At 68.8% G+C, this 56,079-nt stretch carries 50 protein-coding genes and 1 riboswitch (1 of these 51 running past the window's edge); of the genes, 32 read left to right on the top strand and 18 right to left on the bottom strand.

Annotation, left to right across the window (positions count from 1 at the left end; translation table 11 throughout):
* Window positions 1-1,032, bottom strand: partial view of an adenosylhomocysteinase gene (gene ahcY, locus ACWPXE_RS07050; RefSeq protein ID WP_454017233.1) — the 5' portion only. Its footprint begins 288 nt before the window's first position; the window shows 1,032 of its 1,320 coding nt (coding positions 1-1,032); its start codon is at window positions 1,030-1,032; its stop codon lies beyond the left edge, outside the window.
* A 231-nt stretch (window positions 1,033-1,263) separates the two neighbouring features.
* Between ahcY and ACWPXE_RS07045 the strand changes: the two genes are divergently transcribed.
* The 8 genes from ACWPXE_RS07045 to ACWPXE_RS07010 all read left to right on the top strand — a co-directional run bounded on the left by ACWPXE_RS07045 (window position 1,264) and on the right by ACWPXE_RS07010 (window position 10,073).
* Window positions 1,264-2,022 carry a phosphatase PAP2 family protein gene (locus ACWPXE_RS07045; RefSeq protein WP_454017232.1) on the top strand — a complete coding sequence of 253 codons (759 nt, stop codon included), beginning with the start codon at window positions 1,264-1,266 and terminating at the stop codon, window positions 2,020-2,022.
* 53 nt (window positions 2,023-2,075) lie between these two features.
* The gene (locus tag ACWPXE_RS07040; RefSeq protein ID WP_454017231.1) at window positions 2,076-2,678 is read left to right on the top strand and encodes a hypothetical protein; all 603 of its coding nucleotides are present in this window, start codon (window positions 2,076-2,078) and stop codon (window positions 2,676-2,678) included.
* A gap of 22 nt (window positions 2,679-2,700) precedes the next feature.
* Window positions 2,701-3,072, top strand: a complete 372-nt coding sequence (locus tag ACWPXE_RS07035; RefSeq protein WP_237905365.1) for a hypothetical protein — start codon at window positions 2,701-2,703, stop codon at window positions 3,070-3,072.
* Between the two features lie 137 nt (window positions 3,073-3,209).
* Entirely contained in the window at window positions 3,210-4,736 is a 1,527-nt protein-coding gene (locus tag ACWPXE_RS07030; protein WP_454017230.1) for a glycosyl transferase family protein, read from the top strand.
* Between the two features lie 369 nt (window positions 4,737-5,105).
* Window positions 5,106-7,397, top strand: a complete 2,292-nt coding sequence (locus ACWPXE_RS07025; protein WP_454017229.1) for a TonB-dependent receptor — start codon at window positions 5,106-5,108, stop codon at window positions 7,395-7,397.
* A gap of 82 nt (window positions 7,398-7,479) precedes the next feature.
* Window positions 7,480-8,166 (top strand): Fe2+-dependent dioxygenase, encoded by a 687-nt coding sequence (locus ACWPXE_RS07020; protein WP_454017228.1) that lies wholly within the window; start codon window positions 7,480-7,482, stop codon window positions 8,164-8,166.
* On the top strand, window positions 8,166-8,840 hold the full coding sequence (locus ACWPXE_RS07015; protein ID WP_454017227.1) for a tetratricopeptide repeat protein: 675 nt from the start codon (window positions 8,166-8,168) through the stop codon (window positions 8,838-8,840). The genes ACWPXE_RS07020 and ACWPXE_RS07015 overlap by 1 nt, the downstream gene beginning before the upstream one ends.
* Before the next feature lie 144 nt (window positions 8,841-8,984).
* Window positions 8,985-10,073 carry an alpha-hydroxy acid oxidase gene (locus tag ACWPXE_RS07010; protein ID WP_454017226.1) on the top strand — a complete coding sequence of 363 codons (1,089 nt, stop codon included), beginning with the start codon at window positions 8,985-8,987 and terminating at the stop codon, window positions 10,071-10,073.
* 6 nt (window positions 10,074-10,079) lie between these two features.
* Here ACWPXE_RS07010 and ACWPXE_RS07005 read toward each other — a convergent pair whose 3' ends face one another.
* Genes ACWPXE_RS07005 through ACWPXE_RS06990 form a run of 4 tightly spaced genes read right to left on the bottom strand, consistent with a single transcriptional unit; the run spans window position 10,080 to window position 13,715 of the window.
* On the bottom strand, window positions 10,080-10,838 hold the full coding sequence (locus tag ACWPXE_RS07005) for an iron ABC transporter ATP-binding protein (RefSeq protein WP_454017225.1): 759 nt from the start codon (window positions 10,836-10,838) through the stop codon (window positions 10,080-10,082).
* Window positions 10,835-11,818: an iron chelate uptake ABC transporter family permease subunit gene (locus tag ACWPXE_RS07000; RefSeq protein WP_454017224.1), complete on the bottom strand. Its 984-nt coding sequence runs from the start codon at window positions 11,816-11,818 to the stop codon at window positions 10,835-10,837. Before ACWPXE_RS07000 ends, ACWPXE_RS07005 begins: the two co-directional genes overlap by 4 nt.
* A complete protein-coding gene (locus ACWPXE_RS06995) occupies window positions 11,808-12,782 on the bottom strand; it encodes an ABC transporter permease (RefSeq protein ID WP_454017223.1) in 975 nt (324 codons plus the stop codon). Before ACWPXE_RS06995 ends, ACWPXE_RS07000 begins: the two co-directional genes overlap by 11 nt.
* Before the next feature lie 3 nt (window positions 12,783-12,785).
* A complete protein-coding gene (locus tag ACWPXE_RS06990; RefSeq protein ID WP_454017222.1) occupies window positions 12,786-13,715 on the bottom strand; it encodes a siderophore ABC transporter substrate-binding protein in 930 nt (309 codons plus the stop codon).
* Window positions 13,716-13,956: 241 nt separating this feature from the next.
* Between ACWPXE_RS06990 and ACWPXE_RS06985 the strand changes: the two genes are divergently transcribed.
* The 5 genes from ACWPXE_RS06985 (at window position 13,957) to ACWPXE_RS06965 (ending at window position 20,859) form a co-directional block, all read left to right on the top strand.
* On the top strand, window positions 13,957-14,601 hold the full coding sequence (locus ACWPXE_RS06985; protein ID WP_454017221.1) for a PadR family transcriptional regulator: 645 nt from the start codon (window positions 13,957-13,959) through the stop codon (window positions 14,599-14,601).
* Between the two features lie 41 nt (window positions 14,602-14,642).
* Window positions 14,643-14,969 carry a DUF2218 domain-containing protein gene (locus ACWPXE_RS06980; protein WP_137104531.1) on the top strand — a complete coding sequence of 109 codons (327 nt, stop codon included), beginning with the start codon at window positions 14,643-14,645 and terminating at the stop codon, window positions 14,967-14,969.
* Between the two features lie 144 nt (window positions 14,970-15,113).
* Window positions 15,114-16,628, top strand: a complete 1,515-nt coding sequence (locus ACWPXE_RS06975) for a bifunctional metallophosphatase/5'-nucleotidase (RefSeq protein ID WP_454017220.1) — start codon at window positions 15,114-15,116, stop codon at window positions 16,626-16,628.
* On the top strand, window positions 16,628-19,663 hold the full coding sequence (locus ACWPXE_RS06970; protein ID WP_454017219.1) for an ATP-binding protein: 3,036 nt from the start codon (window positions 16,628-16,630) through the stop codon (window positions 19,661-19,663). Before ACWPXE_RS06975 ends, ACWPXE_RS06970 begins: the two co-directional genes overlap by 1 nt.
* Entirely contained in the window at window positions 19,660-20,859 is a 1,200-nt protein-coding gene (locus ACWPXE_RS06965; RefSeq protein ID WP_454017218.1) for a sensor histidine kinase, read from the top strand. The genes ACWPXE_RS06970 and ACWPXE_RS06965 overlap by 4 nt, the downstream gene beginning before the upstream one ends.
* A gap of 22 nt (window positions 20,860-20,881) precedes the next feature.
* On the opposite strand, the gene ACWPXE_RS06960 is transcribed toward ACWPXE_RS06965, so the two are convergent.
* From ACWPXE_RS06960 to ACWPXE_RS06935, 6 genes are all read right to left on the bottom strand, one after another.
* Window positions 20,882-21,595, bottom strand: a complete 714-nt coding sequence (locus ACWPXE_RS06960) for a DUF6925 family protein (protein ID WP_454017217.1) — start codon at window positions 21,593-21,595, stop codon at window positions 20,882-20,884.
* On the bottom strand, window positions 21,595-22,407 hold the full coding sequence (locus ACWPXE_RS06955) for an ABC transporter ATP-binding protein (RefSeq protein ID WP_454017216.1): 813 nt from the start codon (window positions 22,405-22,407) through the stop codon (window positions 21,595-21,597). The genes ACWPXE_RS06960 and ACWPXE_RS06955 overlap by 1 nt, the downstream gene beginning before the upstream one ends.
* Window positions 22,407-23,426: a FecCD family ABC transporter permease gene (locus tag ACWPXE_RS06950; protein ID WP_454017215.1), complete on the bottom strand. Its 1,020-nt coding sequence runs from the start codon at window positions 23,424-23,426 to the stop codon at window positions 22,407-22,409. The genes ACWPXE_RS06955 and ACWPXE_RS06950 overlap by 1 nt, the downstream gene beginning before the upstream one ends.
* Window positions 23,423-24,283, bottom strand: a complete 861-nt coding sequence (locus tag ACWPXE_RS06945; RefSeq protein ID WP_454017214.1) for an ABC transporter substrate-binding protein — start codon at window positions 24,281-24,283, stop codon at window positions 23,423-23,425. The genes ACWPXE_RS06950 and ACWPXE_RS06945 overlap by 4 nt, the downstream gene beginning before the upstream one ends.
* The gene (locus tag ACWPXE_RS06940) at window positions 24,280-26,193 is read right to left on the bottom strand and encodes a TonB-dependent receptor plug domain-containing protein (RefSeq protein WP_454017213.1); all 1,914 of its coding nucleotides are present in this window, start codon (window positions 26,191-26,193) and stop codon (window positions 24,280-24,282) included. Before ACWPXE_RS06940 ends, ACWPXE_RS06945 begins: the two co-directional genes overlap by 4 nt.
* Window positions 26,194-26,309: 116 nt before the next feature.
* Window positions 26,310-26,528, bottom strand: a riboswitch (cobalamin riboswitch).
* A 54-nt stretch (window positions 26,529-26,582) separates the two neighbouring features.
* A complete protein-coding gene (locus ACWPXE_RS06935) occupies window positions 26,583-27,041 on the bottom strand; it encodes a hypothetical protein (RefSeq protein WP_454017212.1) in 459 nt (152 codons plus the stop codon).
* 659 nt (window positions 27,042-27,700) lie between these two features.
* Here ACWPXE_RS06935 and ACWPXE_RS06930 point away from each other — a divergent pair.
* On the top strand, window positions 27,701-28,747 hold the full coding sequence (locus tag ACWPXE_RS06930) for a TerC family protein (RefSeq protein WP_454017211.1): 1,047 nt from the start codon (window positions 27,701-27,703) through the stop codon (window positions 28,745-28,747).
* 197 nt (window positions 28,748-28,944) lie between these two features.
* Window positions 28,945-29,724, top strand: coding sequence for a hypothetical protein (locus tag ACWPXE_RS06925; RefSeq protein ID WP_454017210.1), 780 nt, complete (start codon window positions 28,945-28,947; stop codon window positions 29,722-29,724).
* A gap of 18 nt (window positions 29,725-29,742) precedes the next feature.
* Here the strand turns inward: ACWPXE_RS06925 and ACWPXE_RS06920 are convergent, their stop codons facing one another.
* Window positions 29,743-30,339, bottom strand: coding sequence for a hypothetical protein (locus ACWPXE_RS06920; protein WP_454017209.1), 597 nt, complete (start codon window positions 30,337-30,339; stop codon window positions 29,743-29,745).
* Window positions 30,336-31,151, bottom strand: coding sequence for a hypothetical protein (locus tag ACWPXE_RS06915; RefSeq protein ID WP_454017208.1), 816 nt, complete (start codon window positions 31,149-31,151; stop codon window positions 30,336-30,338). Before ACWPXE_RS06915 ends, ACWPXE_RS06920 begins: the two co-directional genes overlap by 4 nt.
* A 297-nt stretch (window positions 31,152-31,448) precedes the next feature.
* On the opposite strand from ACWPXE_RS06915, the gene ACWPXE_RS06910 reads away from it, so the two are divergent.
* Together ACWPXE_RS06910 and ACWPXE_RS06905 are read left to right on the top strand one after the other, a co-directional pair.
* Complete coding sequence (locus ACWPXE_RS06910) at window positions 31,449-31,868, top strand: CopG family transcriptional regulator (RefSeq protein WP_014198121.1); 420 nt, start codon at window positions 31,449-31,451, stop codon at window positions 31,866-31,868.
* 93 nt (window positions 31,869-31,961) lie between these two features.
* Window positions 31,962-33,200 carry an extracellular catalytic domain type 1 short-chain-length polyhydroxyalkanoate depolymerase gene (locus ACWPXE_RS06905; RefSeq protein WP_454017207.1) on the top strand — a complete coding sequence of 413 codons (1,239 nt, stop codon included), beginning with the start codon at window positions 31,962-31,964 and terminating at the stop codon, window positions 33,198-33,200.
* 46 nt (window positions 33,201-33,246) lie between these two features.
* Here ACWPXE_RS06905 and ACWPXE_RS06900 read toward each other — a convergent pair whose 3' ends face one another.
* Window positions 33,247-34,077, bottom strand: a complete 831-nt coding sequence (locus tag ACWPXE_RS06900; protein WP_454017206.1) for an isocitrate lyase/PEP mutase family protein — start codon at window positions 34,075-34,077, stop codon at window positions 33,247-33,249.
* A gap of 245 nt (window positions 34,078-34,322) precedes the next feature.
* On the opposite strand from ACWPXE_RS06900, the gene ACWPXE_RS06895 reads away from it, so the two are divergent.
* From ACWPXE_RS06895 to ACWPXE_RS06865, 7 genes are all read left to right on the top strand, one after another.
* Window positions 34,323-34,820, top strand: a complete 498-nt coding sequence (locus ACWPXE_RS06895) for a YciE/YciF ferroxidase family protein (protein WP_454017205.1) — start codon at window positions 34,323-34,325, stop codon at window positions 34,818-34,820.
* Window positions 34,821-34,927: 107 nt separating this feature from the next.
* Window positions 34,928-35,659, top strand: a complete 732-nt coding sequence (locus ACWPXE_RS06890; RefSeq protein WP_454017204.1) for an SDR family NAD(P)-dependent oxidoreductase — start codon at window positions 34,928-34,930, stop codon at window positions 35,657-35,659.
* A 429-nt stretch (window positions 35,660-36,088) separates the two neighbouring features.
* Entirely contained in the window at window positions 36,089-39,235 is a 3,147-nt protein-coding gene (locus ACWPXE_RS06885) for a carbohydrate-binding domain-containing protein (protein ID WP_454017203.1), read from the top strand.
* Window positions 39,236-39,324: 89 nt separating this feature from the next.
* Window positions 39,325-39,837 carry a hypothetical protein gene (locus tag ACWPXE_RS06880; protein ID WP_454017202.1) on the top strand — a complete coding sequence of 171 codons (513 nt, stop codon included), beginning with the start codon at window positions 39,325-39,327 and terminating at the stop codon, window positions 39,835-39,837.
* 47 nt (window positions 39,838-39,884) lie between these two features.
* Window positions 39,885-40,667 carry a phytochelatin synthase family protein gene (locus ACWPXE_RS06875; RefSeq protein ID WP_454017201.1) on the top strand — a complete coding sequence of 261 codons (783 nt, stop codon included), beginning with the start codon at window positions 39,885-39,887 and terminating at the stop codon, window positions 40,665-40,667.
* A gap of 232 nt (window positions 40,668-40,899) precedes the next feature.
* Complete coding sequence (locus ACWPXE_RS06870; RefSeq protein WP_454017200.1) at window positions 40,900-41,211, top strand: DUF485 domain-containing protein; 312 nt, start codon at window positions 40,900-40,902, stop codon at window positions 41,209-41,211.
* On the top strand, window positions 41,208-42,878 hold the full coding sequence (locus ACWPXE_RS06865) for a cation acetate symporter (RefSeq protein ID WP_454017199.1): 1,671 nt from the start codon (window positions 41,208-41,210) through the stop codon (window positions 42,876-42,878). Before ACWPXE_RS06870 ends, ACWPXE_RS06865 begins: the two co-directional genes overlap by 4 nt.
* Before the next feature lie 74 nt (window positions 42,879-42,952).
* Here the strand turns inward: ACWPXE_RS06865 and ACWPXE_RS06860 are convergent, their stop codons facing one another.
* Window positions 42,953-44,047 carry a TRAP transporter substrate-binding protein gene (locus ACWPXE_RS06860; RefSeq protein ID WP_454017198.1) on the bottom strand — a complete coding sequence of 365 codons (1,095 nt, stop codon included), beginning with the start codon at window positions 44,045-44,047 and terminating at the stop codon, window positions 42,953-42,955.
* A 189-nt stretch (window positions 44,048-44,236) separates the two neighbouring features.
* Here ACWPXE_RS06860 and ACWPXE_RS06855 point away from each other — a divergent pair, with 189 nt between their 5' ends.
* Window positions 44,237-44,749 carry an OsmC family protein gene (locus ACWPXE_RS06855; RefSeq protein WP_454017197.1) on the top strand — a complete coding sequence of 171 codons (513 nt, stop codon included), beginning with the start codon at window positions 44,237-44,239 and terminating at the stop codon, window positions 44,747-44,749.
* 60 nt (window positions 44,750-44,809) lie between these two features.
* Here ACWPXE_RS06855 and ACWPXE_RS06850 read toward each other — a convergent pair whose 3' ends face one another.
* On the bottom strand, window positions 44,810-45,442 hold the full coding sequence (locus tag ACWPXE_RS06850; protein ID WP_454017196.1) for an MBL fold metallo-hydrolase: 633 nt from the start codon (window positions 45,440-45,442) through the stop codon (window positions 44,810-44,812).
* Window positions 45,443-45,611: 169 nt separating this feature from the next.
* Here ACWPXE_RS06850 and ACWPXE_RS06845 point away from each other — a divergent pair, with 169 nt between their 5' ends.
* Both ACWPXE_RS06845 and ACWPXE_RS06840 read left to right on the top strand, forming a co-directional pair.
* On the top strand, window positions 45,612-46,064 hold the full coding sequence (locus ACWPXE_RS06845; RefSeq protein ID WP_014198135.1) for an RrF2 family transcriptional regulator: 453 nt from the start codon (window positions 45,612-45,614) through the stop codon (window positions 46,062-46,064).
* A gap of 64 nt (window positions 46,065-46,128) precedes the next feature.
* Window positions 46,129-46,977: a hypothetical protein gene (locus ACWPXE_RS06840; RefSeq protein WP_454017195.1), complete on the top strand. Its 849-nt coding sequence runs from the start codon at window positions 46,129-46,131 to the stop codon at window positions 46,975-46,977.
* A gap of 27 nt (window positions 46,978-47,004) precedes the next feature.
* Here ACWPXE_RS06840 and ACWPXE_RS06835 read toward each other — a convergent pair whose 3' ends face one another.
* Window positions 47,005-48,153, bottom strand: a complete 1,149-nt coding sequence (locus ACWPXE_RS06835) for a hypothetical protein (RefSeq protein ID WP_454017194.1) — start codon at window positions 48,151-48,153, stop codon at window positions 47,005-47,007.
* Between the two features lie 314 nt (window positions 48,154-48,467).
* On the opposite strand from ACWPXE_RS06835, the gene ACWPXE_RS06830 reads away from it, so the two are divergent.
* From ACWPXE_RS06830 to ACWPXE_RS06810, 5 genes are all read left to right on the top strand, one after another.
* Window positions 48,468-49,520 (top strand): sulfate ABC transporter substrate-binding protein, encoded by a 1,053-nt coding sequence (locus tag ACWPXE_RS06830; RefSeq protein ID WP_454017193.1) that lies wholly within the window; start codon window positions 48,468-48,470, stop codon window positions 49,518-49,520.
* 57 nt (window positions 49,521-49,577) lie between these two features.
* Window positions 49,578-50,411, top strand: a complete 834-nt coding sequence (gene cysT, locus ACWPXE_RS06825) for a sulfate ABC transporter permease subunit CysT (protein ID WP_454017192.1) — start codon at window positions 49,578-49,580, stop codon at window positions 50,409-50,411.
* Window positions 50,401-51,261 (top strand): sulfate ABC transporter permease subunit CysW, encoded by an 861-nt coding sequence (gene cysW, locus ACWPXE_RS06820; protein ID WP_454017191.1) that lies wholly within the window; start codon window positions 50,401-50,403, stop codon window positions 51,259-51,261. The genes cysT and cysW overlap by 11 nt, the downstream gene beginning before the upstream one ends.
* Before the next feature lie 13 nt (window positions 51,262-51,274).
* Window positions 51,275-52,315 carry a sulfate/molybdate ABC transporter ATP-binding protein gene (locus ACWPXE_RS06815; RefSeq protein ID WP_454017190.1) on the top strand — a complete coding sequence of 347 codons (1,041 nt, stop codon included), beginning with the start codon at window positions 51,275-51,277 and terminating at the stop codon, window positions 52,313-52,315.
* 208 nt (window positions 52,316-52,523) lie between these two features.
* Window positions 52,524-54,248: a hypothetical protein gene (locus tag ACWPXE_RS06810; protein ID WP_454017189.1), complete on the top strand. Its 1,725-nt coding sequence runs from the start codon at window positions 52,524-52,526 to the stop codon at window positions 54,246-54,248.
* Between the two features lie 9 nt (window positions 54,249-54,257).
* Here the strand turns inward: ACWPXE_RS06810 and ACWPXE_RS06805 are convergent, their stop codons facing one another.
* Complete coding sequence (locus tag ACWPXE_RS06805; RefSeq protein WP_454017188.1) at window positions 54,258-55,958, bottom strand: monovalent cation:proton antiporter-2 (CPA2) family protein; 1,701 nt, start codon at window positions 55,956-55,958, stop codon at window positions 54,258-54,260.
* Between the last annotated feature and the right edge of the window lie 121 nt (window positions 55,959-56,079).

Here is a 56,079-nt window from a genome sequence, read left to right as displayed (position 1 = left end):
GATCAGGCGCTTGCCATCGGGGAACACGACCTCGTCGACCTGCGGCTTGACCTCTTCCCACACGTAGTTGCGCAGGGCCTCGATCTGGATCTCGCTGTCGAAGTGGCCGATGTTGCAGACGATGGCGCGGTCCTTCATCTGGCGCATGTGGTCCAGCGTGATGACGTCCACGTTGCCGGTCGCGGTGACGAAGATGTCGCCCTGCGGGGCGGCCTCGTCCATCGTGACGACCTGATAGCCTTCCATCGCGGCCTGGAGCGCGGTGATCGGGTCGATCTCCGTCACCAGGACGCGAGCGCCCTGCGAGCGCAGCGAGGCGGCCGAGCCCTTGCCCACGTCGCCGTAGCCGGCGACCACGGCGACCTTGCCGGCCACCATCACGTCGGTGGCGCGCTTGATGCCGTCGACCAGCGACTCGCGGCAGCCGTAGAGGTTGTCGAACTTCGACTTGGTGACGCTGTCGTTCACGTTGATGGCCGGAACCTTCAGCGTGCCCTTCTTCATCATCTCATAGAGACGATGGACGCCGGTGGTGGTCTCCTCCGACAGGCCGCGGACCTCGGCCAGCATCTCCGGATACTTGTCGTGCATGATCTGGGTGACGTCGCCGCCGTCGTCCAAGATCATGTTCGGGGTCCAGCCGGCATACTCACCGGTGGCTGGGCCGCGGAGCGTCTGCTCGATGCACCACCAGAACTCTTCCTCCGTCTCGCCCTTCCAGGCGAAGACCGGGATGCCGGCGGCGGCGATGGCGGCGGCGGCCTGGTCCTGGGTCGAGAAGATGTTGCAGGACGACCAGCGGACGGTCGCGCCGAGAGCGGTCAGCGTCTCGATCAGCACGGCGGTCTGGATGGTCATGTGCAGGCAGCCGACGATGCGGGCGCCGGCCAGCGGCTTCGTCTCGCCGAACTCCGCGCGCAGCGCCATCAGACCGGGCATCTCGGTCTCGGCGATGGTGATTTCCTTGCGGCCCCACTCGGCGAGGCTGATGTCCTTGACCTTGTAGTCGGTGAAGTTGGCGGGCGCGGCCATCGGGGGTCTCCTGGGCGGCTGTTCGTGGAACAGCAATGAAAAGGGGCGGGCGCACCGGCCCGCTGTGGCGTTGGTGTAGCAGCGCCATCCGGCCCCCGCAAGCATAAAGATATCTTTATGTTTATGGACCAACCGATCGCGGGCGACCGCGTGGCCGCGGCTTGTCCGGCCCGGCGGACCTTTTCCGTGCGGGCCGGCGTTCCCATAACCGGTCTGTGACGGACGGAAGGCATGGGACGGGCGATGGCGCTGGCAGGATTGAGGGCACCCGGCTTCTGGACGAGGCTCGGCCGGCACGAGTTGAGGCTTCTCGTCGGCATGGCGGTCAGCGCCGGGCTGATCCTGACCTTCGCCCTGTTGGCCGGCGAGGTGATCGAGGGCGAGACGGCGGCCTTCGACCGTGCGGTGCTGATGGCGCTGCGGGTGGCCGGCGATCCGGCGGCGCCGTTGGGGCCGCCCTGGCTTCACAACGCGGCGCGCGATGTCACAGCGCTGGGCAGCATCACGGTGCTGTCGCTGATCACCACGGTGACGGTGGGTTTCCTGCTGCTTCGGGGGAAGCGCGGGGCGTCGCTCCTGGTGCTGCTGTCGGTCGGCGGCGGCATGGCGATCAGCGGCCTGTTGAAGAACCAGATCGGGCGGGAGCGCCCGGACATCGTCCCCCACGGCGACATCGTCTTCACCGCCAGCTTCCCCAGCGGTCATTCACTGCTGTCAGCGGTCGTCTTCCTGACGCTGGGCGCCATGCTGGCGCGCTTCGTCGAGGGGCGGCGACAGAAGGCCTATGTGCTCGTCGTGGCGATGGCGGTGACGCTGCTGGTCGGGTGCAGCCGGGTCTATTTGGGAGTACATTGGCCGACCGACGTCCTGGCGGGCTGGTGCGTCGGGGCGGGCTGGGCCGCGCTGTGCTGGCTCGTCGCCCTGTGGCTGCAAAGACGCGGTGCGGTCGAACCGGAGGGTGAAGCCGGATCGGTGCCGGATCGCACTTGACCCCGCCCGGCCTCAGCCGATATTTCGGGTGATCCCGCCGTTCAACCCACAGCATGTCGATGTCCGAAGGCGCACTAGACCGTGAAACCCTGCAAGCCGTCGGCGTGCTGAAGCGCGCCGTGGACGAGGCGCGGGTGCCGGGTGTGCTGGAGTTCCGGCTGCTCTCCAGCGCGCTGGACCGCACGCTGAAAACGGAAGATCTGCATGAACTGAACGAGGCCAAGCGCGTTTACGAAACGCTGGACGGCGAATGCCGGACGCTGGTCGTGGAACGAGCCACCAGCCTCGCCCATGCCGAGGCCGCCGAACGGCGGGCGCCGCATGAGGAGGTGGAGGTCGACGTCGTCCCCGCCCGCGTCCCCATCGCCGCGGCGAAGCCGCAACCCCCGGCGGCGTCGCCTTCGGCGCCGCCAGCGGGTCCGCCGCCCGGCCTGCGCGGTGGCAGGACGATGCGTCCGGCCACCGGTTTCCTGGCGGCGTTGAATGGCGTGCGCTCCGCCTCGCGGAGCCAGCCGCCGGGCAAGCGGACGGACGATGGGGCGCCCGACAGCCGTGCCACCGCGAAGTCGCGGTTGATGGCGGCGGTGGAGGAGCGGCGCGAGAGCGACCAGGGCGCCGGGTTCCGTTCCGGAGGTCCGGTATCGGACAGCGACTGACCGAGATGAGGATGATCACAGAATGACAGCGTTCAGGGTCGGGGATCAGGTGACGATCCACAACAGCCAGACCGGCCCGGAGAGGATCGCCACCGTCGATGCCTTCACCGAGGGCAACCGCTGCATGGTGCTGTCCGACGGCACCAAATGGCGGGCGGACGGCCAGCGCCAATGGCGCGTCGGCAGCGGCTACTACAAGGGGCCGGTGGTCGAGCGGACGCGGCCCGGTGACGTCGACATCGTGACCCGGCGCCGTGCCATTGGCGTGATCCGCAAGTTCGCCCAGGACCTGAACATGGACAGCCCCTTGGACGCGGCGGCGTTGACCCGCATCGTCGAGCGGATCCAGGCGGAGCAGGCCGCAGCCCCCAAGCCCGTGGAGTCCGAGGACTAAGGAGCACAAGCCTCCGGCCCCATCCGTCGCGGAGTCGGAGGGCGGACCAGCCGTGTTGCGTTGTCATGCAAATGCGTATCATTATCATGGTATGCAGCCGTGAACCGGCCAGGCAACCGCATTCGGGCTGATATCACATGACGGTCAAGAGGAAGGACGCCGCGGCGCCCCCGGAGCCGAAGACGTCCGCTCCGCGCCAGATGGCTCCCGGCAACCAGGAGAACCCGCTGTCGCGTGGGCGTCTGATCATTGCGCTGGACGCGCTGCTGTCGAAACGGAACGTCACGCTGGCCGCCCGCGATCTCGGTCTGCAGACCTCGGCGCTCAGCCGGCTTCTGGCGCAGATGCGCGAGGAACTCGGCGATCCCCTGTTCATCCGCTCGGGCCGCGGTCTGGTGCCGACGCCCTTCGCCGAAGCGCTGCGCCCGCGTGTCCAGGCGCTGGCGCGCGGAATCGACGCCCTGTTCGAGCCGCTGGCGGAACGCCCCGTGGTCGACGAAACCTTTGATCCCCGCTGGAACGTACCGACCGGCATCGCGGCGCCACCGCTCCGGGTGAGGCCCGCCGGCCTGCTGGAGGGCCAGCCGTCCCCGGCCCAGATCGACGCGAAGCTGGACGGAATCGCGCCGGACGCCCCCGCGCAGGACCGTCTGGCCCGCCATATCGGCGTTCTGGGCGTCGCCGGGGGCGGCCACGGTCGCCCGCTGACCGCCGAGGAGGCGGAGGAGGCGATGACCATCATCCTCGCGGGTGAGGCCGATCCGGTGCAGGTCGGCGCTCTTCTCGGCATGATGCGGATGCGTGGCTCGACCGCGCCGGAACTGGCCGGGATGGTGCGGGCGATGCGGGCGCACGTCGCCGCCGGGCTCGGCCGGACGATCCAGGCGGACATCGACTGGCCCTGCTTCACCTCGCCCAACTACCATAACCCGCCCTGGTTCTTCCACGCGGCACGGCTGGTCGCGCAGGCCGGCCACCGGGTGCTGCTGCACGGTAGCACGGGCTGCAGCGCGGCCTCCGGCCGGTACGAGTTCATCGCGCCCACCGTGGGCATCCCGGTCTGCACCAACGGGCAGGAGATCGCGGCGGCGCTGGCGGCGCAGCGGATCGCCTACGCGCCGCTCGCCGCCCTGTCCCCGCAGATCTACCGGCTGATCGGGCTACACCGGCTGACCCAGACCCGCTCCGCCGTGTTCGAGGCCGTGCATCTGCTGAAGCCGTCCAAGGCAAAGACCTCCCTGCTGGGCGCGGCCAAACCGACCTACCGGGAGCTGCACCGCGATGCCGCCCGCATCCTTGGCTGGAAGCACATGGCCGTGCTGGGCAGCGTGCGCGATGTCGCCCAGTTCACTCCCTTCCGCCCCTCGTCCATCCATCGGCTGGTCAACGGCGCGGCGGAGGACCTCATCCTGCCCGCCTGCATGGAGGAGCCGCCGCCGACGCCGCGCCCGCGCGGTACCAGCCTGGAATATTGGCAGGGGGTGTGGACCGGCGCGGTGCGCGACGCGCGGGCCGAGCGCATCATCATCGGCACCGCGGCCTTCGCCCTGTTCGCCCTTCCCGGCGCCACCGGACCGGCCTTCGCCGACGCCTTGCGGCTGGCCGAACAGCTTTGGAAGGCCCGTCTCAGGCAGAGCGCGATGGCTGTGCAAATTCCGCCCTGACGTAGAAAAGACGTTCGGCCCGCGGCACTTCTGCACATTGCGAATAATTCTTATTATCGGAGTTGCTGCTTTGCAACAGTCCGGCCTCGCCCGCCCCGTCGGGACCTGTGAAAGCCTCTGAACAGAGTCTTTAAATCATTGTTACAAAATGGGAAAATTGGTGTGGAGAGCACTCTGCGCGAGCTTGCGGAGGGTCCGCCAAGGGGCTCCGACAAACAGCATATCCCTGCATGCACTGGGGCTGAAGGGTGGTGATTTTGCAATTTAGAATTATTCTGAATGATCGCCGTTGAAGGGGGCGCCTCCCCGATTGGTAGATACCCGCCGCTGATCGGCGCATCCGCCACGACGACTTTTCGGGAGAGCCTCATGTTGCAATCGAATGTCCCCGACCGCCTCCGACCCATCATCGCCGGCGCCGCCGCGACGGCGGGGCTGGCGATGTCCTTCTCCACCCTGGCGACGGTGGCCGAGGCTCAGACGGCCGGAACGGGGACCGGGACCGCGCCGGGCACCGCGGCCGGTGACGCCACCGTCCTCGACCCGGTGCGGGTCGGCGCCGACCGCCCGGCGGACAGCGGGAACGTGAACGCCAAGCCCACCGGCATCTCCCGGCTGCCCGACACGGTCAAGGACACGCCCCGCGTCGTCAACGTCGTTCCGGAAGAGATCATCGAGCAGCAGCGCGCCACGACGCTGGAACAGGTCCTGCGCAACGTCCCCGGCATCACCATCTCGACCGGCGAGGGCAACGGCGGGCAGAACGGCGACCAGTTCCGCATCCGCGGCCTGACCGCCCGCGGCGACATCTACACCGACGGCCTGAAGGACTTCGGCGTCTACACCCACGACGTCTTCAACACCGAGACGGTGCAGGTCTTCAAGGGGCCGTCGGGCAACGGCTTCGGCGTCGGCAACTCCGGCGGCGTCATCAACCAGGGCACCAAGAAGGCCGGGCTGGACAAGCGCTACAAGGTCGAGCAGTCGGTCGGCTCCGGCCCCACCTACCGCACCACGGTGGACGTGAACCAGCCGATCAACGAGACGACGGCGCTGCGCGTCAACGGTCTGTACCACGACCAGGACGTCGCCGACCGCGACAAGGTCGAGGCCAAGCGCAAGGGCATCGCCGCCGACCTCGGCGTCGGGCTGGGCACCCCGACGACCTGGCACCTGAACTACTCCTACCTTGACGGCGATAAGATCCCGGACATGGGCGTGCCGATGATCCGTGGCCGCGACGGCACGTTCCGCCCGGCGCCCGAGTTCGGACTCGACCGGTCCACGTCCTACGTCCGCAACCAGGACCGCGACGACACCGAGAATCACGTCGTGACCTCGACCCTGGCCCACGAGGTCAGCAAGAGCCTGTCCTTCTACAACGACAGCCGTTACAGCCATTACGAGCGCGATTTCGTCTCCACCGCCCCGGCGGCGCTGACCGCGGCCAGCAGCACGCTCTTCCTGAACGGCGGCAACCCGGTGATCTCCTACGGCGCCGGCGGCGGCCTCGCCTTCAAGCAGAAGGGCTGGGGCGTCCAGAACGTCGCGGGCGCCAAGGCGGAGGGCACCTTCCTCGGCCTCTATCACAAGGTCAACGGCGGGCTGGACCTCAGCTACCAGAAGGACGAGCGGCGTGGCGGCACCTGGGTCAACCGCACCAACACCCAGACCATCCGCAACCCCAGCCACAACTACCCGGCCAACGCCTTCCTGACCTACCCGGCGACCGGCGTGCGTGAATCGAGCGTCGCCAACACCGGTCTCTTCATCACCGACCGCGTGTGGCTGTTCGACCAGCTTTCAGTTCAGGGCGGCCTGCGCTGGGATTACTTCCGCAGCACCTTCCGCGCCTCCGACCCGACGGTGGCGGGCGGCAGTGCCAGCACCCGGACGCTCAGCCCGTCGGCCAGCCTGATCTACGAGCCGACCAAGGACGCGTCGCTGTACTTCTCCTACGCGCGCTCCAACAAGCCGATCGGCGTGGACATCGCCGCGCAGCTCACCAACGGCACGGCGGAGACCCCGCGCAACGGGCGTGACTTCGATCCGGAGAAGACCGACCTCTACGAGATCGGCGGCAAGGCCGACTTCTTCGGCGGTCGTCTGGGCGTGAACGGCGCCCTGTTCCAGATCGAGAAGAGCAACACCTACTCGGTGGATCCGGCCACCGGCACGGTCACCGACGGCTTCTCCGAGGCCGGTCTCGGCACCCGCATTCGCGGCTTCGAGGCCGGGGTGAGCGGCAAGGTGGTGGAGGGCTGGAGCGTCTACGCCAGCTACGCCTACCTGGACGGCGAGATCAAGGAGTCGCGGACCAACGCGGCGGTCGTCGGCAACGAGGCGCCGAACGTGCCGAAGCACAACGCCAGCCTGTGGTCCACCTACGAATTCGCCCCCGGCGTCGTGCCCGGCAAGGTCATGGTCGGCGGCGGCATCCAGTACGCCTCGGAATACTGGGCCGACAGCGCCAACACGGGCCGCGTGCCGGAGACGGTCTCGCTGGACAGCGTGGTGTCTTACGAGATCAACAACCTGTCCCTGGCGCTCAACGCCTACAACCTGACCGACCACCGCAACTACGCCTCGGCCTTCAACGCCTCGCGCGCGGTGCCGGCCTCGGGCCGCACCTTCATGCTGACCGCCGGCGTCACCTTCTGATCCCGGCCAGGCCGGACCGCGCTCCTGGACCATCCTCCGGGGGCCGGTCCGGCCTTCTTCCTCTGCAAAAGGATTCCTCCCCGTGCTTCTGCAAATCCCCGACGTTCTGACCGCCGACGAGGTCGCCCACTGCCGCGCCGTGCTGGAGGCGTCGCCCTGGGTCGACGGCCGCGTCACCGCGGGCTCCCAGGCGGTGCTGGCCAAGAACAACCTGCAGATCCCGGAGGAGAGCGACACCGCCCGCGAGCTGGGCGTGGTCATCCTGAAGGCGCTGGGGCGCAACCCGGCTTTCAATTCCGCGGCCCTGCCGCTGCGCGTCCTGCCGCCCATGTTCAACCGCTACGACCTGGACATGACCTATGGCAACCATGTGGACAACGCCATCCGGGCCATTCCGGGCACCGGCGGCATGCGGATGCGGGCCGACGTCTCCACCACGATCTTCCTCAGCGATCCCGGCGAGTATGACGGCGGCGATCTGGTCGTCGAGGACACCTACGGCACCAAGGGCGTGAAGCTGCTGGCGGGGCACGCGGTTGTCTATCCGTCCAGCAGCCTGCACCGGGTGACCCCGGTGACGCGCGGCTCGCGCTGGGCCTCCTTCTTCTTCACGCAATCGCTGGTCAAGGACGACGGGCTGAGGGCGATGCTCTACGACCTCGACGTTGCGATCATCGACCTGCGCCGGGAGCTGGGCGACCAGCACCCGTCCGTGCTGGCCCTGGTCAACCACTACCACAACCTGCTGCGGCGCTGGGCGGAGGTGTGATGGCCGGGAGAGTGGCCGCCGCCGTCACGGCGGCGGGGCCGGGCATCATCGACGTGCAGCTCGCCCTGGGGCAGCAATGCCTCGACCGGGGCGGGGCCGAGTGGGCGCAGGCGGTGGAGTGGTTCCGCATCGCCGCGCGCAGTGGCGATCCCCGCGCCGTCAACATGCTGGGCCGCTGCCACGAGCATGGTTGGGGCGTGCCCGCCGATCCCGTCCTGGCCGCCGCCCATTACCGCCGCGCCGCCGAGTTGGGCGATGCATGGGCGCTGTTCAATCTGGCCGACCTGCATTGCCGTGGTCTGGGCGTAGCGGCGGATGACGCCGAAGCCTACCGGCTCTACGCCGCCGCGGCCCGCAAGGGCAACGTGAAGGCGCTGAACATGCTCGGACTGTTCCACGAGGCCGGGCGCGCGGTGGCCGAGGACGGGGCCGGCGCCCGCCAACTCTTCCGGGCCGCCGCCGAGGGCGGGGACTGCTGGGGCCGCTTCAACCACGCCCGGCTGCTGCTCCAGGACGGGCGGACGGAGGCGGCGCTGGCGTGGTTCACGCGGGCCCTGGAAACCGGCTTCCCCGACTTTTACCGCGGCATGGCCGCCGCCCTGGCCGACCAGCCCGACCCGCGCCTGCGCGCGTTGGCGCGACGGGCGAGCGATTTGGCGGAGGGCCGTTCTTAATAGCCCTCTCCCCTCTGGAGAGAGGGTGGCCCGAAGGGCCGGTGAGGGGGATGTGCGCGTGCCGAACGATCCGCCACGCGCAACCCCCTCACCCTAAACCCTCTCCCCGGAGGGGAGAGGGGACAATCCATGAGGACACCTGCGATGAGCGTTCCCGCCGACACCGTCTCGCTCCACGACTACGAGCGCCACTTCACCGCCCGCGTCGACGCGGCGACCCGCGCCTACATCGCGGGGACCGGGGCGGACGGCATCACCCGGCAGGCCAACCGCGACGCCTACGACCGGATGCGCCTGATGCCGCGGGCGCTGCGCGACCTGTCGCAGGCCAGCGCCGCCACGACCCTGTTCGGGCAGGCGATGCCCTATCCCATCCTGATCGCACCCATGGCCTTCCACCGGCTGGTCCACCGCGACGGGGAGCGGGCGACCGCGCAGGCGGCGAACCTCACCGGCACCTGGATGACCGTCAGCACCCAGTCCAGCGTGACGCTGGAGGAGGTTGCGGCGGCGGCCGGCGGACCGCTGTGGTTCCAGATCTACACCCAGCCCCGGCCGGAGGACACGTTGGCCCTGGTGCGGCGGGCGGAGGCCGCGGGTTACCGCGCGCTGGTGCTGACGGTGGACGCCCCGGTCAGCGGCCTGCGCAACATCGAGCAGCGCGCCGGCTTCCGCCTGCCGGACGGCATCGCCCCGGTCAATCTGGCCGGTCTGACGCCGGACGGCTTCACCCCGTCGCGGCCCGGCAGCCCGGTCTTCCAGGGCATGCTGCACGCCGCCGCCACCTGGGAGACGGTGCGTTGGCTGTGCGGCGAGACGCGTCTGCCGGTGCTGCTGAAGGGGATCATGAACCCCGACGACGTCGAATCAGCTATCGAAGCGGGGGCGGCGGGCATCATCGTGTCGAACCATGGCGGGCGGACGCTCGACACGCTGCCCGCCGTGGTGGAGGTTCTGCCGCTGGTCGCCGCCCGCGCGGCGGGCCGCCTGCCCATCCTGGCGGACGGCGGCATCCGGCGCGGCACCGACATCCTGAAGGCGCTGGCGCTGGGCGCCGACGCGGTGCTGGTGGGCCAGCCGGTGCTGCATGCCCTGGCGGTCGGCGGCATGGCGGGGGTGGCCCACATGCTGACCATCCTGCAGACCGAGCTGGAGGTCGCCATGGCGCTGAGCGGACGGGCGCGGCTGGCCGACATCGACCATTCGGTGATCTTCGACCCGCCTCGCGTCTGAGGCACTTCACTGATAATACAGCGCGATGCGCTGGCCGGCGTTCTCCATCACCTGGGCTTCGACGCCGTAGACGTCGCGGATCACCTCCGGTGTGATGATGACTTCCGGCGGTCCCTGGTGCACCACCCGGCCGTCGCGCATCGCGACGATGCGGTCGGAGTAGCAGGAGGCGAAGTTGATGTCGTGCAGCACCAGCACGACGGTCTTGCCGAACTCGTCCGCGGTGCGACGGAACAGCTTCATCATCGCCACGGCGTGCTTGACGTCGAGGTTGTTCAGCGGCTCGTCGAGCAGGATGTATTCGGTGTCCTGGCACAGCACCATGGCGATGAAGGCGCGCTGTCGCTGGCCGCCCGACAGCTCGTCCAGGAAACGGCCGGCCAGCGGCTCCAGGTCCAGATAGCGCAGCGCCTTGGCGATGTGCTCGCGGTCGATGTCGGTCAGGCGGCCCTTGCTGTGCGGGTAGCGGCCGAAGGCGACGAGATCCTCCACCGTCAGGCGCGACATGATCTGGTTGTCCTGGCGCAGGATGGACAGGCGGCGAGCCAGCACCTCGCCGGGGGTCGTGGTCACGTTCAGGCCGTCGACCGTCACCGTGCCCGAGGTCATCGGCAGCAGGCGGCTGACGATCGACAGCAGCGTCGACTTCCCCGCCCCGTTCGGCCCGATCAGCGAGATCACCCCGCCCGCCGGCAGGGACAGGGACACCCCGTCGACGACGACGGTGCCGTTGTAGCGTTTCGTGATGTTCTTGACGTCGATCATCGGGCCGAACCCCGCACCAGGATGAACAGGAAGGCGAGACCGCCCACGAACTCGATGACGATGCTGAGCGCGGCGTTGTAGCCGAACACCCGCTCCAGCACGAGCTGGCCGGTGACCAGCGTCAGCACGGCGAGGAGCACCGCGGCGGGCAGGATCAGCGCGTGCCGGTGCGAGCGGACCACCAGATAGGCGAGGTTGGCGACCAGCAACCCGAAGAAGGTGATCGGCCCGACCAGCGCCGTGGACACCGACACCAGGATGGACACCATCACCAGCACCCCCATCACCGCGCGCCGGTGCTCCACGCCGAGGTTGATCGCGGCGTCGCGCCCCAGCGCCAGCACGTCGAAGGTGCGCCGCCAGCGCCAGCCGACCAGCGACACCGCCAAAACGACCAGCGCCGACACCGCCAGCAGCTCGACATCCACCCGGTTGAAGTTGGCGAAAAGCCGGTCCTGCACGGTCAGGAACTCGTTGGGGTCGATGATGCGCTGAAGGAAGCTGGTCAGGCTGCGGAACAGCACGCCGAACACGATGCCGACGAGAAGCAGCAGATGCAGGCTGCGCCGGTTGTCGCCGCGCCCCGCCCCGTTGAACAGCCACCAGTAGAGCAGGCCGGAGAAGACGACCATCGACGCAACCTCCACCCCGAAGCGCAGGCGGGGGTCGAGCGACGCCACCAGCCCGCTGCCGAACTGGAAGACCAGCACCGTCTGGATCAGGCGGAAGAGATGGTCGAAGCCCATCACCGAGGGGGTGAGGATGCGGTTGTTGGTGATCGTCTGGAACAGGACGGTCGACACCGCGACGGCGTAGCCGACCAGCACCATCGCGGCGATCTTGGTGCCGCGGAAGGCCAGGATGAAGTCCCACTTGCCCCGCGCGCCCAGCGTCATGAACAGCGCGATCGACAGCAGGGTCAGCGCCGACAGGCCGCCCAGGACGACCATCGGCGAGAGGATGCGGCGGTCAGTCGGCATGGCCGTTCCTCCGCAGCAGGAGATAGAGGAACAGGGCGCTGCCGATCACCCCCATCATCGTCCCGATCGGGATTTCGTAGGGATGGATCACCAGCCGCCCGGCGATGTCGCAGGCCAGCACCAGCCCGGCCCCCATCAGCGCGACCCAGGGCAGGGACCCGCGCATGTTGTCGCCGCGGACGAGGCTGACGACGTTGGGAACGATCAGCCCCAGGAAGGGGATCATGCCGCAGGTGGCGATCACTGCCGCGGTGGTCATCGACACGATGACCAGCCCCAGCGCCATCACCTTGCGGTGGTCGATGCCCAGGTTGGTGGCGACGTCCCGCCCCATCCCGGCGACGGTGAAGCGGTCCGCCGCCAGATAGGCGACGCCGGTCAGGGCGGCGCTCAGCCACAGCAGCTCGTAGCGGCCGAGCAGGATGGCGGAGAAGTCCCCGGTCTCCCAGCCGCGCACCGACTGGATCAGGTCCTGGCGGTAGGCGACGAACTCGGTCATTGCCGTGATTACCCCGCCCAGCATGATGCCGACCAGCGGCACCACCAGCGGCGAGCGCAGCGGCACCTGCCGCAGGATCGCCAGGAACAGCCCCGTCCCGGCCAGCGCGCACAGGCTGGCGACGGCCATGCGCCCGAACACCGGCATCTCCGGCGCCAGCAGCGAGACCATCATCATGCCGAAGATGGCCGATTCCGCGGTGCCGGCGGTGGAGGGTTCCACGAAGCGGTTGCGCACCAGCATCTGGAGGAGCAGGCCCGACACCGCCATCGCGGCGCCGGCCAGGATCAGGGCCAGCGTCCGGGGCAGCCGGCTGACCAGCAGAACCTGCGTGGCCTGGTCCGGGGCGCCGCCGAACAGCGTCGCGAGGCTCACGTCGCTGACGCCGACGAACAGGCTCCACACGGCCAGCAGGCCGATGCCCACGGTCGCCAGCGGGAGTGTGGCGATTGGCAGGGTCTTCACGGGTCAGGACTTCTTGGACAGCGCCGCCAGGAGATCGTCCACATCCTGCTGGAGCGCCGACAGCCCGCCGCCGACGATGTACCAGTTGCCGCCGTTCAGATAGACGACCTGATTCTTCTGCCAGGCGGTGGTGCGGCGGACGATGTCGTTGTCGAGGAACTGCCGGGCCGGCTTTCCGTCCTGCCCGATGGCGGCGTCGCGGTCGATCACGAACAGCCAGTCCGGGTTGGTCTCCAGGATGAATTCGAAGGAGATGGCCTGCCCGTGGTTGGCGACCTTCAGGTCGGGGGCGGCGGGCTGGATGCCGAACTCCGTGTGCAGGATGCCGAAGCGCGATCCCGGCCCGTAGGCGCTCATCTTGCCGCCGGTGGTCAGGACCAGCAGGCCCTTTCCGGACTTGCCCGCCACCGCCTTCAGCTCGGCGATGGAGGCGCGCAGCCCGTCGACCTTCTGCTTGACCAGGGCACTCTTGCCGAAGATGCGGCCCAGCGTCTCGATGTTGGCGATGGAGCTGGCCAGGAAGTCGGTCTGGTCGGTCGTCATGTCGAGCGTCGGCGCGATGCGCGACAGCTCGGCGTATTTCGGGGCCGACCGGCCGCCGGCGATGATCAGGCCGGGCTCGGCGGCGTTCACCGCCTCGTAGTCCGGCTCGAACAGCGTGCCGATCTTCGCGTAGGACGGCCCGTCATACTTGGCGAGGTGCGGCGGCTTCAGCCCCGTGGGCACTCCGGCGATCGCCACGCCCAGCGCGTCGAGCGTGTCCAGCGCGGTCATGTCGAAGACCAGGACGGGGTCGAGCTTGGCGGGAAGCCGGGTCTCGCCCTGCGCGTGCCGCACCGTCATGTCCTGGGCGTAACCCGGGATGGAGGTCAGGGCGGCGAGACCGACCACGGCGGCGGTCATAGCGAGGGCGTGGCGTCGGGTCAGCTTCATCCTTGAATCTCCTTCAACTTTGCCGGGACGGCCTATGCCGGAAGGGCGGGCGCACTGTGGTCCGGATTCCTGCGGAACGTCAATGCGAATTCCTCGCATTCGCATTATGTTGGCTGGGCGTGGCTGAGGACTGCTGCGTTCCCTCTCCCGGGGCAGGAGAGTGGAAAAGCGTCTTGGGGGATTGTGTATCGACATGTCACGATATATCTTAGACCTATCGAAATACAGTGGAGCCCCTGTCATGAGGTTTTTTCCGGATCCCTTCTGCGGCCGGATGCGCCGCCATCATCCCGGTCCGCACGGTGATGGCCCCCATGGTGGCGGCCCTCGTCATGGCGGCCCTCGTCATGGCGGCGGTCGTCATGCCGCGGAGGGCGGCTGGGGCCATGAGCATCACGAGCGGCGCGGCGGGCGCGGCGGCCGGCGCGGCGTTTTCGAGGCGTCGGAACTGCGGCTGGTCCTGCTGCGGCTGATCGCCGACGAGCCGCGGCACGGCTACGACCTGATCCGCGCCGTCGAGGAACTGACCGGCGGCGGCTATGTGCCCAGCCCCGGCGTGATCTACCCGACCCTGTCGCTGCTGGAGGAGATGGGCCACATCGCCAAGGCCGACGCCGAAGGCGCGCGAAAGCCCTTCGCCGTGACCCCGGAGGGCACCGCCCAGCTCGCCCAGGACGCGGCCACCGTCGAGGCCTTGTTCGCCCGCCTCGCCGCCCTGGCGACCCGGCGGGCCCACACCGACGGCGCTCCGATCCGCCGAGCCATGGAGAATCTGAAGGCCGTGCTGATGCACCGGCTGGGACGCGAGGGCGTTGACGCGGACACGGTGCACGCCGCCGTTTCCATCCTCGACGAGGCGGCCCAGCGCATCGAACGTCTTCCCTGAATCACCGGCCTGAATCACCGGTACCAAACAGAAGGATCATCATGAGACACGCCAGCAGCGTCCGCGTTCCGACCCCGAACGGCAGCCGCTACCTCCAGCAGCTCTGCAAGCACTGGGCGCACAATCTGACAGTGGAGTACACGCCGGAGGCGGGGAGCGTCGTCTTCCCGCACAACGCCCGCGGCGCCGATTGGCCGGGTGACGCCACCCTGACGCTCCAGGCCCGGCCGGACGCGCTGGACTGCCGGCTGGACACCAGCTCCGCCGAGCATCTCGCCGCGTTGAAAGGGGCGCTGGAACGCCACCTCGACCGCTTCGCCTTCCGCGAGCTTCCGCTGTCATACCCGTGGCAGGACGAGGCGGCCTGATCCGGCCGTCCCCCTTGTCCTTGTTGCGACAGGGGATTTTGTCACCGGAATGTTCCCCGGCATGCATGGATATGCCTTGAACTCCCCTGCCCGAATACGGGAAGAACCATCCTGAAGGAATAGGGATGGCAGGAGGGGGTAACCATGCCGAAGCGCGGCAATGGTGGGGTGGGGCGTTTTTCCGGCTGGCGTGCCGTCATGGCCGCCTGCGCCGTCGCGGCGCTCGGCGCCGTTGTGCCGGCCGCGTCGGCGGCGGAGCTGTCGATCGTCTTCACCTCGACGATGGCGGACATCGAGCCGGTGGAGGGCGAGGGCGGCCTCGCCAACCTCGCCACGCTGCTGCGCACCAAGCGGGCGGAGGGCAACACGCTGTTCCTGCACGGCGGCGCGTCGCTGACCGCGGGCGTCCTGTCCACCTTCGACCGCGGCGCCCACATGATCGACCTGCTGAACGAGCTTCAGCCCGACATGATGGCGGTGACCAAGCGCGACCTCGGCTTCGGCAAGGACGAGCTGACCCTGCGCAGCTACGAGGCGCGCTTCCCCTTCGTCAGCGCGACCACCATCGACCGCAACACCGGCAAGGTGATGGAGGGGCTGGAGCCGTCGGCGCTGCTCGACACGCCGGCGGGCAGGATCGGCGTGGTCTCGGCGATCTCGCCGGAACTGACGGTGCAGTACATCGTGCCGGACATCGAGGTGCGCCCGCCCGCCGCGATCGCGGCGGAGGCCCGCGCGCTGCGCGCCCAAGGCGCCGACTATGTGATCGCCATCCTGGACAACGCCCCGGAGGCGGTGGAGGCGCTGCGCGGCGAGCCCGCCATCGACGCGCTGCTCCAGCTCTCCGCCACCGGCAAGGACGTGCTGGAGGCCGATAAGGGAAAAGTCTTCGGCGTCCACGTCAACGTGAAGGGATCGGCCTTCGTCCTGCGGCTGGACGGCGACGGCAAGGCGCCGCTCGCATTGGCCGGCGCCGACATCGTGCCGCTCGCCGGATTGCCGCCGGACCCGGCGATGGAAAAGCGGGTCGGCGTTTATCTGGCCCGGCTGTCGGAACTGCTGGACATCAACGTCGGGACGACGGCGACCCCCCTCGACACCCGCCGCGCCGCGATACGCACCGGGGAGAACGCCTTCGCCTCGCTGATCGCCGACGCCATGCGCGGCCATTTCAAAACCGACGTGGCCTTCATCAACGGCGGCAACATCCGCGGCAACCGCCAGTACGAGGCGGGGACCGTGCTGACCCGCCGCGACATCCAGCGCGAACTGCCCTTCCGCGACACCATCATCGCCGTGACCCTGCCCGGCAAGGCCCTGCGCGACGCGCTGGAGGTCAGCGCCGCCGGGGTGGACAACCAGAAGGGCAGCTTCCTCCATCCGTCCAACATGGCGGTGGTCTATGACCTGAAGCAGCCGGCGGGCAGCCGCGTCGTCTCCGTCACGGTGGGCGGCAAGCCGCTCGACCCGAACGCGACCTATTCGGTGGCCCTGCCCAACTATCTGGCCCAGGGCGGCGACGGCTACGGCATGCTCAAGTCGCCGGGCGCCTCCTCCTCCGGGGCCGGTGGCAAGCTGCTGTGGGAGATCATGGCCCAGCACCTGACCGACCGCGGGACGGTGTCGCCCCGCATCGACGGCCGCATCACCGAGCGTTGATGACGACGGAGCCAGCCTCGACCATGCCGGTCCCGCGCACCCCCTTCCGGGGCGGCGTCGGGCGGCGCGTCGGGCTGGGCCTGCTGGTGATGGTGGGGGTGCTGCTGGGCGTGTCGGGTGCGGCGCTCTACGACCTCGCGCAGTTCCGCCACGCCCTGTCGGACCTGTCCAACGGGGCGCTGCCGCGCATCACCACCGGGGCGGTGCTGAACGGCGGCCTGCAGCAGGTGCTGTCGCAGGCGACCCGGCTGGGCGGGGCGACGAGCCATCCCGAACGGCGGGTCACCCTGGCCGAGCTGACGGCCAACCTGACGGCGGTCACCCGGTCGGCCCAGGCCCTGTCCGACATTGAGGGCGGCGCCACGCTGGCCGGCGTCCTGGGGACGCTCGTCCCGACATTGGCGGACCTCGACCGGCTGGTCGCCGAGCGCATCGATGCGGCGGCGCGCAGCGACGACGCGCTGGACGAGACCCGCCGCCTGTCGGCGGAGGCCGGCGCTCTGGTCGCCGCCGTGCTGCCGACGCTGCCGCCGGACCGGCTGGGGCCGCCGACCGCCTGGACCAACACGGTCAACCGCGTGCTGAACGAGAGCACCCACGCCGGCAACAGCCGCTTCCAGCGCGAGATCGCGCGCGCCCAGCGGGACGCGGCGGCGGCGCTGTCGGCCCTGCCGGCGCTCCATACCGGGCTGCCGCCCGAACAGGCGGAGCGCTTCGCCGCCCTGCACCGCCGGCTCGAGACGGCTCTGCTCGGCCCCACCGGCCTGCTGCCCAGCCTGATGGAGCGGCAGGCGGCCATCGCCCGCAGCAAGGCGCTGACCAATCAGGTGCTGGTGATGGTCGAGGAGGTCGTGAAGATCTCCCACGCGCTGTTCGAACGGATCAACGCGGCGGCGGCGGGCGAGGCGGACGGGCTGTCGGAACTGGCCGCGACGCAGAACCGCATCCTGGTCGGGCTGGGCGCGCTGGGCTTCCTGGTGGCGCTCGGTGTGTATCTGTACCTGCGCCGCTTCCTGACCCTGCGTCTGGTCCGGCTGAACGACGCGGTGCTCGACCGGGTGGAGGGGCGGGAGACGCCGCTGCCCGACGGCGGCACCGACGAGATCGCCACCATCTCCCGCTCGATCCGCCACTTCCTCGACGAGATCGCGCGCCGCCAGCAGCAGGTGGAGGAGGCCCGCCACCGCGCCGAGGAGGCGTCGCGCGCCAAGGGCGATTTCCTGGCGAACATGAGCCACGAGATCCGCACGCCGATGAACGCCATCCTCGGCCTCAGCCACCTCGCCCTGCGCGCCGGGCCGCCGCCGCGCCAGCGCGGCTACCTGACGCGGATCCGCGCTTCGGCCACGGCGCTGCTGGGGATCATCAACGACATCCTCGACGTCTCGAAGATCGAGGCGGGGATGCTGACGCTGGAGCGCGTGCCTTTCGACCTGTCCGCCGTGCTCGACATGGTGGCCGGCACCGCCGCCCTGTCCGCCGAGGAGAAGGGGCTGGCCCTGCGGCTGGAGGTCGCCCCGGACGTGCCCACTACCCTGCTGGGCGACCCGTTGCGGCTGGGGCAGGTGCTCCTCAACCTCGTCAACAACGCGGTGAAGTTCACCGAGAGCGGCAGCGTGGTTCTCGGCGTGGCCGCCGCGCCACGAGGGACGGAGGATGCGGAGACCGAACTGCGCTTCGCCGTGCGCGACACCGGAATCGGCATGACGGCGGAGCAGGTGGCCCGCCTGTTCCAGCCCTTCGCCCAGGCCGACAGCTCGACCACCCGCCGCTATGGCGGGACCGGGCTGGGGCTGGCGATCAGCCGGCGGCTGGCCGTCATGATGGGCGGCGGCATCGCCGTGGACAGCGCCCCCGGCCTGGGCAGCACCTTTCGCTTCACGGTGACGGTCGGTGTGCAGGACGGCGCCGCGACGGCGCTGCCCGCCTTGGCCGATCCGGGGCTTGCGGGCCTGCAGGTGGACGAACCGCTGCGCGGTCTGCGCGTGCTGGTCGCCGACGACAACGCCGTGAACCGGCTGGTCGCGCGGGAACTGCTGGAGGATGCCGGGCTGGCCGTCACCGCGGTCGGCAGCGGCGGGGAGGCGGTGAGGCTGGCGCTGGAGCCGGGGGCGGGCTACGCCGCGCTGCTGACGGACGTCCAGATGCCGGACATGGACGGCTTCGCGGTGGCGCGGGCGATCCGTCGTCAGTGCGGTCCCGACCGCCTGCCGATCATCGCCATGACCGCCCACGCCCTGGAGGAGGAACGGCGGCGCTGTCTGGACGCGGGGATGGACGACCACATCGCCAAGCCGGTGGAACCTCACCGCCTCGTCGCCGTGCTGAACCGCTGGCTGAAGCCGTTCGGGCGGCGGGAGGCTCTGCCGGTTGCCAAGGCTGCGGAGATGGATGCCGTGCTTCCTGACGGCTTGGAGGGGTTCGACCTCGTCCCGGCGCTGGCGCGGATGAACGGGCGGGCGGGCACGCTGCGCCGGGCTATCCTGGATTTTCTCGACCGCTACGGCGACGCGCCGGTCCGGCTGGAGCATCTGCGGAGCGCGGGAGACGGGACGGCGCTGGAACGCTTTGCCCATGGACTGCGGGGCAGCGCCGGAACGGTCGGCGCGATGGCCGCCAGCGCCGCCGCCGCGGCGCTGGAGCTGGCGGCGCGCGAGGAGCGGTGGGAGGCGATGCCGGGGCTCTTGACCGACCTGTCCGCCGCCCTCGGCCCCGCGCTGGCTTCGGCGGAAACGCTGCGCAGCATGGAGGTGCCCTTGGAGGTCGTGCCGGAAATCCCGGTGGTTCCTCTCGGCGACCCGGGCAAGCTGGAAGAGGCGTTCCGCGCGCTGGAGGAGGCGTTGCGCAGCGGCAGCCTGTCGGCGGCGGCCCGCTTCGACGCTCTGCGCGGCCTGCTGGCCGGGCGCGGCCATGACGAGGCGATGGACAAGATGGGGCGGGCCGTGGAAGCGTTGGATTTCGCTGCGGCCCGTGCGGCGCTGGAACGGCTTACCGCCGCATGGATCAGGGAACGGGACCGGGAGACGACACCGTGAGCGGTGGTCACATACTGATCGTCGATGACGACACGGCCAACATCCGCGCGCTCGCCAGCGTGCTGGAGGACCGGCACGAGGTGCGCTTCGCGACCTCCGGCCGCCGCGCTTTGGAACTGGCCTCCGCCGACCCGCCGGAACTGGTGCTGCTCGACGTGATGATGCCGGGGCTGGACGGCTACGCGGTGTGCCGCCTGCTGAAGACCGACCCGGCCACCGCCGACGTCCCGGTGATCTTCATCACCTCCCTGTCCAGCCCGGAGGAGGAGGCCTTCGGGCTGGAGACCGGGGCCGTCGATTACGTGACCAAGCCCTTCAGCCCGGCCATCGTGCGCGCCCGCGTCGCCACCCACCTGTCGCTGCGCCGGGCCAACCGCAGCCTGAAGGACGAGAACGAGCATCTGGAGGCCCTGGTCCGCGAGCGCACGCGCAAGCTGGCCCAGGCCCAGCGCGAGAAGATGGCGGCGCTGCGCCAGATGGTCGCCGGCGTGGCCCACGAGATCAACACGCCCATCGGCGTGGCGTTGGGCAGCGCGTCCCACCTCGGCGACCGGGTCGCCGCGATGACGGAGCGGCTGGCCGCCAACCAGCTCCGCCGTGCCGAGCTGGAGCGCTTCCTGGCGAGCGCCGGGGAGCTGGCCGCCCTGCTGTCCGGCACCATCGCCCGCGCCGGGGAGATCGTGCGCTGCTTCAAGGGGGTGGCGGCGGACCACGGCGGGCTGCGCCAGACCATCGCGCTGAGGCCCTTCCTGGAGCAGGTGACGGAGAGCCTGCGCCCGCAGTGGGAGCCGCTGGGGCATCGCATGGCCGTGGACTGCCCCGCCGACCTGCGCATGGTCAGCAACCCGGCGATCCTGTCCGCGGTTCTGGAGCAGCTTGTTCGCAACGCCCTGGAACATGCCTTTCCGGCGGGGCGGCATGGGCTGGTGACGATTGGGGCTGCGGCGTCGGGACCTGAGACGGTTTTGCTGTCCGTCGCCGACGACGGGGCCGGCATCGCGGAGGGGACCGCCGGGCGCATCCTGGAGCCCTTCTTCACCACCCGCCGCGGTACCGGCTCGGTCGGGCTCGGCCTGAACATCGTAGACAATCTGGCGACGGACCGGCTGGGCGGATCCTTCACCATCGCCTCGCGCTCCGGGGGCGGCACCCTGGCGACCCTGCATCTGCCGGCCCGCACCCCGCCGGATCTGTGAGCCGGGGTGCGGCGGCGGGATTTCAGCCCCCAAGACCCTCCCACGCAGCAAAGGACCCGGCGGGCGGGGACAGGTACAGGCTGGGCACCCAGCCGTCGGGAATCGGGACGGTCGCCGCGTGGGTCCGGTTGTGGGCCAGCAGCTTCGGCAGGACGTGGGTGTGCGGACCCTCCGGGCTGCGGCCGTCGGGCGGCGGGATCGGCTGGCTGACCTCGATCCGGCCGAAGGGGCCGATGAAGACGCGGTCGGGGCTCAGCGCCGGCAGGTCGGGCGGCAAGGGGTTGCCCGGCGCCAGCAACTCCGTCCCGACGACCGCGCGCAGGCGGGCGATGGTGGCGGAATCGGAACTGCGGACGCAGACGTCGGTCTGGAAGACGCCGAGCCCGAGGTCGAACAGCAGCGCGTCGCGGTCCGTCTCGGCGATGGCCTCGCGGTCGGGACCCAGCTCGGTCACCACGCCGCGCCGGTTCATCGCGCCGACGTGCCGGGGCAGGCAGAGGGCCACGGCGAGGCTGCCGCTGCGCGTCCGGTAGGGCACCGCGCGGATTGCCGGACCGGGGCGCAGGCGCAGCCCGCCGCGGGCGGTCCGCGCCTCCAGGTCCGGGCCGTCGTCGCGCAGGGCGACGGGTTCGTCCGGGTCGCGGATGAACTCCGCGATGGCGCCGAAGGCGCCGAGGCTCCAGCCGGTGGCCGGGTCGTTCAGCGCGTCGCGCAGCAGGGAAGACAGGTCGCTCATCAAGGCGTCTCCGTTGCGGAAGTCGGGGATGGCAGGGCGTGCCAGGGAAGCAGGAAGGGTTCGCCGCCGGCCTCGCCGCGGTGGACGGCTATGCCGTAGGCGGCGCGCAGGTGGGCGTCGGTGAGCACCCGTTCGGGCGGTCCGTCGGCCAGCACGCCGCCGCCCGACAGCAGGATCAGCCGGTCGCAGAAGCGGGCGGCCAGGGTCAGGTCGTGCAACACCGCCACCACGCCGCTGCCCCGGCGGGCGGTGTCGCGCAGCAGCGCCATGCAGGCGAGCTGATGGCCGGGATCGAGCGCGGCGACCGGCTCGTCGGCCAGCAGCACGGGCGCCTCGGTCGCCAGGGCGCGGGCGAGCAGGACGCGCATCCGCTCGCCCCCCGACAGGGTGCCGACGATCCGCCCACGCAGGTGGGCGGCGTCGGCGGTGGACAGCGCCCGCTCCACCGCCGCGCGGTCTGCCGCGGTGATCCCGCCCAGAGGGCCGCGGTGGGGCAGGCGGCCCAGCAGGACCAGCGCCTCGGCGCGCAGCGGCCAATGCACCGGGCCGCTCTGCGGCAGATAGGCGATGGCGCGGGCGAGCGCCCGCCGCCCGGCCTGCGCGGCGGTCCGCCCGCCGAAGGTGACGCGGCCCGCCGCCGGCTCGGCGAGACCGGCGAGGAGGCGCAGCAAGGTGGTCTTGCCGGCGCCGTTCGGGCCGATCAGCCCGGTGAAGGCGCCGGGCGCGATGGTGAGATTGACGTCCGTCAGGATGGTGCGCCCGCCGGCGCCCGCGGGAGTGGCGGCGGACAGGGCGTGGGTTTCGATGCGCATCAGGCCTCCTCCCGCCGCAGCCGGGCGATCAGGACGATCAGGAAGGGCGCCCCGATCAGGGCGGTGACCACGCCCAGCTTCAGTTCCGGTCGCGTCGGCAGCAGCCGGACCGCGATGTCCGCGGCCAGCGTCAGGCACGCCCCGGCGAGGCCCGCCAGCAGCAGCAGCCGTCCGGGCCGCGCCCCGGCCAGCGGGCGCATCAGGTGCGGCGCCACCAGCCCGACGAAGCCCACGGCGCCGGTGACCGAAACCGCGCTGCCCACCGCCAGCGCCGCCCCGGCGATCAGCCGGACGCGCAGCCCGGTGAGGTCGAAGCCCAGACTGCGCGCCGCGTCCTCCCCCAGGGTCAGCGCGTCGAGCGCGCGGGCGCCGGACAGGCAGAGCGCCCAGCCCGCCAGCATCGGCGGCAGGACGAGCCAGAGCTGGTCGGTGCCGCGGTCGGCCAGCGACCCCATCAGCCAGAACACGATCTCCAGCGCCGCGTAGGGGTTGGGAGCGAGGTTGAGGGCCAGCGCGGTCAGCGACCCGGCGAGGCTGTTGATGGCGATGCCGCCGATGACCAGCGCCGTCGTTCCGGCCCCCCGCGCCGCCATCAGGTTCAGCAGCACCGCGGCGGTGGCCGCTCCGGCCATGCCGCCGAGCGGCAGGGCCAGCGACAGCGCGGCGGACAGGCCGCTGTAGAAGACAATCACCGCGCCCAGCGCCGCGGCGCTCGACACGCCGACCAGCCCTGGCTCGGCCAGCGGGTTGCGCAGCCAGCCCTGCATCGCCGCCCCGGTCAGCCCCAGGCTGAAGCCGACCAGCAGGCCCAGCAGGGCGCGCGGCAGGCGCAGTTCGCCCAGCACCAGCGCGGCCAGGGTCGGGCGACCGGCGAGCCAGTCGGACAAAGCGGCGCCCAGGTCGAACGGCACATAGCCGACCGCCGCCGACACCGCGCAGAGCACCAGCGCCAGACCCGTCAGCCCGGCGACCAGGGCGGGGTAGGGGATGCGCGACTCCCACGTCGCAGCAGCCGTCATGGCACGGCCTCCCGCGCAGCGGCCAGCCGTTCCGCGGCCTCGGCGATCTGCAGGCCGGGGCAGGTCCACAGGCGGGAGGGCAGCGACAGCGTGCGGACCGGACGCTCCAAAGCCTTCAGGGCCGGGTGGTGCAGCAGGGCGCCGGCCAGCGACGGCGGCGCGTCGGGTGCGGCGTCGATGATCAGCACGTCCGCCCCGCCCAGAATGATGGCCTCCAGCGGCAGGGCGCCCTGGCTGCCCAGCGGCAGGCGGTCGGCCATGTTCTCCAGCCCGGCGCGGCTCAGGAGTTCGTCGACCAGCGACCCGGACCCGGCGACGAAACCGTTGGGGCGCAGCACCACCGCGGTCGCGCGCGGCCCCGGCGCCGCGGGGGGCAGGGCGTCGAGGCGGGAGAGCAGGTCGGCGACCAGCGCCTCCCCCCGGTCCGGCTCGCCGACGGCGCGGGCGAGGCCGCGGATCTGCTCCGCCACCCCCGCCACGCTCTGCGGGACGTCCAGCTCCAGCAGCGGCGCGTCCAGCCGCGTCAGCAGCCCGACCGCGACCCGCGTGGTGTAGCGCCCGGCGACGATCAGGTCGGGGTTGAGCGGCAGGATTTCCTCCGCCGTCCCGTGGTTGACCAGCACCCCCGCCGCCAGCGCCGCGACGGTGGAGGCGCGGGGATCGCGCGCCAGCCACGTGACCGCGGCGAGGCGCTCCGGCCCGACGAGCCGCAACAGCAGCTCGTCGGCGCAGAGATTCAGGGAGACGATGCGCTGTGGTTTGATGGGCGGCTTTGCGGGCGGCGCCTCCCACGCCGCCGCCGGCCCTCCCGCGATCAGCAGGAGGGCGGCGGCCAGCCCGAGACGGAAGGGCCTCACAGCGACAGCCGCAGCCCGAGATACCCGGCCCGTCCCGGGGCGCCGTAGGTCCAGACCTCCTGGTACCGGCGGTCGAACAGGTTCTCCACGCGCCCGAAGAGTTCGACCCCCTCGGACAGCGCGTAGGACCCGGCCATGTTGACCAGCGTGTAGGGGGCGAGGCTCACGACCTGCCGGTTGTAGAAGGGGTCGTAGGCCCAGTCGCTGGACCGACCGTTGTAGACGACGCCGAGGTTGGCGTTCGCCCGGTCCTCCAGGAAGCGGTGATTGACGGTCAGGCTGGCGAGCTGCTTGGGCCGGCGCACCAGCTCCGCCCCCGTGGAATCCTCGCCGTCGGTCCAGGTGTAGGAGCCGCGGACGGTCAACCGGTCGATCGGCTCCACCGACAGGCCAAGCTCGAAGCCGCGGATGTGGGACTCGCCCGGCATGTTGACGGAGGTCCGCCCGGTGCCGGTGATGAGGTCGCGGATGCGCTGGTCGAACCACGTGCCGTCCACGGAGGCCCGCGTCCCCCACAGCGACTGATCGAAACCGGCGTCCCAGCCGCGCGCCCGTTCCGGCTTCAGGGTCGGGTTGCCGGCGTAGGTGGCGGTGTAGCCGTACAGCTCGAACAGGGTGGGATTCTTGACGCCGGTGCCGTAGGAGGCGCGCAGCTTCGTCCCGCTGTCTTCGATCAGATAGGCCGCCGTGGTGCGCCATGTGGTGGCGTCGCGGAACAGGTCGTTCCCGTCGTGGCGGACGCTGCCGGTCAGGGTCAGCCGGTCGAACAGGCCCAGCTTGTACTGGCCCACCAGCCCGGTGGAGCCGATGGAACGGTCGAAGCTGGAGAAGCTGCTGCGGCTGATCGCCTTGTCCTCCTCATGCTCCACGGCGGCGGTCAGCACATGGTCGGCGGGGCCGCTGTTCAGAGTGAGGTTGGTCTGATAGTCGGCCTTGGTCTTGCGCCCGTCGTAGCGGCTGGTCACCGTCTTGGCGTCGTCGCGGTAATCGCGCTGCTGGCGGCCATGGGTCAGGCCGACGATGTGCTCCCACTTTCCGTCGAGAAGGGCGATCTTGCCCTGGACTCGCCCGAAATATTGCTCCCCGGCGGTGCTGGTCCCGTCATCGACGGCGCCGCGCCCGCCGACGAAACCGTCGGTGTCGGCGTGGAAGCGGGTGTAGCGGCCGGTCACCGCGATCTCGCTGCGCTCGGTCGGGCGGACGGCGGCGTTTCCGGTCAGCGTGCCGTTGCGGTAGCCGTCCTTCTCCGGGTTGCCGAGCCGCGTGTCGGCGACCGACACGCCGTCGCTGGTGACGCCCTGGCCGCTGAGGAACAGGTCGTAGCGGTCGGTCCCGGTGCCGAAGGAGGCCCGCCCGGCGGCGGTGCCGAAGGACCCGCCCTCGACGGCGGCGCGGAACCGGGGGGCGCCGGCGCCGCGGCGGGTCACGATGTTGACGACGCCGCCGACCGCGTCGGAGCCGTAAAGCGCGCTCTGCGGGCCGCGCAGCACCTCGACGCGCTCCACGTCGCCGGCCAGCAGGTTGGCGAAGTCGTATTCGGAGCCGGACGCCGGATCGTTCACCTCGATCCCGTCGATCAGGACGAGCGTCTGGTTGCCCTCCGACCCGCGGATGCGGAGCTGGGTCAGGGTGCCCATCGGGCCGGTGCGGTTGACGGCGACGCCGGGCACCGCGCGCAGCGCGTCGGACAGCAGACGGGTCTGGCGCTGCTCCAATTCCTGGCGGGTGATGACGGTCAGGGCGCTGCCGGTTTCCTCGGCGGCCGTGGGGACGCGGTTGGCGATCACCGAGACCGGCGGAAGCATCGTGATGGTGGTGGAATCGGCGAAGGCCGATAGGGGAAGCGCAAGGCTTCCCAGAAGGGCGGCGAAAGACGCCGTCCGGTGAAGGCGGGGAACGCGGACACTCATTGAGACCTCGGGCGGGACGCCGGTGGCACGTCACCGCGAACGAAGTCCCACCGGACGCTCCGCGAACGGACTCCCGGTTCGACGACCTTCGGTGCACCCCGCCCGAACGTGTTCGCGTGTGACCACGACTGACGGCAGGTCTCCTGGCTCGCGGGTTATCGTCGGCCCATCGCCTTCCCAGGATCGCGATCCCAGTGGCATTCCGATGGACGACTCGCCGCTTACAGTTGCGGGGGCAGCCCCGGCGTAGGACCCTCGCACGACCAATCGCCGTGGGGTCCGCACCGTGTTCCCATTTTCAGCCCTTTCGGGCAACCGTCGGGTGCGAAGCTACGCGGGCGGAACGGCTCCGGTCAAGCCGCAATCCGCCCGTCCTCGCCCGGCTGCTGTCAGAGCGTGGTTCTCGGCCCGATCGCCGCCCCATCCGGCATGGGCGGTACCATTTCCTTGCAATTGCCGACGCAATAGGTCTGCGCCTCGATCCGGCCGCCGCAGGATTTGTAGCAATCATTGTAATCGGAGGAGCAGGTGAGGTTGCTGTAGCAGCTGGGGTCCCGGTCGAAATCGCTGAACGTCTTGATCTTCTTCTTGTCCACATCTTTGGGCAAGGAACGGAGATAGGACTGATATTCGCCCTGGGCGCGGGTCGTCGCCTCGGCCCGGCAGGTCTGAACGGCCAGTTCCTTTGCGGATTGGCAGATCGTCTGTGCCTGCTTGCACTGGGCGACACAGAGCTTTCCCGCCTCGCTGACGGGTGGAAAATAGCTTGCGACCGTCTCGAAACGCGGGCCGCAACCGGCCAATCCGGCCGCCAGCAGGCAGCCGAGCAGAATGGAACGCCGCATCATTGTGGGTGTCCTGCCGTGAATTTCCGTCAATCGCTACGAACAACCCGCCGGTGCGGAATCATCCATGGGCAATGCGGAATTCGCAAAGCCGGCTCCCGTCTGGAAATCCGGCAACCCTTGGGCGATCAACCGGCTGGTGTCGGCGCCTGCGGCCTTCGCATCGATCACGGCCCGCAAAGGCCACTTCCCCCTCTTGTCGACGGGCGGGGGCCTGACTACATGACGGTTGAGGTCCGGGCCCCTCTGGCAGCGTCGCCCGGCGCTGTGATGTCGGACTTCCCATAGAGCCGTTGCCTTGGCGCGGCCTTGCGGAAGCTGGCCCTGTTCTTCCCCCTGGGTCCCGCTCCCCCACAAGGTCCACCGCCGGACGACGGCACCCGACGGGCCTTTGGGAGACATCGACATGGACCGCACCGAACCAACATCCTGACCGACCGCCACGTCTCCACGGCAAACGATGGAGGCGGGTGTCCTGACGCGCCGCGGCCGAGCCGTCGTGTGCGCTTTTCCGGTGACCGCAGACCTTGCGGTCACGATTCCAGTCCGGGCCCCTCTGGCCGATGCGTCCCGCCGTGGCGCATCGGTGATGTCGGACTGCTCATGTGACGATCGAAGTCTCCGCTTGCGGGAGCGGAGGGCATGAAGCAAGGGACAGTTCCATGGACCAAATCGTTTTAATGTGGGCCGGCTTCGCCGTCTTCGTTGGCGTGCTTTTGGCCTTTGATCTTGGTGTATTTTCCAAGAAATCCCATGTGATCTCCGGCCGCGAGGCGCTGATGCGCTGCGCGGCCTATTCCACGCTGGCGATGATTTTCGCTGCCGGCGTCTTTCATTTCCAGGGCTCCGAGAAAGGGCTGGAGTTCCTGACCGGCTACCTGATCGAATACAGCCTGAGCGTCGACAACATCTTCGTCATCGCGCTGATCTTCACCCATTTCGCGGTGCCGCCGCAGTACCAGCACCGGGTGCTGTTCTGGGGCATCCTGGGCGCGCTGGTGATGCGCGGCGTGCTGATCGTGGCGGGGACGGCGCTGATCCAGGAATTCCACTGGATCATTTACATCTTCGGCGCCTTCCTGATCTTCAGCGGCATCAAGATGCTGATGTCGGTGGACGACGAGCCGGACATGGAGAACAACCGGATCGTCAAGTTCGTCCGCTCCCGCTTCCGCATGACCGACGGCTACGAGGGGCAGAAGTTCTTCGTGATGCGCGACGGCGTGCGGATGATGACGCCGCTGTTCCTCGTGCTGATTCTGATCGAGTTCACCGATCTGGTCTTCGCCGTGGACTCCATCCCGGCGGTCTTTTCGGTGACCACCGACCCGTTCATCGTCTGGACCTCCAACGTCTTCGCCATCCTCGGCCTGCGCGCCCTCTATTTCGCGTTGGCCTCGATCATCCACCGCTTCCATTACCTGAAATACGGCCTGTCGCTGGTTCTGGTGGTGGTCGGCGCCAAGATGATGATGGTGGACATCTACAAAATGCCGACGGCGGTGGCGCTGGGCATCACGGCCTTCCTGGTCGGTGGCTCCATCGTCTTCTCGATGCTGAAGACCCGCGCCGAATCGGCACCGGGTGCCGCGGACGGCGAGGCCCGCCGCTGGTGGGTGCCCGGCAGCCCGGCGAAGGGGGCCGGGGGCTCCACTCCGGCCTCCTCCAGCGAGGCGGCCGCGGTGTCCTCGGACGGCAAGGGCCAGTAACACGCCCGCTTCACGGGCAGACGAGAAAGGCGGGGCGTCCGATCCGGTGGATCGGGCGCCCCGTGCGTTTCCGGGCGAGGGCATCCGCAAAAGTAGTAATACCGGCTGGGCAGCGACGATGATGTGGATGTGCGGGGTGGATCGCGCCCCGCTTGGCGGTTGACGCCAATCCTTTCCAACCCACGGAAGAGACATCCATGTTTGCCAGCACGCAGTTTATCGGCACGCAACCGGCCTCCATCTCCCTTTCCGCTCTCCCCGTCCCGTCGGGACCTTTGTCCGGCCTGCTTCATGCCGCCCGCGACGAACTCGTCGGCTTGGCGGCCGGCCGGGGGGTGGCGCTCTCCGTCGAATTCGACATGCCGGCGCTGGTGCGCGTCAACGAGGCGGCGGTGGCCGCGGGCTCCTGGGAGCCGATGCTTCCGGCGGCCCATCCGGCCTGCCGTTCCCTGATGCCGGCCAACGCCTTCTGGATCTGCGGGAGAGCCTCCTCCGGCGACGTGGTCACCGCCCAGGCCGGGCTGCTCTACGATTGCACGACGCAGTCCATCGGCGACCGCTTCAACGCCATGACGGTGTTCTACGACGAGCCCGCCGTGCAGGCTCCGGAGGGCGAATGGTGCACCTGCACGTCCGACACCGCCAATGGTACGCGGGGGCAGGTGGTGTGGACGAACGCGGGATGGACGCGACCCGATTTCCAGGGCCGCGGCCTGTTCCCGATTTGCCAGCGGGTGAACAAGCTGGCGGCGTGGCTGCTGTGGTCGCCGACCTGGTTCATCTCGGTCGTCGATCCGGATATCGTTCCGGTCTGGGCGGAGCGGAAGATGGGGCCGCGCCACATCGACGACGAGCCGGCCATCACCTACAACCAGATCGGCCTGAAGACGCTGCCGATGCACCTCGTGCGCTTCAGCCGCGCGCAGTTCCTGGGCGATCTGGCGCAGCTCGCCGCGGACCTCGCCCAGGCGGCCTGAAGGGCCGGTTCATCCGGCTCAGGAATCGATCAGCGCCAGCAGGGCCTGACGGCGATGGCCCAGTGACCAGCCGAACAGGAGGTGCCGGTAATTGACGGGCGGCCGGGGAAGTCCGGTGATCACCAGATGGTTGTACACCGGCTCCCCGCCCTCCACCGCCTCCCGGTATTGCGCGTCGATGGCCTGGGCGTAGGCGCCGTGCACGTCTTCGAGGTGGGGCTTGCCGATGTTCTGGTCGGCCCAGCGGTCGCCGAAGACCCGGCGGGTCGGCTCCCCGATGTAGCGGAAGCACAGCGGTCCGCCGTCCCGCGCCGTCAGGATGACGCAGCGCGGCAGCAGACCTGTGCTTTTCAGGTCGTCGTGCAGGCCCGGGCCGAAGGTCGGGTGCCGCTTCCACAAGGCGACCATGTCCTGGTGCCAGTCCAGCGCCGTTCGCAAGGGCTGGCGGTGGATGTCGACATGGGTTTCCGCCGGTTGCTGGGGCGGCGGGGCGCCGTGGCCGCCGCGCAGGATGTTCACCAAGCCACGGGCAAGCGGCCAGGACCTGCGGTCCCTGCCGGTGCGATCCTTCAAGGAAGCGGTCAGTGACGGCGTGATGGGCAAGGCGTCCGTCACTCCCCGACCCCTTTCCTCGGCGACAGAAACTCCGACGCCATCGCCTGATAGATCCGCCGCGCCGCGTCCAGGGCCACGCTTCCCGCCTTGGCTCCGGCGGCGAGCATCCGCTCGGTCGGCTTGCTCGGCAGGGCCTTCGGCATCGCCGCCTCGAAGGCGTCGGCCGCGCTGTCGAAGCGGGCGACGGCTTCCCGCAGCGCCATACGCTCCAGGACCGCCACGGCATCGTTCAGCAGAGGGGCCACCCTGTCGGCGCGGTTCCCCTGGTCGGCCATCGCGGTGCGGCACGCCCGCAATTTGGCGAGAACACCCTCCAAGCCTTGCGCGGGGGTCGCCGCCATGGCGTCCAGGGCTTGATGGAGGTCCGCGTCCCGCGCGGCGCGGTCCTGCGCCATCGTTTGCACATGCCGCTCCAGGCGGATCAACGCGTGATCGCGGTCGGGCGCGGGGGGCGCGGCTGGGCCGATGCCCGCATGATCGGCGGCGGATTGAAGCCGGTCGAGGAACAAGGCCACACCCTCCCCGAGGGCCAGGGCCTTGGTGTCCTCGACGATTCCCTCCTGGCAGAGGGCGTGGGCAAGGCGCGCCTCGCGCGCCGTCGTCAAGGGGAGCTGCCGGATCATCAGACTCGACAATTCGCGGATGCCGCCGTTCAGGAGGTCGAAGGCGTGGGGGCCGCTCGGCGGGTTGGCGACGATGTCGGACATCCCCTCCGCGGCCCGGGTGAACAGCGTGTCGCGCCGATCGAACGCCGTGTTCAGATCGAGAGCGGCGTCCGACCCGCCGCCGCCGTTCGGTCGTCCAGAGCGCATCCTGCCTGCCTTTCCGTGGTCCTGAAGACGATGGCCCGCCAACTCTGGTCTGTCCGCCGCAGGACATGCCTCAACGGATGGGCATGGCAGTATTTCACAATGCGGAGTTGTCAACAACCCGTGCGTTCAATTGGTCGGGATGTGTGCGCTGAATGAATGCGCATCAAAGCTGCGACCGGGATCGTTGCGGCCGACGTGCCGTGGACACTTGGTCATCATGACGACGCTCTCCCCCTTGTTCGGTGCGTCGTCCTCTCCATATGCCATCCCAGTGGATGGTTATAGGATGGTGAAGGGATGTCTGAGAACGCCCGCGATCAGAAGCCGAAGGCCGGGGACAGCGAGAAGATCACGATCAATCTCGGCTATGTCGATCTCGGCCACATCGATCTGCTGGTGCAGGAGGGATTCTACGCGAACCGCACGGACCTCATCCGCACCGCCATCCGCAACCAGATCGACCGCCATGGCGACGCCTTGCGGCAGGCGGTGACGCGCAAGCGCGTCGATCTCGGCCTGCGCCATTACAGCCGCGGCGATCTGGAGGCGGCACGGGATGCCGGGGAGATGCTCGACATCCGTGTCCTCGGGCTGGCCACGATCGCCCAGGACGTCACCCCGGACCTCGCCCGCGCCACCATCGCTTCGATCGCCGTGCTGGGGGCGCTGCACGCCAGCAGCGCCGTCAAGGCGGCTCTTGCGGACCGCATGCGCTGAAGGCGCAAGGCCGCATTTCCGAAAGACGATTTCCGAAAGACGACGGGCGGGGCCATCCCGAACGCCCCCGTCCGAGCACAGAAAGCACCCGACATGACCGACCACATCCCTGCCGGAATGGCCGAGGCGTTGCGCCTCACCCGGGCCGGCGACCTCACCGGGGCAACCGCCCTCATTCAACGCCTGCTGCGGGGGACGTCCGGGACGTCCGACGCGCCTCCCGGTGCCGGCCCGACCGTCATCGACGTCGAGCCGCTGCGGGTGGACACCCCGCCGGACCTTCCGGACGCGCCGCCGCGCCACGCCGCGGCCTTCAAGCCCGCCGGCGCCTTTACCGGGCGGCTCCATCCCGGACCGCGGGTTGGCCTGGGCGAGACGCTGCGCGGCCTCGCCGCCCGCGCCATGCCGGGGGGACTCGACCTTGGGATGGGCGGCGTTGCCCGTCCGGCCGCCGATCCGTTGCCGGACGGCGCCTCCTTCACCGCGGCGTCCCATGGCAACGCGGCCGGGACGCGCTCCTACAAGCTTTACGTTCCGGCCAACCGCCGCGACGGGCAGCCGCTTCCGCTGGTGGTGATGCTGCATGGCTGCACCCAGTCGCCGGACGATTTCGCCGCGGGCACCCGGATGAACCAACTGGCGGAAGAGCATGGCTGTCTGGTCGTCTACCCGGAGCAGCCGTCCTCGGCCAACGCCCAACGGTGCTGGAACTGGTTCAACCCCGCCGACCAGCGGCGCGGCGACGGCGAGCCCTCGCTGATCGCGGGGATCACCAGACGGGTCATGAGCGACCATGCCGTCGACGCCGACCGCGTGTTCGTCGCCGGGCTCTCGGCCGGCGGCGCGGCGGCGGTCATCCTGGGAGCGGCCTATCCCGATCTCTACGCCGCCGTTGGGGTGCATTCCGGCCTTCCCCAGGGCGCCGCTCATGACCTTCCCTCCGCTTTTGCCGCCATGCGTCAGGGTGGTGGAGCGACGGGGCGGCCGTTCGCCCGGCCGGTGCCGACCATTGTCTTTCACGGCGACCGCGACAGCACGGTTCATCCGCGCAACGCCGACGACGTGATCGCGCAATCCGGGGCGAGTGCTGCGGGGGCGCGGACGACGGTGGAGCATGGCCAGGTACCGGGTGGGCACGGCTACACCCGTCGCCTCCACATGGATGCCTCCGGTCATGCGATGTGCGAGCAGTGGACCATCCGGGGCGCCGGACACGCCTGGGCGGGAGGCAGCCCAGCCGGTTCCTACACCGACTCGCGGGGGCCGGACGCTTCGCGGGAAATGCTGCGATTCTTCCTCGAAAACCCACGACGCCGCTCATCCGCGTCGTAAAGGCCGCTGAAAAGGGCGTTTACGATCACATGGAAACTTAGTGCGCTTACCGGCCGTGCGTCCGGAAGAACCCGTTGAGCGCATCGAACGGTTCGGCCTCGCCGAGGGCGTCGAAGCGCCCGTGGTCGGCCAGCATGCGCGCCGCCCGCAGGAAGCCGCCCCAGGCGGCGCGGTTGAGGCCGCTGCCCAGGCTGATGCGCCGGACGCCCAGGGCGGCGATCTGCTCCACCGACAGGCCGATGGGGGACGAGACCAGCAGGTTGAGCGGCTTCGGATGGACGGCGTCGACCGCTGCCTTGATGACGTCCGGGGTCCGCAAGCCGGGTGCGTAGAGGACATCGGCTCCCGCCGCGGCGTAAGCCGGCAAGCGACGCAACGCCTCCTCGACGGCCGCCGGATGATCCACCAGCAGGGACTCGCAACGTGCGGTCAGGAGGACGCCGGTTCCCCGCAGCGCCTCCGCCGCCGTGGCCACCCGCTCGACGGCGTGCTGGAAATCGTACAGCGGCTTCGCCGGGTCGCCCGTGGCGTCCTCGATCGACAGGCCCGCCACGCCGGTGTCGGCGCAAAGGCGCACGTTGCGTGCCAGCCCCTCGCAGTCATGGGCGTAGCCGGACTCGAAGTCGGCGTTCACCGGAAGGTCGGTCGCCCGGACCATGTCGGCGATGTGGGCCAGCATGTCGCCGCACGGCACCGCCCAATCGGTGTCGGGAAGCCCCCGCGCGAAGGCGAAGCCCGCCGAGGTGGTGGCCAAGGCGTGGAATCCCAGATGCTTCAGCATCACGGCGCTTCCGACATCCCACGGATTGGGAATGACGAAGCAGCCGGACTGGTGAAGGTCGGCGAAAGCAGCACGGGCTTGGTCGTGGTCAGCCATCACAGGCTCCCTCCAGGGCGACGGATCAACCTCGGCGGGCTGACGATGGGAGGATACGCTTCCGCTCCGACGTCGTCCAATTGCGGGGCGAAGGCGTCGCCTCGTTTCCCTTTGGCTTCAGCGGCAGCAGAATCCTTGATGGGTGACTCTTTGCGTCGCGAGAACCGCCTCCGACTCCTGTTGCAGGATGGTGGCCGAGCTATTCCAGCCATCGGCGGCACCATCATCCCACGGGGAAGGCGTTCATGTCGGAACAAGCACTGAAGGAACTCTTCATCAAGGAGTTGCAGGACACCTACAGCTCGGAAACACAGATCATCGAAGCCCTGCCGGCAATGGTCGAAGCCGCCTCGTCGCCCCAGCTCAAGCAGGCTTTTGAAACCCATCTGCGCGAGACCGACGGTCAGGTCAGACGCCTGGAGCAGATCTTCCAGATCCTCCAGGCAGAACCGGGCGGGAACACATGCGAGGCGACCCAGGGCCTGATCGAGGAAGCCGAGGAGATCATCGACGAGGGCCTCCCGGCGGAAGTGCTCGATGTCGCGCTCATCATGGCGGCGCAAAAGGTCGAGCATTATGAGATCGCCAGCTACGGCTCGCTGAGGACATTGGCCGAGACCTGCGGCATGACCGACATCGCCCGTCTGCTCGAACAGACCCTCGAAGAGGAAAAGGCAACCGATCAGAAACTCAACCAACTCGCCGAGGGCGACATCAACATGCGTGCCTTCAGGGCGGCGTAGGACGCGGCCGCAGTTTCCGTTGTGGAACTGCGGCCCCCTCCCCGGGCGATACGGGCGAACCCACCGCCAGACCGGTGTGTTGTCACTCTCCGCAGGAAGGGTGGATCATGAGTGGCATTGCAGGCTTCGCCGGCTCGATCCGGGCGGTTGTGATCGGGGCGAGCGGCGGCATCGGCGCCGCCGTGACGCACCGATTGCTTGCCGATCCCGGGGTGACTGAGGTGTTGGCCTTGTCCCGCCGCCCGGTCGCGCCGGCGGGCAAGCTGCGCACCGGCTTCCTCGATCTTGCCGATGAGTCCTCCATCATCGATGCGGCGGCTTTGGCCGAAGCGGTCGATCTCGTTTTCATCGCCAGCGGCCTGCTGCACCAGGATGCGGTGCAACCGGAGAAGAGTTGGCGCACGCTGGATCCGATGGCCATGGCGCGGCTGTTCCAGATCAACGCCATCGGCCCGGCGCTGGTCGCCAAGCACTTCCTGCCACGGACGCCGCGGCACGGACGGGCGGTCTTCGCGGCTCTCTCCGCGAAAGTCGGCAGCATTACCGACAACCGGCTTGGCGGTTGGTATGGCTACCGGGCATCCAAGGCGGCGCTCAATCAGATCATTCGCACCACAGCCATCGAACTGGCGCGTTCGCGACCGGACGCGATCTGCGTCGCGCTGCATCCGGGCACCGTCGACACCCCCCTATCGCAACCGTTCCAAGCCGCCGTGGCCCGGGACCGGCTGTTCACCCCTGCGGTTGCCGCCGCCCACCTGCTCGGCGTCCTTGGTGGGTTGACGCCGATGGACAGCGGCGGACTGTTCGCATGGGACGGTCGGCGGCTGCCCTACTGAACGATTGCCATGACAGCCACCCCACTATGACCAACCGGCCCACTATGACCAATCGGCTTGCCGACAGTCCCAAGGGTGCTCCGGCGGGCCGGGTTCTCCACAGCTCCTGAATCATGCCCTGGAGTGAACCATGTCAGTTCGGGGGGCATCTTGCGCTTTCATCGATGGGAGGGTGAAGCAGACGATGGAGGAAATGAGCGCGGAAAGATTGAGTCCAAGCTCAAGCTGAACCAGAAGACGGTATATTTTGTTGATGCGAAGACTTTCTTTATAATGCGGACGCATTTTTGCTCGACTGCGAGTGGCCTGTTTATGTCACAGGAATCGCGGTCGTTAGTAAAATATTTACCAAGATTCTTATTTTTCCGTTAAGCGGACCACCTCAACCTTTGGGCTAAGACATTGGTCTAGAGTTCCATGAGGTCCGAGATGGCTGCCGAAACTACCGAACTGATGGACGTCACCTTCACGGTGAACGCCTGGGGCGCTCCCGCAGGCGGAAAGTGGCCGCATTTCGTGCTGCGGCTGGATGGGGTTGAAATCGGGCAGGCGACCGTCGCGTCGGCGTCGCTGGGCCGCTACACCTTCAACGCCCGCGTTCCGGCCGACAAGGCCCACAAGCTTCAGCTTCAGTACGACAACGACGGCTCCGTGAATGGGGAGGACCGCAACCTCTTCGTCAAATCGTTCGAGGTGAACGGGAAACCGATCCTCAGCATCGACCCGCTGGTGACCTACGACACCGGCGACATCGACGGCAAGAACGTCATCGCCGGGCAGACCGAGATGTACTGGCGCGGCGCGCTGAACGTCGATCTGCCCAAGACCATGTTCGCCAGCGCGCAGGAGCCCGAGCCCGAAGCGCCGGCCACCATGACGACCGAGATCGTCGTGAAGGCCTGGGGCGCCGCCGCCAACGGCACGCCTCCGCATTTCAAGCTTCTGGTGGACGACAAGGTGGTCGGCGACGCCTGGGTCAGCGCGACCAGCCCGACCGGCTACACCTTCAAGGTCGATGTCGACCCCCATGAGGCCCACAAGATCCAGATCCATTACGACAACGACGCCACCGTCAACGGCCAGGACCGCAACCTCTTCGTCCAGGGCATCACCATCGACGGGCAGGAGATCAAATCGACCGACCCGCTCGCCTCCTACGACAAGGGACCGGTGGACGGCAAGTTCGTGGTCGCGGGCCAGGAAGGGCTGTTCTGGGGCGGTGCCCTGACCTTCGGCGTTCCGGAGGAGTATTTCGACGGCCCCTACGTCCCGCCGCCGCCCCCGCCGCCGCCGGTCACGCTGACGCCGACCGACATCGTCGTCACCGCCTGGGGCCAGTCGGCCGGCGGGGTGGCGCCGCACTTCAAGCTGCTGGTGGACGGCAAGGTGGTCGGCGAGGGCCGCGCCACCTCCAGCGACCCGCAACCCTTCCGCTTCACGGTCGATCTCGACGCCAAGGAAGCCCACAAGATCCAGATCCACTACGACAACGATTCCGTGGTGAACGGGCAGGACCGCAACCTGTACGTAAAGTCGGTGTCGATCAACGGCCACACCGTTGCGGCGACCGACAGCATCGTCACCTACGACAAGGGGGCGGTGGATGGAAAGGACGTGGTGAAGGGGCAGGAAGGGCTTTTCTGGGGTGGCGCTCTGAACGTCGATGCCCCGGCGTCGCTGTTCCAGCCGCCGGCCGAGCCGCCCCCGCCGCCGCCGTCCGGCCCGGCCTTCTACGTCGCGGCCAACGGCAAGGACACGTGGTCGGGCAAACTGTCCGCGCCGAACGCCGACGGCACCGACGGTCCCTTCGCCTCGCTGGAGCGCGCCCGCGACGCCATGCGGGACAGCGACGTCGACACCACCTACGTGCGCGAGGGCACCTACCGCCTGACCAAGACGCTGGAGCTGACCGGCGCCGACAACGGCCACAGCTTCCGCAACTATCCCGGCGAGACGCCGGTGCTGAACGGGGCGGAGAAGGTCACGAACATCGTCAGCGAGGGCAACGGGATCTATTCCGCGAAGCTGTCGCAGGCCACCGACCTCGACCTGACCATCGGCGGCGTGCGCCAGACGCTGGCCAGCAAGGGCATCGTCGACGCCGACAACCCCACCACCACCGGCTGGTACTTCGCCGACGCGGCCAACGGCGGCCCCAGCGGCTGGTCGGTGCGCTACCACACCGGCGACATGTCGTCGGGCGACATCGTCGCCGGCATGAAGATCCAGTTGATGGACGCCGAGCGGCTGTCCGACACGCTGACCGAGATCGCCGGAGTCAACGACGCCACCCGCACCATCACGCTGAAGAACGGCACCTCGCTGCCCTTCGCCGAGGGGACGACCTACAAGCTGCTGAACAACCCGTCCTTCGTCGATCAGGCGGGCGAGTTCGCGTGGCGCGCGTCGGACAAGTCGCTGGTGTTCAAGCCGGAAAACCCGGCCACCCTGGCGCAGGACGGCGTCGAGGTGGCGCGGCTGGGCACGCTGATCCGCCTGAACGGCAGCAGCGACGTGACCATCGAGGGGCTGGGCTTCACCAACACCACCACCTGGGGCTACGCGGTGGAGCTGAAGGGGGCGTCGGGCAACAGCATCGGCAACAACAGCTTCCTCAACGTCGGCACGGCGATCAAGCTGACCGCGGCGTCCTCCAACAACCTGGTGGGCGGCAACACGCTGGAGCATCTGGCGGTCAACGGCATCGAGCTGGACGGGCGCAGCAACGGCAACACCGTCTACGCCAACGACATCTCCCACGTCGGCGAGGTGCGCAAGGGTGTGGCCGGGATCATCGGCACCGGGGTCGACAACAACCTGATCGCCCACAACGACGTGGACTCCAGCGCGCGCTACGGCATCTCGCTGAAGAACTGGGACTCCACCAACATCAACCGCAACAACGTCATCGAATACAACCGCGTCACCAATTCCAACCTGGAGACGGCGGACGGCGGCGGCATCGAGGTGCTGGGCCGGTCCAGCGTCGACACCGGCACGATCATCCGCGGCAACTGGGTGGAGAGCGTGGGCGGGCTGGCGACCAGCAACACCGACCAGTGGCTGACCAACCACAAGGGATTCGGCATCTATCTGGACGACATGGCCGGCGGCGTCACGGTGACCGGCAACTTCCTGAAGGACACCGGACTGGCCGGGGTGCACATCCACGGCGGCGACAACAACCTCGTCACCAACAACTTCTCGATCATCGCCAGCAACGCGGAGGAATTCATCCGCGTCGGCTGGGCGCCCAAGCACGGCGATCCCGGCCTGCCGCGCAACAACACCATCACCGGCAACGTCATCAGCGGAACGCTGCCGCTGGACGACTACATGGAGCTGCTGACCGCCGGAAACCCGGTGATCGACGGCAACCTCGTCCACAACGTGCCGCGCTATGGCGACAACGACGTGACGGGCAAGCCGCTGTTCAACAACCCCTATTGGGGCGACTACTCGCTGCAGGCGAACTCCCCGGCCCTGGCCATGGGCATCCATGATCTGGACTGGGCGATGATCGGCCACAGCGGCTACACGGCGTCGGACGGCATGCCGCATTTCTGGGACGCCTGATCCCCGGCCCGGACGGGGCGCAAGCGGGATCAAAAGCGGGCGGAGGCTTGTTCTTCCGGGACAGGTCCCCGGGGAAGGAGGCTCCGCCCGTGCTCCCGCGTCCACACGCCTTGCGGCGGTCCACCACCGTCCTTCTGCTCGCCGTGGCCGGGGGACTGGCGGGGTGCGCCGATCCCCGAGCCGACGTCGCGCTGGCCGCCCAAAGCGCGCTGGTCGGCATGCCCAAGGGAACGCTGCTGTCCTGCGCGGGCGTGCCGCACCGGCAGGCGACCAGCGGCGCCCTGGAGTTCTTCACCTACCGCGCGGGCTCCATCGATTACTACGCTCCGCCACCGCCGCCGATCGGCTATGGATGGGGATATCCGTGGGGCTATCCCGGCTGGCGTCATCGCGGGCTCGACTACGACCCGTGGGACTACTATCCTCCACGGGCTGGCGACGTGGTGGACAACCGGTGCGAAGCGACTTTCACTTTGAGGAACGGGGCCGTCGAGCAGCTGGTCTACCGGGCGTCATCGCTGGGCGCCTGCGCCGGGGTCGTGCAGAACTGCATGGCGCTCGTGCCGCAGAGCCTTCCGCCAAGGCCCACCCCGTCCGGCTAGAGCCGGCAGAGGCATCCACCGTGACACCATCGAGGAAAACGCCGGTGATGAAGGCACCGTTCCGCTCGGTTCTGCTGGCCCTGTGCGCCTTCGCGTGTCTGGCCGGTCCTACCGCCGCGGCGCAGGACGCACAGAGCGAGACGAAGCCGAAGTTCGGGCCGGACGCCGTGCCGATGACCCAGGACCGCGACTATCTGCGCCGGGCCGGGGCGCCGGACTTCTGGGCGATGATGCCCTACTACACGGCCCAGCAGACGGGCAGCGCCTGTTCGGTCGCCAGCGTGGCAATGATGATCAACGCACTGCGCGGCCTGCCGCCGCTCTCGTCCAACCGGCTGGTCACCCAGGCGCGGGTGCTGAACGAGGTGGACGATGACGTGTGGAAGGCGGCCACCGCGGAGAACGGGGACGGCGTGTCCTTCGCCGACTTCGCCGGGCTGGTCCAGAGGTCGGTGGACGCCTTCGGGTTGGATGCCACGGTGGAGGTTTTCCGTCCCAAGGACACGTCGCCGGAAACGCTGGGCGAGCTGCGGCGCATCCTCGATGAGAACGAACGCGACGACAGCGACATCATCCTGCTGGCCTACGACCAGGGCACGCTGACCGGCGACGCCACGGTGGGCCACATCGCGCCGCTCGGCGCTTATGATGCGGAAACCCACCGGGTGCTGGTCATGGACGTGGACCGGCTGTGGTACGTGCCCTACTGGTCGAGCGACGAGAAGCTGCTGGAGGCTATGGTCAAGCCCGATCGCTCCGACCCCACCGGCAGCGGGTTGATCCATGTCCGGCTGAAGGATGTCCGGCTGAAGGGGCGGACGGCGGGATAACAGTGTTGACTCATGTTGCATCGCAGCGCGACCCGTTGTCGCATTCTGCACGTCAGGATCAACCGTCTTCCGGCTAATGATCAACTGTTATCCGGTTAAATGAGAACGGATTCGAGCGAATCTTTCGTCATTTTGTGCTATAAGAAATTTAATTTCGCTTTTTGCTGCCATGCACCCAAGGTATTGCTGCGATGCGCAATGCCTGGGTTCCAAGAAAAAAGCGATAAAAACCATGTCCGACGAGATTTACGAGCGGGTGCTGTCCAACCCGAAGTTCGCCGCGATGACGGCGAGCCGCGCGCGCTTCAGCTGGCGGCTGGCGCTGATCGTCCTGGCGGTCTACTACGCCTTCGTGTTCGCCTCGGCGCTGGCGCCCGACCTGATGGCGCGCCCGCTGGCCGAGGGCATGACCTTCCCGGTCGGGCTGGCCGCCGGCATCGTCATCACGGTCTTCTGCTCGCTGATGACCGGCGTCTACGTGCTGTGCGCCAACAGCCGCTACGACGCGATGAACCGCGACCTGCTGAACGAGGTGGGCCGATGAGCGCCGCGCGTCTTCTGGCTTCCGCCTCCGCCGCGCTGCTGCCGGCGCAGGCGGCCGGGTCCGCCTTTGCCGCCGCCATCGATGGCGCGGTGGAGCGCCAGCCGGTCAATGTGACGGCCATCGCCATGTTCCTGCTGTTCGTGGCGGGCACGCTGGGCATCACCTACTGGGCGTCGAAGCGCACCCGCTCGGCGTCGGACTTCTACACCGCGGGCGGTGGCATCAGCGGCTTCCAGAACGGGCTGGCCATCGCGGGCGACTACATGTCGGCGGCGGCCTTCCTCGGCCTGTCGGGCATGGTCTTCGCCAAGGGTTTCGACGGGGTCATCTACACCATCGGTTTCCTGGTCGGCTGGCCGCTGATGCTGTTCCTGATCGCCGAGCGGCTGCGCAACCTCGGCCGCTTCACCTTCGCCGACGTGGCGTCCTACCGGCTGGGCCAGACGCCGATCCGCTCGCTGGCGGCGGTCGGATCACTGACCGTGGTCTGCTTCTACCTGATCGCGCAGATGGTCGGGGCGGGCAAGCTGATCCAGCTCCTGTTCGGCCTGGATTACACCTACGCCGTGGTGATGGTCGGCGTGCTGATGATCCTGTATGTGACCTTCGGCGGCATGCTGGCGACCACCTGGGTGCAGATCATCAAGGCGGTGATGCTGCTCGGCGGCTGCACCGTGCTGGTCGGGCTGGCGCTGGCGCAGTTTGGCTTCAACCCGGAGCGGCTGCTCCAGCAGGCCGTCGCCGCCCACGCCGCGAACGCCGCCATCCTGCGCCCCAGCGCCGCCATGGCCGATCCCATCGCCGCGGTGTCGCTCAGCCTCGCGCTGATGTGCGGCCCGGCGGGGCTGCCGCACATCCTGATGCGCTTCTTCACGGTTCCGGACGCCAAGGAGGCGCGCAAGTCGGTCGTCTACGCCACCGGCTTCATCGGCTACTTCTTCATCCTGACGGTGACCATCGGCTTCCTCGCCATCGTGATCGTCGGCACCAACCCGGCCTATCTGGACGCGGCGGGCAAGATCCTGGGCGGCGGCAACATGGCGGCCATCCACCTGTCCAAGGCCATCGGCGGCAACATCTTCCTGGGCTTCATCTCGGCGGTCGCCTTCGCCACCATCCTGGCGGTGGTCGCCGGCCTGACGCTGGCCGGCGCGTCGGCGGTCAGCCACGACCTCTACGCCCGCGTCATCAAGAAGGGCAATGCCACCGAGGCGTCGGAGATGCGCGTGTCGCGCCTCGCCACGCTGGCGCTGGGCGTCATCGCCATCACGCTGGGCCTGCTGTTCGAGAACCAGAACATCGCCTTCATGGTCGGTCTGGCCTTCGGTCTGGCGGCTTCGGTCAACTTCCCGGTGCTGATCCTGTCGATCTTCTGGAAGGGGCTGACCACGCGCGGCGCCTTCATCGGCGGTTTCGCCGGTCTGGTGAGCTGCGTCGCCTTCGTGGTGCTGGGGCCGACCGTGTGGGTCAGCGTCTTCAAGTTCCCGGCGCCGATCTTCCCCTACGAGCATCCGGCGCTGTTCTCGATGGTCATCGCCTTCGCGACGACCTGGCTCTTCTCGGTCACCGACCGCAGCGCGCGGGCGGCGGCGGAGGCGAAGGCCTACGAGTACCAGTACATCCGCTCGGAAACCGGCCTGGGCGCGGCCGGCGCGGTTTCGCACTGACCGCGTGAAGAAAACGGCCCCTCTTCTTCGCCAGGAAGGGGAGGGGCCGTGCCTCTTTCAGGGTCGTACCGTCCTCAGCGGCGCTGCGCCGACTGGGAATAGACGTAGGAGTCGAAGCTGTTCTCGGCGACGCGGAACCACAGCCGCTCCTCGTCGCGGAAGGGCTTCCACGCCTCGTAGACCTTCTTGAAGCGCGGGTTCTTCGCCGACAGCTCGTCATACAGCTCGTTGGCGATCTTCTCGCAGGCCATCATGACCTCGCGCGGGAAGGCGCGGAGCTGGGCGCCGCCGGCCACCAGACGCTTCAGCGCGGCGGCGTTGACGGCGTCGTACTTGGCGATCATCCAGGTGTTGGCCTCCCAGCAGGCCTGCTCCAGGATCGTCTTGTAGGACTCGGGAAGCTGCTCCCAGGCGGTGATGTTGATCATCAGCGGGATCTGGGCGGAGCCTTCCCACCAGCCCGGCGAGTAGTAGTATTTGGCGACCTTGTGGAAGCCCAGCTTCTCGTCGTCGTAGGGGCCGACGAACTCCGCCGCGTCGATGGTGCCGCGCTCCAGCGCCGGGTAGATGTCGCCGCCGCCGATCTGCTGCGGGACGAGGCCCAGCTTGCCCATGATCTGCCCGGCCAGCCCGCCGACCCGCATCTTGAGGCCGCTGAGATCCTCCACCGTCTTGATTTCCTTGCGGAACCAGCCGCCCATCTGGGCCGTCGTGTTGCCGGCGGGGATGTTGTGGATGTTGTGTTCCCGGAACAGCTCCCGCATCAACTCCAGCCCGCCGCCGTGCATCATCCAGGAGATGTGCTGGCGCGTGTTCAGGCCGAAGGGCATGGCCGTGTCGAAGCAGAAGGTCGGGTCCTTGCCGATGTAGAAATAGGCGGCGGACTGGCCGCACTCGATCGTGCCGTTCTGCACCGCGTCCAGCACCTGGAGCGCCGGCACAATCTCGCCCGCCGCGAAGGTGCGGATCTGGAACTTGTTGTCGGTGGCGGCGGCGACCCGGCGGGCGATCAGCTCCGCCCCGCCAAAGATGGTGTCGAGGCTCTTCGGGTAGCTCGACGCCATGCGCCACTTGATCTCGGGCTGGCTCTGCGCGATGGCCGGTGCGGCGACGACGGTGCTGGCGGCCAGACCGACCCCAGCGCTGGCGAGGAAGGAACGACGTTTCATGGCGGGGAGAACTCCCTTCCCATTCATTATGTTTATGTCGCCGGTCTTAGCCGAAAACAACGATGCGGGCCAGTGGCTCCGGCTGCGGAGCTGGGCTTCGCTTTGGGCATTGCCGGGATGGTGTTTGCGGTCCATCATCCGCCGGTCGCACAATAAAGAACCCGAACCGCGAAGAGGAAACGCACGGGCATGGATGCACAGGATCTGCGCGCGCTCCAGGCGCCGCTGAAGGACAAGTACAAGGACGCCCCGGAGTCGGCGGTGGTGACGCTGAAGGCCCGTGGGGCGCTGGACGATTCCGGCATCGCCTGCAAGGTCGAGACGGGCCGCGCGCTGGTGGAGGCCGGCCTCCACCCGGCGACCGGCGGGCCGGGCACCCAGGCCTGTTCCGGCGACATGCTGCTGGAGGCGCTGGTGGCCTGCGCCGGGGTGACGCTGAAGGCGGTCGCCACGGCGCTGGAATTCAAGCTGCGTGGCGGCACCGTGTCGGCGGAAGGCGACCTGGATTTCCGCGGCACGCTGGGCGTGGCGAAGGACGCGCCGGTCGGCTTCCGCGCCATCCGCCTGCGCTTCGACCTGGACACCGACGAGCCGGCGGAGCGCATCGCCACCCTGACCAAGCTGACCGAACGCTATTGCGTCGTCTACCAGACACTGGCCAACCCGCCGCCGATGGCGCTGTCCATCGAGACGGGGCCTTGATGGAAGAATGGCCGGTCCGGCGGGTCCGGGTCGGCCATTCCAGCCGGCTATTCCCTGCCGTCAATCGTTGAGGAAGGGGTTGTAGAGGCGTTCCTCCCCGATGGTCGAGGTCGGGCCGTGGCCGGGGATGAAGGTCACGTCGTCGCCCAGCGGGAACAGCTTGCTGCGGATCGACTCGATCAGGTCGCCGTGATTGCCCTTGGGGAAGTCGGTGCGGCCGATGGAGCCCTGGAACAGCACGTCGCCGACGATGGCGATCTTGCTCGGCTTGTGAACGAAGACCACATGGCCCGGCGTGTGGCCCGGGCAGTGGTGGACGTCCAGCGTCAGGTTGCCGACCGTCACCGTGTCGCCCTCCTCCAGCCAGCGGTCCGGCGTGAAGGAGCGGACCGGCGGGAAGCCGAACATCTGGCTCTGCATCGGCATGCCGTCGATCCAGAACTGGTCCTCGCGGTGCGGCCCCTCGACGGGGAGTTTCAGCTCGTCGGCAAGATCGGCGACGGCGCCGGCGTGGTCGATGTGGCCGTGGGTGACCAGGATCTTCTCCAGCGTCACACCCTTGGACTGGGCGGCGCGCAGGATGCGCGGAAGATCGCCGCCGGGATCGACGGCGGCGCCCTTCATCGTCTCCGGACACCAGAGCACCGTGCAGTTCTGCTGGAACGGAGTGACGGGAACGATGATGGTCTGCATGCCGCGTCCTTCGCCGGTCAATGATCAATGGTCAGAGGTCGATTCGTGCACGACCTTACGCGCCAGCGTTTTCCAGGGCAAGAACCGGTACCAATTCGTGGGCAACACGGCTATATGGAGTGCACTTTATCTTTATCCCATTCCGCCGCGGGGGGCGGTGCCGGACCGAATGCTGTCGCAAAAAGCCAAATACGCCCTGCGTGCGCTGATCATGCTGGCCGAACGGACGGATGACGAACTCGTCCTGATCGCCGAAATCGCCGAGCGGGAGAACATTCCGCGCAAGTTCCTGGAAGCCATTCTGGTGGAACTGCGCAAGCATGGCCTGCTGTTCGCCAAGCGCGGCAAGAGCGGCGGCTACCGTCTGGCGCGCCCGGCGGAGGAGATTTCCTTCGGCGAGGTGATCCGGTTGATCGACGGGCATCTGGCGCCGATTCCCTGCGCCAGCAAGAATTCCTTCCGTCCCTGCGAGGACTGCATCGACCCGCCGACCTGTTCGGTGCGCTGGCTGATGGTCCAGGTGCGCGACGCCACCGCGCAGGTGCTCGACAACCAGACCCTGTCCGACGCCCTGCGCCACCGTCAGGCGACCGGCGGCCTGCCCGTCAACTTCGACATCTGAGCACCCTGCGCTTGGCCGCATCGGAGCCGCCATAGTTCGGTGGGCCGATCATCCGAAAGCGGGAATGTCGCCGAAGGGCAAGGTCTTCTATGCTTCCGAGCATCCGGCGTCCGGTCTGGCGCCCCTGGGATGCTTCGGGAAGGAAACGATGTCGCTAGAGCAGGACCGGATGCGGCGTACCGGCGGGGACCGGACGCGCCTGGAGTGGTACGGGGCGAAGCTGTTCAGCCAATCCGATGAGGACGGCATCATCGCCGAAATCTTTCGAAGGATTGGCACGACCAACCGGGTGTTCGTCGAATTCGGCGCGGAAATAGGCACCGAGAACAACACGCGCGCGTTGCTCGAAGCCGGCTGGACCGGTCTGTGGATCGAGGGCAATCCCGATTACGTCGGCAGCATCAAATGGAATTTCCGGGATCGCATCAGGAAGGGCGCCCTGAGTTTCGTTGATCGCTACGTGACGCGGGAAAACATCAACCGCCTGATCGGCCGACCGAAATTCTGGGGTGGCGCCGGCATCCGGGGGGAGATCGATTTCCTGTCGATCGACATTGATGGAAACGATTATCACGTTTTCGAGGCCATCAACGTCGTCAATCCCAGGGTGGTGTGTCTGGAGCACAATCACTGCCATGCGCCGGGCGCCGAGTACATCATGTCCTATGACCCGGACTATCGATGGGGCGCCGGACGAACGGATTTCGGCGCATCGCTGACATCAATGGCGCAACTCGCTGGAAGAAAGGGATACACCCTGGTGGGTTGCGCGCTGTATGGAGCCAATGGCTTCTACGTCCGCAACGATCTGATCGAAGGGCGGTTCGAGGGTCCGTTTACTCCCGAACGGCTTTTCAACCCGCTGGACTATGAAAAAGTGGTGGCCTTCCCGCGGGCGCCGGGAATCGCCTGAACCGGATCGCACCGGTCCGGGCGGGTGTCAGGGTACCAGATCGACGGCGATAAAGACGCGGTCCAGCGCGCGGTTCGTCGCCTCGCGCAGGATTCCGGCCTCCAAAAGCTCGTCCACCAGAAGCTGGGCGCCGCGGAAGGTGCTGCCCAACCGCTTCTGCACCCGCCGCACGGTCAGGGCGGGCTCCTCGAACAGGAGTTCCAACAGGTCCGGGGTGCGGGAGTTGCGGCGCTTGGCCCCCACCCGCTGCTGCCAGCCCTGCGCCGTACGGTCCAGGGACAGGGCGCGCTCTCGCTCCCGCCGCGCCGTCTCCGCCACCGTGTCGGCCAGCCACAGCCGCCATCCCTCCTCCCGCCCGCGGGCGGCGAGGCCGGCGGTCGTGCGGTCGGCGTGCAGGGAGACGGACATCGGCAGCCAGACGTTCGGCACCCGGCAGCAACGCGCCACCGCCAGCGCGCCCATCAGCCGGGCCGAGGGCACCGCCCAGGCGGGAATCCGCAGATCGGGCGCCGGGCGCAGCAGTTCGGCCAGCATGCCCACGCCTCCCAGCAGGGCCGGCGAGTTGCCGGCATGGTCCAGACGTTTGAGCAGGGTGGCGGCCTCCGCTTCCCGGTCCGCCGAGAAGGCCAGCCGTCCGGGATCGCGCCCCGACACCTCCGCCTGAAGGCAGCGCCACAGCGCCTCCGTCCAGCCCAGCGTCCAGGCCGGAGGCGCGTCGTCCGCGAAGGACGCGGCGTCGCCGTCGTCGTCATCCGGTGGGAAGGGGAAGCGGGCATCCGATCCTGCCTCCAGCTCCGCCACGGCGCGCCAGGCGTCGGCGGCGGCTCCGCCGGACGGCAGCGGCGCACGGGCGTTTCCCACATGGCGGGAGGGCGCGGCGATGACGCCTTGCGTGAACAGGGCGCCCTGCCACAGCGCGCGGACCGATTGGGCCGCTCCCCGCCCGGCGGTGGGGACGAGGTCGGTGCCGATGGTCGCCACCAGGAAGTCCGCCGGGTCCACCGCCACGCCGTCGAGCCGCGCCGCCGCGCAGGACTCCCGGCGCGCCGCGTCAGCCCACAGCCGCCGCCGGCGCGCGGGGTCCTGGACCACCTCCGCCAGCCGGCCGAGCGCGCGTTCGGCCTCCAGAAGGGCGGTCAGCAGTGCGGGGGAGGGGGTCTGGGCTGTGTCAAGCATGGCCGTTCGGGACAGGAGGCGGAGAGGGCGCGCATGATAGCGATCCGCCGCATCGCTTCCAGCCCGATCCAAAACCTCCTATTTCACAAAATTATGTGAAATTGTCTCGCGACGACATGGAGAATGGCAAAAACAGCCTTGCGGCCTTCCCGGAATCATGCAAACTCTAGGAGGCAAATGGATATTGCATATACATTATAAAGAATGTGAATACGGCCCAGTCGATCCGGTGCAATGGCCGGCTTTGTAAACAACGGTGCGGTGCGTGGCCTCCAGGGCCGGTGCCTCAATGAACCATACCGAGGGAGTGTGCCATGTCGTTTCGTGATCGGCTCTCCGCGCTCCGCGCGAACCGGCTCTCCATAGGCCGGCTGTCCGCAATGGCCGCGGGTGTCGCCCTCGCCATGCTGACCATCGCGCCTGCCAAGGCGCAGACCACGCTGCTGAACGTCTCCTACGACCCCACCCGTGAATTCTATGTGGAGTTCAACAAGGCGTTCGCCAAGAAATGGCAGGCGGAAAACGGCCAGACGGTGACCGTCAAGCAGTCGCACGGCGGGTCGGGCAAGCAGGCGCGCTCGGTCATCGACGGGCTGGACGCCGACGTGGTGACGCTGGCGCTGGCCTACGACATCGACGCCATCGCCGATTCCGGCGCCCTGCCGAAGACGTGGCAGACGCGCCTGCCGAACAACAGCTCCCCCTACACCTCGACGATCGTCTTCCTGGTCCGCAAGGGCAACCCGAAGCAGATCAAGGATTGGGACGACCTGCTGAAGCCGGGCGTCCAGGTCATCACCCCGAACCCGAAGACCTCGGGCGGGGCGCGCTGGAACTATCTGGCGGCCTGGGCCTATTCGCTGGAGAAGAACGGCAACGACGAGGCCAAGGCCAAGCAGTTCGTCGCCGACCTGTTCAAGAATGTCCCGGTGCTGGACAGCGGCGCCCGCGGCTCCACCGTCACCTTCACCCAGCGGCAGCTCGGCGACGTTCTGCTGGCCTGGGAGAACGAGGCCTTCCTGTCGCTCCAGGAGTTCGGCGCCGACAAGTTCGACATCGTCGTGCCGTCGCTGTCGATCCTGGCGGAGCCGCCGGTCACGGTCGTCGATTCGGTGGTCGACCGCAAGGGAACGCGCAAGGCGGCGGAAGCCTACCTGAACTTCCTCTATACCCCCGAAGCGCAGGAGATCGCGGCGAAGAACTTCTACCGCCCGCGCTTGCCGGAGGTCGCTGCGCGGTATGCGGATCGCTTCCCGAATGTTAAGCTTGTGACCATCGACGGTTCCTTCGGGGGCTGGCGCACGGCGCAGGAGAAGCATTTCGCGGATGGCGGCGTCTTCGACCAGATCTACCAGAAGGGCCGCTGACCCGTGGTCGCGGCAACCACCAGCGACGCCGTGCTTCCCAATACGGGGGGCACGGTGTTGAGCGTTCTTCGAAAACCCAGCGTCCTGCCCGGCTTCGGGCTGACCCTGGGATTCACGCTGACCTATCTGTCCCTGATCGTCCTGCTGCCGCTGGCCGCGCTGGCGTTGAAGGCGGCGGGGCTGGGCTGGTCCGGCTTCTGGGACGCGGTGCTGACGCCGCGCGTCCTGGCCGCCTTCAAGGTCAGCTTCGGGCTGTCGCTGGCCGCCGCCGCGATCAACGCCGTCTTCGGCTTCATCGTCGCCTGGGTGCTGGTGCGCTACCGCTTCCCCGGCGACCGGATCGTCGACGCGCTGGTGGACCTGCCCTTCGCCCTGCCCACCGCGGTGGCCGGCATCGCGCTCAGCGCGCTCTACGCGCCCAACGGCTGGATCGGCTCCCTTCTGATGGAATGGTTCGGGCTGAGGGTGGCCTTCACGCCGCTGGGCATCGCCATCGCCCTGACCTTCATCGGCCTGCCCTTCGTGGTCCGCACCGTGCAGCCGATCCTCCAGGATCTGCCGCCGGAGGAGGAGGAGGCCGCCGCGGCGCTGGGCGCCACGCGCTGGCAGTCCTTCCGGCGGGTTGTGTTCCCGGCGCTTCTGCCGGCCCTGCTGACCGGCTTCGCGCTGGCCTTCGCCCGCGGGGTGGGGGAATACGGCTCGGTGATCTTCATCGCCGGCAACATCCCCGGCCTGTCGGAAATCATTCCGCTGCTGATCGTCATCAAGCTGGAGCAGTACGACTATGCCGGCGCCGCCGCGGTCGGCGTGCTGATGCTGATGGCGTCCTTCGTGCTGCTGCTGGCCCTGAACCTGCTGCAAGCCTGGATGAGGTCCCGCCATGCTCGCTAAGAAAGCCGTCGGGTTCACCCCGGCGCTGGCCGACAGCGGCTGGGTGAAGGGGCTTCTGATCGCCACGGCGCTGGCCTTCCTGCTGCTGTTCCTGGTCCTGCCGCTGGTCGCGGTCTTCGTCGAGGCGCTGCGCCGCGGCACGGACGCCTACTGGGCGGCGCTGGTGGAGCCGGACGCGGTGGCGGCGATCAAGCTGACGCTGATCGTCGCGGCCATCGCCGTGCCGATGAACCTCCTCTTCGGGGTGGCGGCGTCCTGGTGCATCGCCAAGTTCGACTTCCGCGGCAAGGACGTGCTGATCACGCTGATCGACCTGCCGTTTTCGGTGTCGCCGGTGATCTCCGGCCTGATCTACGTGCTGCTGTTCGGGCTGCACGGGCTGATGGGGCCGTTCCTGAAGTCGCAGGGCATCCAGATCATCTTCGCCGTGCCGGGGCTGGTGCTCGCCACCGTCTTCGTCACCTTCCCCTTCGTCGCCCGGGAGCTGATCCCGCTGATGCAGGAGCAGGGCAACGAGGAGGAGGAGGCGGCGCTGGTGCTGGGCGCGTCCGGCTGGCAGACCTTCTGGCGCGTCACCCTGCCCAACATCAAATGGGGGCTGCTGTACGGCGTCCTGCTGTGCAACGCCCGCGCGATGGGCGAGTTCGGCGCGGTGTCGGTGGTGTCCGGCCATATCCGGGGCGAGACCAACACGATGCCCTTGCATGTCGAAATCCTTTACAACGAATACAACTTGGTCGCTGCCTTCGCGGTGGCCTCGGTGCTGGCCATGCTCGCCCTTGTCACGCTGGTCGTGAAGACGGTGCTGGAATGGCGCTTCGGGGCTGAGCTGGCGGCCACCCGGCATTGAGGCGACGCACGTCATGGCGATCCAGGTTTCCGGCATCACCAAGCAATTCGGCAGTTTCCGCGCGCTCGATGCGGTGGACCTCGAGGTCCGCTCGGGCGAGCTTCTGGCTCTGCTCGGCCCGTCGGGGTCGGGCAAGACGACCCTTCTGCGCATCATGGCGGGGCTGGAGTTCGCCGATTCCGGCAGCCTCCTGCTGAACGGGGAGGAGGCGCTGAGCCTCACCCCGCGGGAGCGGCAGGTCGGCTTCGTCTTCCAGCATTACGCGCTGTTCCGCCACATGACCGTCTTCGAGAACGTGGCCTTCGGGATGAAGGTGCGGCCGCGCGGCCAACGCCCGGCCTCGACCGAGATCAAGCGGCGCGTCATGGAGCTTCTGGAGCTGGTCCAGCTCGCCCATTTCGCCGACCGCTACCCGGCGCAGCTCTCCGGCGGGCAGCGGCAGCGCGTGGCGCTGGCCCGCGCGCTGGCCATCGAGCCGAAGGTCCTGCTGCTCGACGAACCGTTCGGTGCGCTCGACGCCAAGGTGCGCAAGGAGTTGCGGCGCTGGCTGCGCAAGCTGCACGAGGACATCCACATCACCTCCGTCTTCGTCACCCACGACCAGGAGGAGGCGCTGGAGTTGGCCGACCGCGTGGTGGTGATGAGCCAGGGACGGATCGAGCAGGTGGGCAGCCCGGCGGAGGTCTACGACCGCCCAGCCTCCGCCTTCGTCTACGAGTTCCTCGGGCAGGTGAACCGTTTCGACTGTGTGGTGGCGGACGGGGTGGCGCGGACGGCCAACGGCGCGCTGTCGATCCCCGCCGACGGCACGGTCCGCGGCCCGGCCATCGCCTATGTGCGCCCGCACGATCTGGGGCTGAGCCCCAGCGCCGCGGGACCAGGCCGGGTGTCGGGCATCCATGTGGTGGGACCGGACGCGCGGATCGAGATCGACCTCGCCGGCCTGCCGCTGGAAGCCGAGATGGACCGCGAGCGCCTGTCCGCCCTGGGGCTGCGCCCCGGCGACCAGTGCGCCGTCCACATCGCCCGCGCCCGTGTCTTCCCGCAGTCGTGACGACAGCCTGACGAAGCCCGGCCTATCCTCGAAAAGGGGCGGGGAGGGCTCCCGCCCTCATGCCGATGGAGTCCCAGCGGGCCATGGGGCCTGCCCCGTCGGGGCCATGGACTAAGTCCAACGCCGAATCGTAACGCCATTGCCTTCTGGCGATGCGGACAGTGGATGTGTTGAGCCTTCCGCATTGCACCCAATGCAGGAGGCACCGGTGGACCATTCAGGACTGTCGCAGGCCACCGGCTCCGCCGCCCTGCGGACGGACGCCGGGGCTGGAGCCTGGTCGCCGCCGCTGGCGCTCATGCTGCCGGTGATCCTGGCGCTGCTTCTGCTGCCGCTCATCCTGGTGGAGATGCCGCCATTGCTCGACTACCCGAACCATCTGGCGCGGGTGGACGTGCTGCTGCATGTCCGGTCAGACCCCTTCCTGGCCGACCATTACACGGCCTCCCTGACGCCGGTTCCGAACCTGCTGATGGAGGCGGTGATGCTGCCGCTCGCCAGCGTGCTGCCTCTGTATGTCGCCGGGCGCGTCTACATGGCGCTGGCCGGGCTGCTCACCCTGTTCGGGGCGATGCTGCTGAATCGGACTTTGTTCGGACGGTGGAGCCTGTGGCCGCTGTGCGGCGCGCTGTTCATCCACAACGCCACGCTGATCGGCGGCTTCATGAGCTTTTCGCTCGGCCTCGGCTTCCTGCTGGTCGGGCTGTCGCTGTGGATCGCGCTGGCGGGGCGGCGCTGGCAGGTGCCTGCGGGGATGGGCTGCGCCCTGTTCCTCTATTTCGCCCACGCCATCGTGCTCGGCTCCTTCCTGCTCTGCCTGTTCGCGGTGGAGGCGGTGAAATACATGGGGCAGGGGCGAAAGCCGCTGACGCTCGCCAATCTCGGGCGCGACGCCCTGCGCTTCGCCGCGCTGCTCGCCCTTCCCGTGGCGCTGTTCGCCGGCACGGTGGGGACCCATCTCCTGCAGTCCGACGCGGCGGCGGTGGGCGCGCGGGACAGCACGCCGGTCCTGCTGCTGAAGGAAATCTACTGGCGGCTGAAGAAGCTGACCGAGCTGAAGCAGTGGCGTTATCGGCTGCACGACATGCTGGCTCCGGTCCTGAACTACAACACGCTGCTGGATGTGGCGACCCTGCTGCTGATCCTCGGCGGCATGGTGGCGGCGCGTCTGGCCGGCTGGCTGCGCGCCGCGCCGGCGATGATGCTGGCGGTGGGGTTGTTCGTTTTGGCCTTCTTCGTCGTGCCCGACCCCTTCTTCGGCACCTATTTCGTGTCGATCCGCTTCTGGATTCTGGCGGCCTTCCTGCTGGTGGCCGGCACCGACATCCGTTTTCCCAGCGCCCGCGCCGCGGCGGCCTTCGCCGCCGGACTGCTCGCCTTGCTGACGGTGCGGACCGGCGTGCTGACGCTCAATTGGCTGGCCTATGAGGACGATGTGGCCGACCTGCGCCGCGCCATGGAGCGGATCGAGCCCGGACGGTCCGTCCTGATCGCCTGGGCGGGGCAGGAGGCCGGCTGCTGCAACACGCGGGAGTTCCTGCTCACCCAGCCGCCCTGGCGGCATGCGCTGGTCGCCTTGCCCAGCCTCATCCATCTGCCGTCGCTGATCACCGTGGAGCGGCGCGCCTTCGTCCCGACCTTGTTCAGCCACCCCGGCAAGCAGCCGCTGACGGTGACCCAGCCCTACCGCGACCGCTGCATGGCGATCTACGAGGGGGTTCCGGTGGATGTCCGCCTGCTCTCCCGTCCCGAAGAGGCGACCCTGCGCGATCATGTCGAGCCCTGCCCGCACTACATCGGCTGGCGGGACAAGTACGATTACGTGCTGGTGATGTTCTCCAACGTCTTCCACGCGGCCGGGCTGAAACCGCCGCCGGGCGCGGAGGAGGTTTACCGCGGCACCGTGTTCGACCTGTGGCGGGTGGAGCGCTGACGCAACCGCTCAGTCGTTCTGGTCGGCGGGCTCGCTGAGCGCGTCGTAGCCGCGGTCGCGGACGCTCTTCAGGCTCTGGTCGATGGTCTCGGCGTCCACCCCGGCGGTGCGCAGCACGAGGCTGGCCAGCTGCAGGCTGGCCTCCAGCGTCTCCGGCACCACGGCGCTGGCTCCGGCCTTTTTCAGCCGCGCGCCGCGGTCCAGGTCGTGGGCGCGGGCGGCGATGGCCAGGCGCGGGGCGGCCCGGCGGATGGCCTCCACGGCGCGCTCCGCCATGTCAGGGCGGTTGACGGTGATGACCGCGGCCCGCGCCCGCTCGATCCCGGCGGCGCGCAGCACGCCGATCTGGCTGGAATCGCCGTAATAGACCGGCAGCCCTTCGGCCCGCGCCGCCGCCACCCGCTGCGGGTCGAGGTCCAATGCGACGTAGGGAATGTCGTGGGTGCGCAGCAGCCGGGCGACGGCGCGCCCGACCCGGCCATAGCCGGCGATCAGCACATGGCCGGTGATGTCGCTGGTCTCCACCCCGAAAGCCTCGGCGCCGTAGCGGGCCTCGACCCTCTGGGCCAGCCGCTGGGCGATGGCGCCGATCAGCGGCGTCACCGCCATGCTGAGCGCCACACAGGAGGACAGCAGCAGCCCGGTCTCGCCCTCCAGCACCGCCAGCCGCGTCGCCTTGCCGATCAGCACGAAGGCGAACTCACCGCCCTGCGACAGCAGCAGCCCGATGCGCAGCGAGGTCGCCAGCCCGAGCCCCGACAGGCGGCAGAGCAGGAACAGCAGGATGCTCTTTCCGACCAGAAGCGCCGCGGTCACCATCAGGATGTCGTCGGCGCGCTGGAGCATGGCCGGCAGGTCCAGCGTCATCCCCACGGTCATGAAGAACAGGCCGAGCAGCAGGCCGCGGAACGGCTCGATGTCGGCCTCCACCTGATGGCGGTAGGCGGTGTCGGCCATCAGCATGCCAGCCAGGAAGGCGCCCAGCGCCATCGACATGCCGGCCTCCGCCGTCAGCCAAGCGACCGCCAGGACGACCAGCAGATTGGTCGCCGTGAAGACCTCCGGACTCTTCGCCGAGGCCACGAAGTGATAGACCGGGCGCACCACGAAGCGGCCCAGCAGCATGATGGCGCCGATCGCCGCGACGGCCTTGACCCCGGCGAGGGCGAGCGCCCAGGGGATACTGGTGTCGCCGCCGGCCAGCAGCGGCAGCAGGGTCAGCAGCGGCACGACGGCCAGATCCTGGAAGATCAGCACGGCGACCGACACGCGCCCGAAGCGCGCCACCGTCTCCCCGCGCTCGACCAGCAGCTTCAGCACCGTGGCGGTGGAGGAGAAGGCCAGCATGCCGCCGATCACCAGCGCCGCCGCCACGTTCTCGCCCAGCGCGTAGGCGACGGCGGCGATGGCGGCGCTGGTCAGGACGACCTGCATCAGCCCCAACCCGAAGATGTAGCGCCGCATCGCCCGCAGGCGCGACAGAGGCAGCTCCAGCCCGATGGCGAAGAGGAGGAAGACCACCCCGAATTCGGACAGGACCTGGGGAAGCTCCATGTCCACCACCGGTCCCGGCGTGTGCGGACCCAGCAGCGCCCCGCCCACCAGATAGCCGAGCACCGCCGGGATGCGCAGCGCCTGGAACAAGGGGACGATCACCACCGCCGCCAGCAGCAGGAACAGGACGTCGAAAAGCAGTTTGGGGTCGTGCATGGGCCGCGCGCTGGCTGGGTCGGGCCGGACGCCGGCCGTCCGGGACGGCGTCTGTATGCGGCGCAATAACGACCGCCGCAAGCGCAGCGGGTGTGCGAAGGATCGGAACGCGCAAAAAAAG

The sequence above is a fragment of the Azospirillum sp. Marseille-Q6669 genome (assembly GCF_965111635.1).
The sequence above is the reverse complement of the archived record's forward strand: the minus strand, read 5'-3'. Positions and strand labels throughout refer to the sequence as shown.

Bases quoted from the DNA above. Each gene is read 5' to 3' on its own strand.
- ACWPXE_RS06980 (WP_137104531.1), top strand. From the start codon at position 14,643: ATGAGACACGCCAGCAGCGTCCGCGTTCCGACCCCGAACGGCAGCCGC.
- ACWPXE_RS06840 (WP_454017195.1), top strand. From the start codon at position 46,129: ATGTCGCCGAAGGGCAAGGTCTTCTATGCTTCCGAGCATCCGGCGTCC.
- ACWPXE_RS06935 (WP_454017212.1), bottom strand. From the start codon at position 27,041: ATGATGCGGCGTTCCATTCTGCTCGGCTGCCTGCTGGCGGCCGGATTG.
- ACWPXE_RS06975 (WP_454017220.1), top strand. From the start codon at position 15,114: ATGCCGAAGCGCGGCAATGGTGGGGTGGGGCGTTTTTCCGGCTGGCGT.
- ACWPXE_RS06925 (WP_454017210.1), top strand. From the start codon at position 28,945: ATGTTTGCCAGCACGCAGTTTATCGGCACGCAACCGGCCTCCATCTCC.
- ACWPXE_RS06950 (WP_454017215.1), bottom strand. From the start codon at position 23,426: ATGACGGCTGCTGCGACGTGGGAGTCGCGCATCCCCTACCCCGCCCTG.
- ACWPXE_RS07040 (WP_454017231.1), top strand. From the start codon at position 2,076: ATGTCGATGTCCGAAGGCGCACTAGACCGTGAAACCCTGCAAGCCGTC.
- ACWPXE_RS06885 (WP_454017203.1), top strand. From the start codon at position 36,089: ATGGCTGCCGAAACTACCGAACTGATGGACGTCACCTTCACGGTGAAC.
- ACWPXE_RS07045 (WP_454017232.1), top strand. From the start codon at position 1,264: ATGGGACGGGCGATGGCGCTGGCAGGATTGAGGGCACCCGGCTTCTGG.
- ACWPXE_RS06815 (WP_454017190.1), top strand. From the start codon at position 51,275: ATGGCGATCCAGGTTTCCGGCATCACCAAGCAATTCGGCAGTTTCCGC.
- ACWPXE_RS07025 (WP_454017229.1), top strand. From the start codon at position 5,106: ATGTTGCAATCGAATGTCCCCGACCGCCTCCGACCCATCATCGCCGGC.
- ACWPXE_RS06910 (WP_014198121.1), top strand. From the start codon at position 31,449: ATGTCTGAGAACGCCCGCGATCAGAAGCCGAAGGCCGGGGACAGCGAG.
- ACWPXE_RS06905 (WP_454017207.1), top strand. From the start codon at position 31,962: ATGACCGACCACATCCCTGCCGGAATGGCCGAGGCGTTGCGCCTCACC.
- ACWPXE_RS06985 (WP_454017221.1), top strand. From the start codon at position 13,957: ATGAGGTTTTTTCCGGATCCCTTCTGCGGCCGGATGCGCCGCCATCAT.
- ACWPXE_RS06900 (WP_454017206.1), bottom strand. From the start codon at position 34,077: ATGGCTGACCACGACCAAGCCCGTGCTGCTTTCGCCGACCTTCACCAG.
- ACWPXE_RS06970 (WP_454017219.1), top strand. From the start codon at position 16,628: ATGACGACGGAGCCAGCCTCGACCATGCCGGTCCCGCGCACCCCCTTC.
- ACWPXE_RS06870 (WP_454017200.1), top strand. From the start codon at position 40,900: ATGTCCGACGAGATTTACGAGCGGGTGCTGTCCAACCCGAAGTTCGCC.
- ACWPXE_RS07030 (WP_454017230.1), top strand. From the start codon at position 3,210: ATGACGGTCAAGAGGAAGGACGCCGCGGCGCCCCCGGAGCCGAAGACG.
- ACWPXE_RS06860 (WP_454017198.1), bottom strand. From the start codon at position 44,047: ATGAAACGTCGTTCCTTCCTCGCCAGCGCTGGGGTCGGTCTGGCCGCC.
- cysW (WP_454017191.1), top strand. From the start codon at position 50,401: ATGCTCGCTAAGAAAGCCGTCGGGTTCACCCCGGCGCTGGCCGACAGC.
- ACWPXE_RS07035 (WP_237905365.1), top strand. From the start codon at position 2,701: ATGACAGCGTTCAGGGTCGGGGATCAGGTGACGATCCACAACAGCCAG.
- ACWPXE_RS06865 (WP_454017199.1), top strand. From the start codon at position 41,208: ATGAGCGCCGCGCGTCTTCTGGCTTCCGCCTCCGCCGCGCTGCTGCCG.
- ACWPXE_RS06805 (WP_454017188.1), bottom strand. From the start codon at position 55,958: ATGCACGACCCCAAACTGCTTTTCGACGTCCTGTTCCTGCTGCTGGCG.
- ACWPXE_RS06855 (WP_454017197.1), top strand. From the start codon at position 44,237: ATGGATGCACAGGATCTGCGCGCGCTCCAGGCGCCGCTGAAGGACAAG.
- ACWPXE_RS06915 (WP_454017208.1), bottom strand. From the start codon at position 31,151: ATGCGCTCTGGACGACCGAACGGCGGCGGCGGGTCGGACGCCGCTCTC.
- ACWPXE_RS06835 (WP_454017194.1), bottom strand. From the start codon at position 48,153: ATGCTTGACACAGCCCAGACCCCCTCCCCCGCACTGCTGACCGCCCTT.
- ACWPXE_RS06990 (WP_454017222.1), bottom strand. From the start codon at position 13,715: ATGAAGCTGACCCGACGCCACGCCCTCGCTATGACCGCCGCCGTGGTC.
- ACWPXE_RS06960 (WP_454017217.1), bottom strand. From the start codon at position 21,595: ATGAGCGACCTGTCTTCCCTGCTGCGCGACGCGCTGAACGACCCGGCC.
- ACWPXE_RS07005 (WP_454017225.1), bottom strand. From the start codon at position 10,838: ATGATCGACGTCAAGAACATCACGAAACGCTACAACGGCACCGTCGTC.
- ACWPXE_RS06830 (WP_454017193.1), top strand. From the start codon at position 48,468: ATGTCGTTTCGTGATCGGCTCTCCGCGCTCCGCGCGAACCGGCTCTCC.
- ACWPXE_RS06845 (WP_014198135.1), top strand. From the start codon at position 45,612: ATGCTGTCGCAAAAAGCCAAATACGCCCTGCGTGCGCTGATCATGCTG.
- ACWPXE_RS06955 (WP_454017216.1), bottom strand. From the start codon at position 22,407: ATGCGCATCGAAACCCACGCCCTGTCCGCCGCCACTCCCGCGGGCGCC.
- ACWPXE_RS06890 (WP_454017204.1), top strand. From the start codon at position 34,928: ATGAGTGGCATTGCAGGCTTCGCCGGCTCGATCCGGGCGGTTGTGATC.
- ACWPXE_RS06940 (WP_454017213.1), bottom strand. From the start codon at position 26,193: ATGAGTGTCCGCGTTCCCCGCCTTCACCGGACGGCGTCTTTCGCCGCC.
- ACWPXE_RS06850 (WP_454017196.1), bottom strand. From the start codon at position 45,442: ATGCAGACCATCATCGTTCCCGTCACTCCGTTCCAGCAGAACTGCACG.
- ACWPXE_RS07015 (WP_454017227.1), top strand. From the start codon at position 8,166: ATGGCCGGGAGAGTGGCCGCCGCCGTCACGGCGGCGGGGCCGGGCATC.
- ACWPXE_RS06895 (WP_454017205.1), top strand. From the start codon at position 34,323: ATGTCGGAACAAGCACTGAAGGAACTCTTCATCAAGGAGTTGCAGGAC.
- ACWPXE_RS06875 (WP_454017201.1), top strand. From the start codon at position 39,885: ATGAAGGCACCGTTCCGCTCGGTTCTGCTGGCCCTGTGCGCCTTCGCG.
- ACWPXE_RS06930 (WP_454017211.1), top strand. From the start codon at position 27,701: ATGGACCAAATCGTTTTAATGTGGGCCGGCTTCGCCGTCTTCGTTGGC.
- ACWPXE_RS07010 (WP_454017226.1), top strand. From the start codon at position 8,985: ATGAGCGTTCCCGCCGACACCGTCTCGCTCCACGACTACGAGCGCCAC.
- ACWPXE_RS07000 (WP_454017224.1), bottom strand. From the start codon at position 11,818: ATGCCGACTGACCGCCGCATCCTCTCGCCGATGGTCGTCCTGGGCGGC.